The organism is Nocardia sp. NPDC003999, assembly GCF_053604885.1.
This window is the reverse complement of sequence record NZ_JBSGIB010000027.1, coordinates 1-57,433: the sequence shown is the minus strand read 5'-3', so window position 1 is coordinate 57,433 and position 57,433 is coordinate 1. Positions and strand designations below refer to the sequence as shown.

Below are 57,433 nucleotides of genomic sequence, written 5' to 3'. Positions count from 1 at the left end.
CCTCCTGGGCGGCGATGATGTCGCGGCGGGCACGCGGGGCCAGGCCCTCGTCCCGAAGCAGCACCGGCATGCCGGAATTCAGCAGCACCCGCACTATCTCCGGCGCCTGCCGCTGGAGACGGCCGGTCATCCGGAAACTCACCGCGAATACCTCGGCCGGGTCGTCGTACAGCTTCACGATCTCGTCGCGCATCTCGCTGTAGACCTGCAACACCGAGCGGACGGCTTCGTCGAACAGCTCTTCTTTGGAGGTGAAGTGGTTGTAGAACGAGCCGAATCCCACGTCGGCGGCGTCGGTGATCTCTTGGATGCTCACCGCCGAACGTCCTTCCGCCAGGAACTTCCGTGCCGCGCCCAGCAGTGCGTTGCGGGTGCGTTCCCGGCGGCGGTCGATGCGATTTCGCACCACGGGGTCGGCGGACATGGATCCCTCTTCCATCGGCGAATGTCACCGTAATCGTATCTGATGGCTCCATCAGATACGATTACAGTGGTGACGGCCTCCCGGCGGTGGTCCATGCGCCGAACGCCGGGTGTCCTGGATGCGCTCGCCCGGCGTGGCTCGCTATGGATGCCCACGGTGCGCTCGATCCGCCGTTTCGCTCGGATCGACGACGACGGCCTGCTGAAACTCGCTTACCTCAGCGTCTTCAGTGCCGCCGCGTCGTACGGCTTCAGCTCGTCGATCCGCCCTGCCAGGACCTTGGACGCCCACTCCGGGTCCTGGAGCAGGGCGCGACCGACGGCGACCAAGTCGAATTCTTCGCGCTCCAGGCGATCGAGGAGGTTGTCGAGGCTGCCGAGTTCGGCGCCCTCGCCGGTGAAGGCACGGAGGAAGTCACCGTCCAGGCCGACCGAGCCGACGGTGATGGTGGGCTTGCCGGTGAGCTTCTTGGTCCAGCCTGCCAGGTTCAGGTCCGAGCCGTCGAACTCCGGGAGCCAGTAGCGACGGGTGGAGGCGTGGAAGGCGTCTACGCCGGCTGCGGCGAGCGGAGCCAGGATCGCTTCCAGCTCCTGCGGCGTCTCGGCGAGCCGTGCATCGTAGGCCTCCTGCTTCCACTGCGAGTAACGGAAGATCACGGGGAAGCCGGGCGAGACGGCCGCACGAACAGCGGCCACGATCTCGGCGGCGAACTTTGTCCGGGCCGCGATGCCGCCGCCGTAGGCATCATCACGGCGGTTCGTTCGCGCCCACAGGAACTGGTCGAGGAGATAACCGTGAGCGCCGTGCAGTTCGACGCCGTCGAAGCCGATGCGCTCGGCGTCCGCCGCGGCCTCGGCGAAGGCGCCGATGACGTCGTCCAGGTCACCCTGGGTCATCGCCTTACCGAGACCCTCGGTGCCGTCGACGCGAATACCGGAGGGGCCGACGGCGGGCGCATCGGGGTAGGGCGCGTCCCCCTGGTTGCGGACCATGCCGATGTGCCACAGCTGCGGCACGATGGTGCCGCCTGCCGCGTGAACGTCCTCGGCGACCTTCGCCCACCCCGCCAACTGCTCTTCACCGTGGAAGCGCGGCACACGGTCACTCTGCCCAGCGGACTCGTGGCCGACGTAGGTGCCCTCGGTGACGATCATGCCCACGCCGGCGGCGGCCCGGCGGGCGTAGTACGACCGCACATCGTCACCGGGAACGCCGCCGGGGGAGAACATGCGCGTCATCGGCGCCATCACGATGCGGTTCGGGACGGTCAGGCCGTTCAGCGCGACGGGCCGCGAGAGGATCTCGGCTGTGCGCGAGGCGTCGGACGCGGTGACGATCACTGGGTACTCCTCGTTGGTACGACTTCGATGGTTGAGAACTTCAAGCAATGGCCACACACGCTAAGGGTAAATATTTGAGATAGTCAAGTTTCTGCGGATAGGCTGGTTGCCATGGCAGAAGCTCCCCGCGTCGACACGGCCCAGTTGATGGAGCTGCTCTCGGTGTCGCTCGGCGTCTACTACGGCGACTTCACCGTCGCGGCGGCGAGCGAGAACTTGACGGCGAGCCAGGGCAAGGCGCTGACCGTGCTGCGCCGAGGGCCCGTCGCGATGCGCGCCTTGGCCGAGACCTTGGCCTGCGACGCCTCCAACGTCACCGGGATCATCAACCGGCTGGAGAAGCGTGGCCTCGTGCGACGAGAGGCCAGCGAAGCCGACCGGCGCGTCACCAATCTCGTCATCACGCCCGAGGGCGAACAGATAACCGACACGATCCGGGCGAAAATGCGCGCCACCCAGGACGGCCTGAACAGGCTCAGCGACCAGGACCGCGACTGTCTGTACGAACTGTTGGAACGGGTCTTCGTCTCCCGGCTCGTCACCCGAGCGGACTCACCTGCGTCGGTCGCAGGTCGATAAGCGCCGGCACACCGACCCGAAAGAGCTGTTCCAGGCCAACCGTGACCGACGTCGGCGGTCTCCGCCTGATTCTGGACGACGTAGACGCTCCCCCGAAGGGCAGCCTCTGGGGGAGCCGAACCGTGCATCAAGCGGAGCCGCGATTCCCAGGACATCCGCTGTAGATGTCCCAGCCACCACTGATCTTCTTCCCACCCGCACCGGCCGTCCACGTCGCCGTGCCGTCCCGCCCCCCGTCGTGGCGATACCAGTGCAGATCCCCGTTCGGCTTGATGCCGTAGATGACGCACATGGACACGTGGTCGTTCGGGACTCCGGCGGCGTGCATCGCGGCCGATAGCGCCACAAGGAAAGACCGTCGGCGCGGCTAGCTGCGCCCGGGTCACGGTGGTCGATCATGCACGCTGGACTGCCGCGGCCGGGCCCGGCGAACACGCCGTCGGGCCCGGCCGTGAAGTGGCCGTTTACATCAGCGTCCCGCCACACCAGGACATAGGATGGGCACCGGGCGAGTATCTTCAGGAACCCGGCTCAGCCTGGGGTTCGAATTTCGCAACGAGCCAGACTCTCTTGATTTCCCCTTCGGGATTTTCGAAGTACGGCTTCACTTCATCCTTGTCATCCAGGAAACCGCTGATGGTCACCAGGTATTCGGTGCCGTCGACGCGGACGATGTCGTTCTCGTGGACTACCGGCGGTCTCACCACATCGGCGACGTCACCCGGCTGGTTGGGCGTCTCGTCGTGACGGAAACGCAGGGTGAACGTATGGTCGAATCCCTCATCCTGGAAGTCGACGGTGACCTTCAAGAAAACCGAGAACTGACTGTGTGGCAGATGAATTCGACGGTTGTAGTGTGCGAATATGCCGAGCCTGAAGTTCTGGCCGTCGAGGCGCGCGTCGACATCGGTGAGGCCGGTGAAGTCGTAGCCGCTCTTCTCCTCGTCTTGGCTGCCGCCCCATCGGATACTCGATTTGATGCCCGCGCTCGACCTGACTCCGGGCTGTCGCAAACCCTCGAACTGCGACTCGTCCACGCTGACGCGCGTCCAAACACCTCTGGTGTCCACTTTCCCCATGACAGACATGCCCCCTTGTTTCCGGACCGATCGGCGAACTGCCTATCTACCGTGAGACACATCATCCCCCACAGAGGGCGACCTGTCATCGAAATCGGTTGTGCGACAGGAATAATTGGGTCGAGCTACTACTCGGAGATCTTCGCTGGACCCATGCGCGCCGAAGACGGTGAAGGCAGGTTGGTGCGCGCATCTCAGGGGTGTCGTAGCCACTGGTCGAGGGCGTGCTCACCGACGAAGGTGAGTCGGGCCATCCTGTTCGGCGACGTGTTCGCGTAGGAGTGCTGCTGGGTGCGCATCGATCGCCAAGTCCAGTTCGTCGCGAACATCTTTCGGAGCTGTCTTCGAATGCTATGAGACCAAAAGGAACTACGGATTCGGTTGCGCGGCCCGGCGTCGTGATATGTCGGCGGCGGCGTGGTGCGCGACGCGGATCGCGGCACGCCGCAGCCCGCGGCGCCCAGCGCAGAAGTGCTGGCGCCGCGGGGCAGCGAGATGACCTTGGCCGCATATACGCGTTGTGCCGCTACGGAATTCCAGGGGTCACCGGGTGCGGGCCGACGCAGCCGAGTATGAAACAACCCGGTGGCCAATTCGCGAACGGTGCGGACATGGGTTTACCCAGGCAGGACAGCGGGTTGCAACCTGGGTAGGCCATCGGGCCGATGCCGAGTGCGGCGAGTGTCGCGTCCGGGTTCGAGATCATCGGATCGGACAGTTGGACATCGGATTGCTGTTCGTAGGGCGCCGCAGCGGGTATGCGAGGGTCCCGGAAGGCGGCGCCGACCGCGCGCAGGACATCGTGCGGGAAGCTCAACGCGCTCCCCGGCACCGTGACACCGGTCCAACTGACCATCAATCCGAGGCTCGGCACCACGAAATTGTCCTGGCGCATCATTCCCGACATCTGCATCGCATCCGGCGGCAGTCCAGGAAAGTAGTTGCCGCAGTCCGGCCCGTTCACCACGAACAGGAAGCCATAGCATGGGTTCGTCGGGGCGGGCCGGCCTGCCTGCGCGAGATATTCCGCGGAAATGATCTGGTGACCGCCCCACTGGCCGCGATTGGTGAGCAGCAGTCCGAGCTTGGCGAAGTCGTCCGGTGGCAGCAGTAGATGCGCGTAACCGTAGGTGTTTCCACTGCGGTCCCGTCCCCAGAAGTAGTCGGTCGGCGGAATTCCCAACGGATCGAAGAGCTTTCGTTGCGCGTACGTCTGAAAGTCCTCATCGACCGCACGCTGGATGACGTACACGAGCAGATCGACAGCGCGCTGACTGTAGCGCCACTCGGTGCCCTGCTGTTGATCGATCGGCATCGCCAGCGCCTGCGCCACCACATTCGGGTCGATTTGCGCCAACCCGGTGATGCCCTCCGAGGCCACCGCTACCCGCATGCCGCTGGATTCGATGAGCAGATTCCGCACCGTGATCGCGCGATGTCCGGCATCACCGAGCTCGGGTGGCAGATAGGCGCCGATCGGGTCATCGAGCCGCAGCCGCTGCTCGTCGACCGCGATCCCGGCTACCATCGAAACCACACTCTTGGTGCTACTCCATAGATTCCACGGCACACCGGCGGCCCGCGCGGTGTTCGGGCCGGTCGCGATCAGGCAATTGTTCCGAAAGATCTGCAGCGTCGTGCGGGTCGAATCCGCCGCGAGCGCCACCGCCTGGCGCAGCGCGGGCGAATCGAGTCCGACCTCCTCCGGGGTCGCTGTTTCCGGTACTCGTCCACTGCTGACCGCGCAATGCCTCAGCCCGTCCGGTTCGGCATGCGCCGTCACCGGCGCACCGATCCCGAACATCGACATTGCCGCCGTAATAGCGACCACCGCAACACTTCTCATAGCTCGACCCACGCCGGCCTCCGCTCTCGACGAACTCCACCTGGCTCATCGCCCCCACCTCACCCCCGGTTACGACCCTGCGCGCCCCTACTTGCAGGGGCGGCCCCGCACCGGCCCGCATCCGCTGGTGGTCGCGGCTGTGGCGAATCATGTTGAAATCCGGCCGACACCGCAGGGTCGCGTTGGCGACTCTCGCCGGAGATGGGCATTGTCACCGAGGATGCGTGGGTCATTCGGCCGGCACGGTATCCGGCTCGATCCCAGTGGATCGCAGAGCGGCCACCTCGGCACGTAATGCTCTGATCTCTGCGACGAGTTCGGTGATCTCCCGATCGGTACTCTCCACATTCGCCTCGACGCTCTTCAGCTGATCCATCACCCAGCTGGTGGTGGTGCCGATTGCGAAACTGATCAGGCCGATGCCCAAGGTCATCAGGATCAGCGAGATCAAACGGCCTTCGGTGGTCACCGGATACACATCGCCGTAGCCGACGGTGGTCACCGACACCATCGACCACCACAGCGCGTCACCGAAATTGTGGATCTTGCTGTCGGCCGCCCCGTACTCGGCGTCGAAGAATGCCAGACTGCACAGCAGCAGAAGCAGTAGCGAACTAGTTCCGACGAATACCGCGAGCCTGGCTCTGGTCGTCGTGTTCCGGTTCAGGGTGCCGATCACGAGCATGGCCGCCCGCAGCAGCCGCAGGGGGCGAAGCGGCGGCAACACCACGATCAACAGGTCGACCGGGTGGGTACGCAGGAATCGCAACCGGTTCCCGGACAGCACCAACCGCACGGCGAAATCCAGCGCGAACGCCGCCCAGATCAGCACGTCGACCCGGGTGAGCCAGGCGTCCAGGCGAGGCGATGCCCCGGTATCGAGCACCTGCCAGGCATAGACGCAGAGAAACGCGACGGCCAGCACCATCAAGGGGATGCCGGTCGTCCGCTCCCAGGACTCTCTGCGGGTGCACTCGGAATGTGTTTCGGTCATCGGACTACCTGTGTCGCTGCGCAGCGGTGTCGGCGACACCGCGGGTTCGGCCGCCGAGTCCCGAAAGACCGGCCGTTCTCCAGCCGATTCTCACACGGAACCCAGGTCACCGTGCCTATCCCGGTCGTCATTCCAGCGGTGAGTCGGCCGGCGCCATCCGCGACGGCCGCCGCCGGCGCGGATGGCGGTGATCGAGTCGCGCATATTTTCTTGCGCGGCGCTGAGCTGGGAGTTCGGTGAGCGGCTCAGGGCTTCGCCGAAAACAAGTCTGTTTGTTCGGGAATTGTCTCGGCATCCTGACACGGCGATCCAGGGAAGGGAGATCCGACGATGACAATGCCGTCGCACGCAGCCGTGCCACTGCATCTGGCCGGGAACAACGCGCCGGTCACCGAGGAATGCACCGTGGAACCAGCGGAGGTGATCGGAGAAATACCCGCAGACTTGAACGGAATGTTCGTGCGTAATGGTCCCAACCCACGGACCGGTTGGTCACCGCACTACTTCGCCGGGGACGGCATGGTCCACGCGGTCGCCTTGACGGAAGGACGCGCGCGCTGGTATCGCAACCGCTACGTGCGCACCCCGCTCTACCGCCACCCGGGCCGATCGCGCTTCGAACTCGGCTTCGACCCGGCGACCGCGACGATGGATTACCGGGTCACCACGGCCAACACTCACGTCGTCAGCCACGCGGGCCGACTTCTGGCGCTCGAGGAAGGCGGCTTCCCCTACCAGCTCACGCCGGAACTGGAGACCGTCGGACCGTTCACCTTCGACGGCGCGCTGCGAACGCCGATGACGGCGCACCCCAAGATCTGTCCGGAATCCGGCGAGTTGCTGTTCTTCGGTTACCGACTGCGCCCGCCGTATCTGACCTACCAACGTGTGTCACCCTCCGGCGAGCTGCTCCGGACCCAGCCGATCGAACTTCCGCGCGCCACGATGATGCACGACTTCGCCGTGACCCGGCACCATGTGGTCTTCATGGACCTGCCGGTCGTGTTCGACCAGGTCACCGCAGCGTGGCGCTGGGACGACGGACATCACGCGCGGTTCGGGGTGATGGCCCGCGCCGGTGGCCCGGTCCGCTGGTTCGACATCGAACCCTGCTATGTGTGGCATACCCTCAACGCCTTCGAGGCCGACGGCGCCATCACCCTCACCGGTACGCGGGTGGCAGCATTGTGGCGGGACGGCAGCGACGATATCGGCGGCGGGCTGCCACGCCTGCACCAGTGGCGCCTGCTGCTTGCCGAGGGCACCGTCACCGAACAGCAGGTGGACGACGCGGTGGTCGAGTATCCGCGCGTCGCCGACAGCACGGTCGGGCTCCACCACCGCTTCGGTTACCTGGTCAGCTTCTCGCTCGAAGCCGAACCGAGCCACTCCCGCATCTACCGCTACGACTTCGCCGACGGCGCCTCACGGCGCACTCACCGACTGCCGGAAGGGCGTACCTGTGGTGAGGCCGTGTTCGTCCCGCGCGCCCAGGCGACGGACGAAAACGACGGATACCTGATGAGTTTCGCCCACGATCGTCTTCACGGAAACGGCTACCTTCTGATTCTGGACGCCGCCGACCTCGCCAGCCCTCCCATCGCCGAAGTCCACCTGCCCGTCCGAATCCCCACCGGCTTCCACGGCAGTTGGATCCCCTCTTGACTCCATCTCCAGCTGTTGCGCCGACCGCCCGCGCGGTCTCCTCCAATCCGTGTGTCGAGGCAGCGCGGCGCGCAGGTGTGCGGCCGATGCCGCGGTGTCCGGGGCCGCCGTCGCGGACGGCGGGGAGCGTTCGATGCTCTACTGGTCCGACAACGCGGGCGGAGGCTCCCCGACGCCGATCTCGCGGCGTCGCGGTCACCGTAGGTGCTGGCCGAAGAACGTGAATACCCTCTGCCACGCGTCCGCGGCGACTTTCTCGTTCTCGCCGAACCCGAAGATGCGCGCCACCGCCTGCACGGGAGTGCGGTCGGCGAAGCTGTGGCCCGCGTCGGGGTAGGTCTTGACGTCGTGTGGAATCTTCTTCTGGGTCAACACTTCTTCGAGGCGCGGGCCGCTACCCCGGTTCATCGGATCGCGTCGGCCGAAGCTGGCGACTATGGGGCACGCGCCCTCGACGATTTCGGCGTACTTGCTCTGCAGGGGCGGTGGATAGAACGGCGCTGATGCGCCGAAACCCTTCGTAGAGGCGACGAGGGCGAACCCGCCGCCCGAGCAGAATCCGGCGATGCCGACTGCACCGGTGCAGTCGGACCTTTCTGCCAAGCATTTTCGTGCCGCCGCGATGTCGTCGAAGGTGCGGCCTTCATAGGCCATGAGATCGTTGAACATCGAGCGCATACAGCGGATCATCCCGCCGCGGGAGTACAGGTTGGGCACGATCGCCAGATAGCCGTTGCCGGCGATGCGACGCGCGATCTCCCGGTGGGGGTCGCGGAGCCCAAGGGCGTCGTGGATGACGACCACGCCAGGCCAAGGTCCCTCGCCGGACGGAATTTCGAGCACCGCGTCGATGGTTTCGTCGAGCGTCTGGATGCTGATGTCTGTCATGGCGCTCTGACTTCCTTCGGTGGGTCGGGGCGAGTTTGTCGGGACGTCGAGCGGTGGACATCCACACGGCCAGCTGAATGCGGTGTCGAGTCTGCTGCGCAAACTCCGATTATCCCAGTTCAGGAGCCTTTTCCAGGTCGACACGCCTGTGCTCGACCCAGCCGGTCGAACAGAAGCTACCTCACCGCCCGCACCATCGAACTCGAATTGAAACCAGCACTAAGTTATTGCGATCGTCGGCGCTTCCGGCTGTCGAACGTAGGGGTCCACCGCGGAAGGCAGGGGATGATGGGGCCATGGCAGTACCGACGCCGCCTCTGAAACCGATACGGCCTGTGAATCCGATGGAGCGCGTCGAGCCGAATCGGGCGGTCGGGGGCTGGGAGGTCCGGCCGCCGAGAAATCTTTCCGGTGGCGCGGGAGGGGCAAATCGCCGGGGCGCGGAGACCTGGCGCTGGATTTCGGTGACGCGATCGCTCACGGCGTCAGGACGATGCGACCGAAAACCTCTCCGGCGTCCATCTTCCGATGCGCCAGCTCGGCCTGCTCCAGCGGCAGCAATTCGTGCACTACCGCATCCAGTTCCCCGCGAGCCGCGGCGGCGAACTGCTCGGCGCGGATCGCTCGCTGGGCGGTGTGGTCGATGGTGTCGGCGCTGAAGGTTGCGAAGGAGAGCGACTTCTGGAACGCCGTCATCATCGTCATACCGAAATCGGCCGGTGGATAGCCCGCGACGATTCCCACGACCACCATGCGGCCGTTCGGCGCGAGTTTGCCGAGGAACGACGGGACGGCGGCGCCGGCGACGATGTCGATGATGACGTCGTAGTCCGCGCCGCCGGTCCCGGCGCGGTCCAACACCTGGGTGGCGCCGAGGGCGCGGAGCCGATCGGCTCTCTCCGGCGAGGAGGTCGTGACCGCGACCGCGGCGGCGCCGGCGCGAGCGGCGAGCTGCACGGCCGAGATTCCGATACTGCCGCCCGCTCCGCGCACCAGCACCGACTCGCCTGCGGCGAAGCGGGCGTGAGCGAGACCGAAGTGCGCCACGACTCCGGAGCTGCCCAGGGTGACCGCCGCGGCCGGAGACAGGTGCTCGGGCAGCGCGAGGATCTGCTCGACGGCGGCAACGGCATGTTCGACATATCCGCCGCCGACCCCGGTGAACGCCCACACCCGCCGCCCCACCCACGAGCGGTCGACACCCGCGCCGACCGCGGTCACGACCCCGGCGACCTCGCTGCCGGGGATGTGCCCCTCCCGGAAGCCGTAACCGCCGAGGGTGCCGCGCCGGATCACCGCGTCCACTCCACCGACGCCGATCGCCTCCGTGGTGACGAGCACCTGACCTGCGGCGGGCGACGGGATGCGAATGTCGGCCACTGCCATGCCGTCAGGGCTTCCGAAGGTCCGGATCTCGATGGCTTTCACTGGCTCTCCTCGTCTCCCGTCAGCCCCCCGAGCCGACGCTAACGGACGCATGCGTCCGCTTAGCTAAAGTGAGAGAGGTGGCCGACCGTTTGCCTCACACTCTGCGTTCGGATGCCAGGGACAACCGCGAACGCATCCTGGACGCCGCGCGGGCTCTGTTCGCCGCCGAGGGAATGACCGTGCCGATGCGCGATATCGCCCGCCATGCCCGGGTCGGGCCCGCGACGCTGTACCGGCACTTTCCGACCAAGGAGATCCTGGCAACCGCCGCGTTCGCCGGTGAGATGCGCGCCTGCCGCGCCCTCGTCGAGCAAGGACTGTCCGACCCGGATCCCTGGCATGGCTTCTGCCAGTTCATCGAGAACATCTGTGCGCTGCACGCCGACAACCGCGCCTTCACCGAGGCGTTCACCTCGACCTTTCCCGACGCAATCGACTTCGCCGCCGAACGTGCCGCTGCGCTACGGGCGGTCGGCGAACTGGCCCGCCGCGCCGAGAAGACCGGGCAGCTGCGACCCGACTTCGCAGTCGCCGACCTGAGCCTCATGCTCATGGCACACCGAGGAATCCGGGCCGGCTCGCAGACCCGGGTGGCGGCCTCGCGGCGCTTCGCCGCGCTCATGATCCAGGCGTTCCGCGCCTCGCCTGAGAACGGTCCGCTGTCGGCAATGCCGCGTGCGCGGTAAGGAGTCGCTTTCCGCCGCAACGCAACACCGCGGGACGGTGGCAGCGCGCTGTCGTGCCGGTCGGTCGACCGCGATCACAACCGCTCGGCCTGGTCGGGCGTTTCCTCGATGATGCGACGGTGCAGTTCGGTGGTCATGGCGTGGATGGCGCGGGTGAGTTCGGTGTTGGTCTTGAGTTCGAGCTCTTCCTCGGCGAAGTCGTGGTCGGCTTTGAGCTGCTGGAACTCGGCCGCTCGGTTCTGTCCGATCATCACGAACGTCGAGAGGAAGATGGCCTCGAGGGATACCACGAGAGTCAATGTCGGCCAAGGGCTTTCCTCGCAGAGGAGCATCCAGGCGGCGAATCCGGCCGCGTGGAGGTAGACGAACGGCATCGATCCGGCAAAGCGGGTGATCGAGTCCGCGAGGCGTAGTTGCCAGTTGTCGCGGCGGCGGGTGTGGAAGTCCACCACGACCGGGTGCTGGGCGGGATTCGGCGGCTGGGACATAGTGGGCTCCCCGGCAGGAGGATTGTGGGCGACGACGCCGGAATACTATCGGCCGCCGCCTGCACACCCTCCGACTCCGGCTACCTCTGCGGCAGCGGACGCATCCGTCGCCAGTGCTCGACACCGCTGTGCGCACCCATCGAACCGTCGATCGACGTGGATCAGCGAATGGCCGGCCTCACGAGAACGCGGCCCGGCACGGTGATTCAGTCGGCCGCGGTCAGCAGCGGCGCGAGTTGGCGCAGCGAGCCGAGATAGTCCGCATCCAATGCCTGCAGCGCAATGTGATCGGCACCAGCCTTCAGATGCTCGACCAGTTGCCCGGTGACCTCGACGGGCGTGCCGTGCACCGTGAGCACATCGATGAGACGGTCACTGCCCGGTTTGGTCACATCGTCCTCGGAGAAGCCGAGACGCCGCAGGTTCGAGACGTAATTGCGCAGGCCGAGATACATGTCCACCATCTGCCTGCCGACTTCGCGCGCCCGCTGCGGATCGTCGTCGAGCACGAGCTTCTGCTCCGCGACCAGCAGCGCGGAGCCGAGGATCCGGCGCGCCCGCGCGGTGTGCTCCGGCGGAGCCAGATACGGCAGCGCGCCTGCGGTGCGCTCGCGCGAGAGTTCGAGCACCTTCGGCCCGAGGGCCGCCAGTGCGATCCGCTCCTTCGGCACCCCGGCCTTGTCGAGCTCGTCGAGGTACTCCACCAGCGCGTCGTACGGTTTCTGATACGGCTTGTTGGCCTCCGGGTGCCCCACGCCGATACCGAGCAGGAAGCGGCCGGGGAATCGCTGTTCGATCCGGTGGAACGATTCGGCGACCGTATTAGCCGGTGCCGTCCAGATATTCACGATGCTGGTGGCGACGATCAACGTCTCCGTCGCCTCGAGCAACGACTCGACCACCGGCAAGTCGGCGGGCGGCGACCCACCGAGCCACAGCGCGCTGTAACCGAGACCCTCGAGTTCGGCGGCATCCGCGGGAGCGAATCCCCGGTAGCCGCGCCATACTCCGTACCGTCCGAGACCGTCGATCGCCATAAACGTCCGAACCTTCCTTTTGCCTCCGCTGGTCAGCGACCCGCCGCTGAAGGTATACCGTTTCGCGTCCCGGCCCACGCGGGCGTGGACGCCGGCGGGCGAAGATTTCCTCAGGAAAACGATAACGGTGCGGACGACCGGCGCCTACGACCCGGGTGCAGTCCGACCACTCGGCCGTGTCCCTGGTCCCGCGACAGCTCTGGATGAGTTCCGGATGCCGGCTCGGGGACGATCCGTCCGGCGGTCGGGCTGTCGCACACGCCGAACACCGGTCACGGTTCGTGCTCGGCGGTCGGATCAGTGCGCAGTATCGCGTGTCGCTCGATCCGGCAGGATCCCCGCTTGGACGAGTTCCTCGTAGATTCGCTGCTGCTCATCGTCGAGATTCGAGTACAGCATGGTGTACGCCAGCTCTTCCTCGGCGAGCACCGCGACCGGATCCCAGTCGTCTCCGAGCGCCGCCAAGACGGCGCTGCGCCGTCGTGCCTCGTCCAGCGTGAGGTCGTAAGCGAAATTATGGTCGGCCATTCGGCATCTCCAACCAGGTTCTTTCCAAAATGAATGGACGACGATGCCCAACCACACCTTTTGGCGCAATGATCTGCATCACGTTCTGTGATATGCCTTCGTCACATTCGATGTCCGTACATGCGCTGGACGGCGGAGTAGAGCGAATGATCGGAAGCGTATTCGGCCAGCGATTGATCCAGGCCCCGAATCCCGCTACCCGGCGCCCTCGCAACTGGACGCAACGCAAGCGGGCGGGTCATCCGGCTGCGCCGGGGCCCGGCAGTGTGTCGATGTCCTCCGCGTGCATCGGCTCGCCGCAGTGGGCGCAGCGCAGGTCGACGTCGCTGATCCGGCCGCACGCGTGGTGGCGGTAGAGTACCGGCGGGCCTTCCTGGCCCGAGAGCCATCTGTCACCCCAGCGGGTCATGACCATGAGCAGGTCCACCAGCTCGAGACCCTTCTTCGTGAGGTGGTACTCGTAGCGTGGCCGCTGGTCGTAAGGACGCCGGACGAGCACCCCCTGATCGACGAGGTGGTTCAGCCGCTCGGTCAGGACCTTGCGGGAGATTCCCAGGTCGGCCTGGATCTGGTCGAACCGATTGAGCCCGACCCACACATCCCGCAGGACCAGCGGCGACCACGGCTCCCCGATGACGTCGAGCGTCCGCGCGATCGAGCACGCCATCCCGCTGAAGTTCGTGCGCTGCATGGAAACAGCTTACCCATTGGGGTTCCTTCAGGGAACTGAAGGTGCTACGGTTCTGAAGTCTCTTGAAGGAACTCAGAGAGGAATGTGGAGATGAGCAAGGTTTTCAGCGCGTTGGCGGTATCGGTCGACGGATATATCACCGGCCGTGACCCCGGGGCCGGTCGCGGTCTCGGCGATGGAGGGACGCTGTTCGTCGTCAGCCACCCGCCCGCGCCGGAGATCTCCGACCGCCAAAACCTCGTCACCACCGGCATCGAGGACGCGATCGCGGCAGCCCGTGAGACCGCAGGCGACAAGGATGTCGCCCTCATGGGCGGCGGCGTCGTGACCGAGGCGTTGAAAGCGGGACTCGTCGACGAAGTGGTTCTGCATCAGGTGCCGGTCCTGCTCGGCGAGGGCAGGCCCTTCTTCCGGGCGCTGCCCGAGCAGGTGCGTCTGCGTCTGGTCGAAGCCGTTCCCGCGCCGGGAGTCACCCACCGCCACTACGAGATTCAGCGTTGACCCTTCGATATCGATACCGAGAACTCACGCCCAGGAGATGACAAGCATGCTCGACCCCGAAGTGCGCCGCGTGCTCGAAGGCACCTCGATCGCCCACCTCGCCAGCATCCTGCCCGACGGCGCACCCCACTCCGTCCCCGTCTGGACCGGCACCCACGGCGACCATATCGCGATCATCACCGGCCCCGGCTATCGCAAGACTCGCAACATGCGCCGCGACCCCCGGATCGCACTGTCCCTCACACCGGTCGACAACCCGCTCCGGCCGGTCGTCATCCGCGGCAGGGTCGTCGCATGGCTCGAAGGCGACGCCGCATGGGAGATCGTCGACCAAATCTCGACGAAATACACCGGCAACCCCTACTCGCGGCAAGAGGAGCGGTTCATCGCGCTCATCGAGCCGACCCGTCAAAGCATCGGCTGAAACCGCGGGGCTACACCCCGGCCGGATGTCCCTACCGTCCATCGCATCGGGGTAGTCGGTGGTTGTACAGCCGTCAGGGCGCATCCAACACACTTGCCGGAACCCCGTAGGGCAGGAACCGCACCCGACGGCGATCGTCGGTGTTGTCGCGATGCGCGCGCAAGGCCTCGAGTTCGCTCGGAAAGACCTGCTCGACCTTGGCCTCGCCGATGTCGTCGACTCTGTAGATCACCCACACCCCGCTGCCGGTCTCCCCGGTGGTCTCGCCCTCGGGTTTCGGTGGACGCGGCTGTTGTGGCTGGACGAACTGACCGAGCAGCGACGCCAGTGAACCGACGGTCGCGTGATCTACGCGATCCAGGTATACACCGGCTTTCCCGAGCAGGTCGCGGAGCTCGGTGCCCGCCCCACGCAGTGCGCGTTCGAAATCTTCCGGATCGATGCCGAAAGGCCCGTTGGTTGGCATCGCATGTGCTCCTGGGGACGAGTTGGGTGCTACGTCCTCAGTGTCCTCGCCGAACGCCGACTCCGCCACGTCGAACGGCTGCGGGTCCGGGTCGGGTGCCGTTCAGGGGCGGCTACCGCGGCATGACAGTTGTCATGCCCGACATGTGACGGTTGACAGATCCCGGACGGCTCTCGCGTTCGTAGATTCGATTCCTGTCCGGCCCGTTCTTACAGGAGTTGCCCACCATGATCGTCGACGACACCGTTTCCCCCGCCGCGCAGGTTGCCACTGGGCGTCCGGACCTGCGAAAACTGTTCGCCCCCGTGACGCGCGACATCCTGGTGCCGATAGCGGCCTACTTCGTGCTGCACGCGCTCGGCTGCTCCGATTTCATGGCGCTGCTTGCCGGGGCGCTGGCCTCCGCGGCGACCGTGCTCGTGGAGGTGGCGCGGAATCGCCGGATCGACCTGTTCGCCGGAATGGTCCTGGGCGGCTTCGTGATCGGACTGATCGGGTCGCTGCTCAGTGGCGACCCCCGCACGCTCATGGTGCAACAATCCGTGGTGACCGCCGGTATCGGCGTCACAATCCTCATCGGCCTGTTCTTCGGCAAACCGCTGACCTACTACGCCGCCCGCCGCGTCATGGCGACCGGCGACCTGGCCGTCATCGAGCACACCTACCGCACCAATGCGCTGGCCCGCCGCACCCACGTCCGCCTCTCGGCATTGTGGGGCGTGGGACTGGTCGTCGAGGCCGCGACCCGGATCGTGTTGGTCTACCGGCTGTCGGTGCCCACCATGGCGTGGTTGTCCACGGTGCTGCTGACGGCCACGTTGACGGTGCTGGTGGTCGTCACCGTCCGGATGGTCGAGCGGATGCGCAAGACGCTCAGGGGCTGACCGGCGCGGGGTCGGTGCGGCACCTTCGGCTGGTACTGATCCATTGTGTCGTTATCGTGGTGTGCGGCGAACCTTCGATCGTGCGACCAGTTCGGTGGTCACCGCTACCGCGGATGCTTGGGCCAGCAGCAGGCCGGTGAGAACCAGCATCTGTACCGCGGCGGCTTGCAGGGCTGAACCGCTGGCGAGCAGCACACCGATGAATGCGCCGGGCAGAGTGACCAATCCGACTGTGCGGGTCTGGTCGACGCCCGGTAGCAGCGCATCACCCGTACTCGGACGGACGACCTCGAGTCGTGCTTCGCGTTCGGTGAAGCCCAGGCTCATCGCCGCCTCCACTTCACCCCACCGTTGTTCGACCGTGTCGAGTGCTCGACGGGCGGCGAGCGATGTCGCGGTCATCGTCCCGCCCAGCACGATTCCGCCGATCGGGACCAACGCCACACCGGTGAGTGGGACCACGCCGCTGATCAGCATCAGTGGCACCACCACCCCGATTCCCGCCCCGAGCGCGACGGTGAGCCACATTCCCGACCAGCCGGCCGAGGACCGCTGCGCGGCGGTCGCCACCGCGGCGGCGAACATGACGGCCAGGACGAGCACCGCGGACCAGAGATGTGCCAGCGCCGCGGCCAGTACCAGCGCGACGATTCCGAGTTGTGCGGCGCCGCGGATCGCGGCGCGCGGAGCCACGGGAGTCGGTCCCAATCGCGCCACCCGATACCACGCGGCCGTCAGAGCCACCATCACCACGCACAGCACCGCCAGTTCGACGCCGGGCTCTACGGTCGCGTGCACCCGCGCCCCTTTCGTCTTCGCTCACGGCACCGGATTCGTTGCCTACGCTGTTGCGATTGTGCCGCCGACCGGCCTGGATCACACGAGTAGGTGATGGCGACGCCGCAATTGGCGCATGGTGCCGCCGGTGGCGGCGACCGGCTGTGCTGTCGTCGTCGTGGGGCTTCAGTCGATCTTGGCCATCACATGCTTGACACGGGTGTAGTCCTCCAGCCCGTACATCGACAGATCCTTGCCGTGTCCGGACGACTTGAACCCGCCGTGCGGCATCTCGGCGACCAGCGCGGTGTGGGTGTTGATCCACACGGAGCCGAAGTCGAGCGCGGCCGACACGCGGAGCGCCCTCGACACATCCTTGGTCCACACCGAGGAGGCCAGCCCGTATTCGACGCCGTTGGCCCACCGGATCGCCTCGTCTTCGTCGGTGAACGACTGCACGGTGATCACCGGGCCGAAGATCTCGTTCTGGCTCATCCGGTCATCCTGCAACAACCCCCCGATGACCGTCGGCTCGACGTAATACCCGTGGTCGCCCTGCCGGTGTCCACCGGCCACGACCGAAGCGTGATCGGGCACCTCGTCGAGGAAGCCGAGCACCCGCTGTAGTTGGTCGGCGTTGTTGACCGGTGGCACCCAGGCATCTTCGTCATCGGCGGCTTTGCCGAAAGTGGTTGTCGCGCCGCAGGCCTGCTCGGCCAGCGCCGCGGTCAGATCGTCGGCCACAGAGCCGTGACCGAGCACTCGGGTGGCCGCCGTGCAATCCTGCCCGGCGTTGAAATAGCCCGCGGCCGCGATACCCTGGGCGGCAGCAGCGATATCGGCGTCGGGGAACACGATCACCGGCGCTTTGCCGCCCAACTCCAAATGCGTGCGCTTCAGGTGGCTCCCGGCCGACTCCGCGACCGCACGGCCCGCGGCCACCGAACCGGTGATCGATACCATCTTCGGAGTCGGATGCGCGACCACCGCCGCACCGGTCGCCCGGTCACCGGCTACCACGTTGAGCACACCTGGCGGCAGGTGTTCGGAGGCCAGTTCGGCGAGCATCACCGTCGTCACCGGAGTGGTTTCGCTCGGCTTGATCACCACGGTATTGCCTGCCGCTATCGCGGGAACGAACTTCCAGATGGCCATCATCATCGGGTAATTCCACGGTGTCACCTGCCCGATGACGCCGATCGGCTCCCGGCGGATCCAGGATGTATGGCCCGCCAGGTACTCGCAGGCCGACTTGCCCTCGAGTACCCGTGCCGCTCCCGCGAAGAATCGGGTCTGGTCCAGCATCTGCGGGATCTCCGCGGCCGAGGTGATGTGGTTCGGCTTGCCGGTGTCGCGGCCCTCGGCCTCGACAAGCGCGTCGGCGGCATTCTCCAACTCGTCGGCGAAATCCAACAGCGCCTTCTGGCGTTGCGCCGGCGTCGTCCGCTTCCAGTCGCGGAACGCTCTGGCGGCCGCTGCGTACGCGTTGTCGATGTCCTGTTCGTCGGACACCGGGGCGGTACCGTACCGATCGCCGGTAGCGGGGTCGACCAGTGCCATCGTCGCACCACCGACCGAGTCGACGAGCTTGCCGTCGATGAAGTTCTGAACCACTGTCATGATGCCTCCTCGATCGCTCTGTTCTGTCGACGATTCGTTGGCGTGGGACGGTCGGTCGACTCGGCATCTGGTCGCCATCGTCGGGCTATCAATTATCGTCGATATTTGATATATCGATATCGAATGAATCGATTTTACTCCTCTCGCGACTGCCGAGGACTATGCTGCTGGAGTCCTGCTTATCCGCGCCGAACAGCGTCATTTCATCCGATTGCGACGAATTCCGCCTCGCTAAGAATATTGTCGTTCCAGATGTCGGAAAAGTTGTGCACCGCCTTCACCCCCCCGCCGACCGGCGTTGCCGCCGCCCATCGGGATATCGAATCATGGCTCGGGGCCCGTCTGGCCACGAAGGCGGCGGCGAATTCGATTGGGTTGGTGGAATGCGGCGGCGATTCTGCGGCAGATGAGATTCGTCAACGCGAAGTGTCCCAGGCGGCCCGGCGGGGAAGGCGGATGGGCATCGGGGCGGGAGCGCCCCGATGACGCAACGAGTTATCCGTTGTATTCGCTGACGACGTCGACGACCCAGACCACACCGAAACGGTCCCGCAGCATCCCGTAGGCGGTCGCCCAGCTCGCCGGGCCCATCGGAATCACCACGGTGGCGCCCGCGGTGAGTTTCTCCCAGTAGTCCGACACCTCGTCGACGGTCTCTCCGCGCACGGAGACAAAGAACCCGTTCTCTCCAGGGTGGTAGTCCATCGACGAGGGCACGTCGTAGGCCATGACGTGGAACCCGCTGTCGGCCTGTACCTGGCCCCACATGATCTGGTCGGCCTCGGACTCGTCACGGACAGCTCCGGCGTCTCCGTAGGTGACGACGGCGAGGTGGCCGCCGAAAACGGACTGGTAGAACGCCAGCGCGGCGCGGGCGTCACCGCGGAAGTTCAGGTGGGTGGTGGTTGTGAGGGACAAGGTTGCTCCTGATTCGGCTCGATGGCTGACGTGAGCAACGTTCGCAAGGGTAGTGGCCAGGTTGTGTCCTCTACTTCGGGCAGGATGACAAACATGCCGAAAACTTCCGTGCGACTGCTGGCACTGCTGTCCCTGCTCCAGGCGCGCCGGGACTGGCCGGGAATGCTGCTGGCTCAGCGGCTGGAAGTCAGCCCGCGCACGGTACGCCGTGACGTGGACCGGCTGCGTCAACTCGGCTATCCGATCGTCACCAGCAAAGGCCCGGACGGGGGATACCGGCTCGGCGCGGGTACACAACTGCCACCGCTGCTGTTCGACGACGAGCAGGCCGTCGCCCTGGCCGTCGCACTGCAGATCGCCACCACCGCCGGCGCCGGTATCGAAGAATCCGCGGCGCGAGCGCTGACCACCATCCGTCAGGTCATGCCCGCGCGGCTACGCCACCGCATGGACACTCTTCGGATCACCGCTGTCGCACCGCCCGCCGACCAGTCCGCACCCGAGGTCGGCACGGAGGTTCTCACGGCGATCGGCGCCGCCATCAATGCCCGCGAAGTACTGCGTTTCGACTACAACGGCGCGTCCGCACCGCTTGCCGCCGCGCACCCGCCGCGTCGAGTGCAGCCCCACCATCTCGTCACGTGGGGAGGGCGCTGGTACCTCGTGGCGTGGGACCTCGACCGTGACGACTGGCGGACGTTTCGAGCCGACCGGATCACCCCGCGCATCCCCACCGGCCCCCGCTTCGTTCCGCGCGAACTCCCTGCGGGAGATGTGGCCACCTTCGTGAGCAGCAGGTTTCGCGGTTCGGACGCGAACGGCGGATGGCCCTGCCGCGGTGCGGTCATCCTGCACCTGCCCGCCACCGAGATCGCACCGTTCCTCCACGACGGAGTGGTCGAGGCGCTCGGTCCCGACCGCTGCCGAATCGTCCTGGGCTCGTGGTCGTGGCCCGCGCTCGCAAGCTCTGTCGGCAGGTTCGACGCTGACATCGAGGTCATCGGCCCGCCCGAACTCACCGCCGCTTTCGCCCACCTGGCCCGCCGCTACACCGACGCAGCGAACAGCGGACCCGGCCGGCAGGTGTGCGGGTGAGTCGTTGTCCGGCGGCGCACTCGAATCAGCACGGAACCGCGTCGGGCCCGAACCGATCGCCGGGATCGAACACACCGAGCAGCCGTATACCTGACGAGCAGGTGCGATATACGAGAGGGTGTTGCCTTCGGCTGAACAATCACGCAGGTGGTCGGCAACCGTAACTTTGCGGCATTCGATACCACGGGCGCGGGCAGACCCTGGCGCACGCGGAACACCGGATAGGCCGAGCTTCATTGACCACCAGCTTATTGCCGACGAATGTATGCACGATAAGAGACTTCGAATGGCCGGCGTCAACCAAACCGGTGAAGACGAAGTCGTACATGGTGAGGCGTCTTCCGCATTCGCAGACGATTTTTTGGAGGTAGTACTCGTCGCCGGCGAGCATGCCCTCTCGCAGGTCGAGGATCCGCTCCATCCGTGCGATGTCGCCGTCATCTGATTTGGTCGACTTCGTATCGTCTCTGAGTTCGGCAACACTCGGTCCCGATTGTTCGAATTTCTCGCGGGACAGCGAAACGACTCGATCGTAGTCAGCCATTACCGTCCTCCAGGTTCTGGGAGCCATCCCCTCGGCTGCGGTGTCCGGAGGCCGAGTGTAGCCGCCGTTGGATTCGTGGGCCGCATTCGCTCTGCGTTCTCGATGGCGTGTCGCTGCGCGCGGAATTCGAGATGATTTCCGAGTCGACCCCCGGTGGCGCCGTGCACTGGCGCGGGGTGCCGACCGCCGCTCACCGCAGACAGCCGACAGAGTCACTGGGCGGCGGTGGGTGGAGACAGCGCGAGGTTCGGGGGTAGGTCCCGACCGGACGGTTGCCGACTACGCAGATCGTCCGCAGCTCGCTGTGAGCAGTAGGGGGCTCTGTCTCGTTCGGAGGAGCCAGGCGGCTGCGATCGCGCCCGTACCGACGTGATTCTTCGGTCGATGGGCGGGGTAGCCCAAAGGCACGGAATCTTCTGACGCGAGGCTCGCGGGAACACCGTGGCCTCGGGATCTAGCGGATGGTGAGGACGACGGATCATGACCGGTTTGAGCGAGGGTGTCTATCGGATCGTCAATGTCGGCGCCGGTTGTGTGCTGGCGCTCGACAGCGCTGATCAGGTGACGGTGGTGGCGGAGCCAGGTGTCGAGGACGGCTGGCAGCATTGGCTGTTGTCCAGAGCGCCGGAATTCGGCGAGGGAATTTGGTATATCGGCAGCGGACGCACCGGCACCAGGCTTGGACTCGGCGACGGGGTGGTGAGCGAGGGAACCCACCTCGAGTGCAGTGGGACGCCGATGGGGTGGCAGATCACCGCCGAGGAAGCCCACCCCGACTGTTACCGCATCGCTGTCTGGGCCGCCTGCGAGTTCGTCCTCGACCTGCCCGGTCACGACGGTGACATCGGCCCCGAGCAGATCGGGCTCGCGCGATCCGCGCCGATCAGCCGCACCCAGCAGTGGCAATTCCAGCACACCTGATCATCCGCCGGACGGCGGACAGCGCGATCGAACAGGACGCTGTTCAAAACTCAATCATGTGGAACCCCGGTCGGAATGGTCGCGCAGTAGCCGGTGCGCCTCGGGTGTGCCGTCGAGGGCTCGGGTGGGTTTGCGCCACCGCAAGGTTTCTCGATGATCACCGGGACGGGATCGGGTATCGACCTGGGTCGGCGGACACAGCCGACGATGCCAGAATCCGAACGAACGCGTGTATCTCCGCAAGAGTGTGCGCGGGCATCATGGTGTCGCAGAACGGCAGGGCTGCCGCCATCGCGCCGGTGGCCGGCTGGAACCCGGACTCGCCCGCACGGGGATTGAGCCAGATGACGCGCCAAGCCCGGCGTCTGATCCGGGCCATCGCACGGGCCAAGAGATCGGGAGTGTCGCTGTCCCAACCGTCCGAGGCGATGACGACGACGGCGCCGCGCACCGCGTTACCGGACGGAGTCGCCAGCAGTGTGCCGAGGCATCGGCCGATGTGCGTGCCGCCGTAGCGGTCGAGCACCTTGTCGTTGGCCCGGGCCACCGCCACCTCGGGGGAACGGTGCGCGAGCACGGGGGTAAGCCTGGTCAGGGAAGTGGAGAAGGCGAACGCCTCGGGTCGATCGGACGAACGGCGTTGCATGGCGGCCCGCATCAGGTGCAGGTAGATCGTCGAATACGGCTGCATGGAACGGCTGACGTCGCACACCATGACGATCCGGCGCGGGCGACGCCGGGGACGGGTGCGGACCAGCACGGCCGACTCCCAGCCGGTGCGCCGCGAGTGGTTCATCGTCGCCCGGAAGTCGATCCGCTTGCCGTGCGGATCACTTTCCTGGCGCGTGCTGCGGCGCTGCGGCCAGAGCGCCGCCGCCTGTTCCAGCCAGGCGCCGATCGTTCGCAGATCGTCCGGATCGAAGCAGGCGAACGGTTCCTGTTCCCGTGCGGCGAACCGGCTCGGCAGCACGTCCGGCAGCGCTGGAGCCTGGTCGGTGGACCGGTCGGCGCCGGTTGCCGATCGCGGTGTCGCCCAGGGGACATCACCGCCGTGCCGAGACCGCCCCCGACCGACTGTGCCCGGCGCCGACGCGCGTTCGGCCGGTAGTCCGTGCGTTCGGCTCGCCGGGTCCACACCCAGCACCGCGTCGGCGAACACCGCCGCGAAGACCGCGTCGAAGGCGGCGAGATCTTGCATGCGATCGACGAGCGTCAGTCGCATGGCCCAGTAGAGTTCGGTGCGCGAGCGCGGCGCCATGCGACGCCAGGCTTGCACGAACAGCGTGGGACCGCTCGGCGCCACCGCGACGCCACTTCCCCGCAGCCGCGCGACCACCGCGACGGCGAACGCCGCCAGATCCACCCCGCGCAGCAGTGCCGCCCGCGTCATCGATTCGTGCGTATCCGCTTGCGCAGCAGAATTATTCCGAGCACTGCCGCGAGTGCGAACACGACCGCGGGCGCATATTTCTTGATCATCGCGGGCCCCATGAGTTCGACAAGGTCCAGCGGCGCGGGCTCGGGCGGCGCCACCGGCTGCGCTGCTCGGCGGTCCGGCTCGGCTACCGGCTCCACAGAGGTCTCATCGGCAGCCGCGAGTTTCGTCTCCAAGGATGTGACGAACTGATTCATCATCTTCTCGGACACCTGTTGCAGCATTCCGCTGCCGAACTGGGCGAGTTTGCCGACAACCTTGAGGTCGGTGTCGACGGTGACCCGCGTCCTGCCGTCGTCCGCGCACAGCCGTGTGGTGATGGTCGCGGCGGCGTTCCCGGAACCGTGTGAATCCCGGCCGCGCCCGCTGATGACGGCGCGATGGTCGTGTTCGTCGCGCTCGACGAATTGCGCTTTGCCGGTGAATTCGCTGGTCACCGGGCCGACTTTGACCTTCAATCTGCCGAGGAAGTCGTCTCCCTGCCATCCGACCATCTGTGCGCCTGGCAGGAGCGGGACGACCTGTTCGAGGTCGGTCAGTACCTCCCATGCCCGCTCGACGGGTGCGTTGACGGTGAACTCGTTGGCGATCTTCATTGCGGCATCCCTCTCATCCGGTAGCCAGGTCTCGCGTATATTCGGCGAACGCCTCCCGCACGGTCGCGCGGTCGTCGGGTGTCTTCGCCAGCGCGCTGAGTGCTGCGACCGCCTCCGGCGCGACGAGATCGGCGACATCGAGCGTCGCCAACGCGGCGATCCAGTCGATGGTCTCGGCGACGCCGGGCGGCTTGTCGAGATCGAGACCGCGAGCGTGCGCGACGAACAGGGTGGCATGTTCGATCAGCGCATCGGTCGCCCCGGGCACCGTGCGTCGCACGATCGCCACCGCGCGGGACGGTTCGGGATAGTCGATCCAGTGGTAGAGGCAGCGCCGCCGCAGCGCGTCGTGCAGGTCGCGACTGCGGTTCGAGGTCAGCACCGCGAGTGGCGGCCGCTCGGCGGTGAAGGTGCCGAGTTCCGGCACGGTCACCGCGGCCTCACCGAGGAATTCCAGCAGCAACGCCTCGAATTCGTCGTCGGCACGGTCGATTTCGTCGACCAGCAGCACCGGGGGCGTCGGACCGCGATAACGGACACAGCGCAGAATCGGACGGTCGACCAGGAATGCCTCGGTGAACAAGTCGGCTTCGGTGAGGTCGGCGCCGTGCGCTTCGGCGAGCCGAATGCTGAGCAGCTGACGCTGGTAATTCCAGTCGTACAGCGCTTCGTTCACGGTGAGGCCCTCGTAGCACTGCAGGCGGATCAGCGGCGCGGCGAGCGCGGTGGCAAGGGTCTTCGCCGCGGTCGTCTTGCCGACTCCCGGCTCGCCTTCCAGCAGTAGGGGCCGACCCAAAGTGGTGGCCAGATAGAAGGCGGCGGCGGTACCGGTGTCGAGCAGGTAGTCGTCGGCGTCGAATCGCCGGATCACGTCCTCGATATCGGCGAAAGGCGACATCATGGCGAGGTCGAGGCGCGCAGGCGCTCGTAATCGGCCCAGGTGTCCACATCCAAGGGCACCGCTGCGTCGACGTCGAGCCGGGACACCGGGACGCGGCCCGACTCGATGATCTTCCAGACCGCCTTGTCGCCGTGCAGTCGGGCCAACTGGCCGAACAGGCCGCGGGGCAGCCAGAACGGATGCCCGACGCCGTCGCGGTAGCCGCAGACCGTGATCGCCGCGGTCGTCGCGTCGGCGATCAGTCGTTCGACGGTCGCGGCCGACAGACCCGGTTGATCACCGAGCATCAGCACGATTCCGGGGGCCAGGGGATGTACCGAGCCCAGGGCCGAACGCAACGACGAGGAACAGCCCGAACCGAAGTCGTCGGCCACGACCACCTCCACCCCGGTGAGATCGACCTGCTGCCGGACCGCTGCGGCCGCCCCGCCGAGGGTGACGATGATCTGACCGAAACCGCAGGCTCGAACCACGTCCAGTGTGGCGCCGAGAAGTGTCGTATCCCGGTATGGCAGTAGCTGTTTCGGTGTGCCGAGACGCCGTGAGGTTCCCGCCGCGAGTACGACCCCGGTGACGAATCCGTTTGTCATGAGCCCGTCTTCGCCTCGGCGAAGGAAGTGCGGCAGCCGGAGCCGCAGAACCAGTAGTCGACGTCGTCGATGGTGAGATGTGGTGTGTCCGGCCCGACCGCCACGGTCATACCGCACACCGGATCGAGCGCCTCGAACGTGACGCTCGACAGGCGAACCGGGATGGCCAAGCCGCCCTTGCGGATCGCCTGGATCACTTCCGCGACGATCGAGACGGCGATCTCCGCCGAGGTCTTGGCGCCGATCGGCAGGCCCACCGGGGTGCGCACGCGCATCTGCTCGGCTTCGGTCAAGCCGAGCTCGTCCAGAATCGACGCTCCCCGGATCTTGCTGGCCACCAAACCGACATACCCCACACCCGAGTCGAGCGCGGCGCGGATCGTCTCGGCTTCCGGGCCGCCGTGGCTCGCGATCACGACCGCGGTCGTGTCGGTCAGCGAATCCGGGGAGTCGGCTTCGCCGACACCGCGCTGCACATCGAATCCCACCAGTGCGCACATTTCGGCCAGTGCGTCCGCGATCGGTGTCGCGCCGCAGATGCGCACCAAGGGCGCCGGAACCTGCGGCTCGAGGAATATCTCCAGCGCTCCGCCGGACAGACAGGGATTCACCACCACAGCCGCGCCGGGGGCTTCGGGAAATTGCAGGTCGCCGTCGGGCAGCACGCGCAGCAGCACGCTCTCGTTCGACTGCAGGGCGCCCAGCGCGGCCTTGCGGACCGAGTTCTGGGCGCACTGGCCGCCGACGAATCCTTCGATCGTCCCGTCCTGCAACAGGATCGCCTCGTCCCCGGCATGCGCCGAGGTCGGCTGCTGCGCTCGGACGACGGTCGCGTGCACGAACGGAGTCCGGGTCCGAACCAGTTGCTGTGCACGCTCGGTCATCTTCATCGGTGTTCCCATCGCTCCCACCCCACTCAGACGGGCGGTGTGGCCCGGCCCTGCATCGCTTCCCAGACCCGCGACGGCGTCAGCGGCATGTCGGCGTGCCGAACCTTGTAGGGCGCCAACGCGTCCACCACCGCGTTGACCACTGCCGCCGGTGATCCGACGGTCGCCGATTCGCCGATACCTTTCGCGCCGATCGGGTGGTGCGGCGAAGGAGTGACCGTGTACCCGGTCTCGAAATGCGGAACCTCGAGCGCCGTCGGGATGAGGTAGTCCATCAGGGATCCGCCGAGGCAGTTGCCGTCCTCGTCGAAGGCGATGATCTCCATCAGCGCCATGCCGATGCCGTCGGTGATGCCGCCGTGCACCTGACCCTCGATGATCATCGGGTTGATCCGGGTCCCGCAGTCGTCGACGGCGAGGAAGCGCCGGACCTTCACCACGGCCGTCCCCGGGTCGACATCGACGACGCAGAAGTACGCGCCATAGGGGTAGGTGAGATTCGCTGGGTTGTAACAGATCTGCGCGTCGAGTCCGCCCTCGATACCCTCCGGCAGATCACCCGCGCCGTGTGCTCGCATCGCGATCTGCTGGATCGTGACGGCCGCGGACGGGTCGCCTTTGACGTGGAACAAGCCCTTCTCCCACTCCAGATCGGCGACGGACACTTCGAGCATGCCGGACGCGATGATCCGGGCCTTGTCGCGCACCTTCCGCGCCACCAACGCGGCAGCGGCGCCGGAGACCGGAGTCGAGCGGCTGCCGTAGGTGCCGAGGCCGAACGGGGTCTGATCGGTGTCGCCGTGGACGACGTCGATGTCGTCCGGCGGTATCCCGAGTTCCTCGGCGACGATCTGGGCGAACGTCGTCTCGTGTCCCTGCCCCTGGGTCTGCACCGACAGCCGCACAACGGCTTTGCCGGTCGGGTGGACCCGCAGCTCACACCCGTCGGCCATCCCGAGCCCGAGGATGTCCATATCCTTGCGCGGTCCCGCGCCGGCTGCTTCGGTGAAGAAAGCCATCCCGATGCCCATCAACTCACCGCGGGCGCGCTTTTCCCGCTGCTCTTCGCGCAGGGCGTCGTATCCGATCATGTCCATCGCCAAGCGCATGGTCTTCTCATAGTCACCGGAGTCGTAGACCCAACCGGTCTTGCTGGTGTACGGGAACTGTTCGGGCCGGAGCAGATTGCGCAGCCGCAGCTGCGCCGGATCCATCTTCAGTTCCTGCGCGAGGCAATCCACCAACCGCTCGACGAAGTAGACGGCCTCGGTGATCCGGAACGAGCACGCGTAGGCGACGCCGCCAGGGGCCTTGTTCGTGTAGACCGCCGTCATCTTGCAGTAGGCGGCCTCGATGTCGTAGCTGCCGGTGAAGACACCGAAGAAGCCGGCCGGATACTTCAACGGGGCGGCCGTGCCGTTGAACGCGCCGTGATCGGCGAGCACGGTGGACCGGATGGCCAGGATCTTGCCGTCGGCGTCGGCGGCGATCTCACCGAGCATGATGTAGTCGCGGGCGAACCCGGTGCTGGTGAGGTTCTCGCTGCGATCCTCCATCCATTTGACCGGTTTGCCCAGTAGCAGCGACCCGACGATGGCGCAGACGTATCCCGGGTAGATGGGCACCTTGTTGCCGAAACCACCGCCGATATCGGGTGCGATCACCCGGATCTTGTGCTCAGGCAGCCCGGCCACCATCGCGTAGAGCGTGCGATGGGCGTGCGGCGCCTGACTCGTCGACCACAGGGTGAGCTTGCCGGTCACCGGATCGAGATCCGCGACGGCGCCGCAGGTTTCCATCGGCGCGGGATGCACGCGCGGATAAACGATCTCCTGCTCGACGACGACGTCCGCGCGGGCGAACACCGCCTCGGTCGCGGCGGCGTCACCGGTCTCCCAGTCGAAGCAGTGGTTGTCCCGCTTGTCCTCGAGATCATCTCGGATCACCGGCATCTCGGGCGAGAGCGCGGTCCGGGCATCGATCACCGGAGGGAGCATGTCGTACTCCACGTCGATGAGTTCCAGCGCGTCACGCGCGGCGTAGCGGTCCTCCGCGACGACGAAGGCCACCTCCTGGCCTTGGAACCGGACCTTGTCGGTCGCCAGCACCGCCTGCACGTCGTTGGAAAGCGTCGGCATCCAGGCCAGTCCCTTGGCGGCGAGGTCCGCCCCGGTGACGACCGCCTTCACCTTCGGATGCGCCTGTGCCGCGGAGACGTCGACGCTCACGATCCGCGCGTGCGCGAACGGCGAACGCAGGATCGCCATATGCAGCATGCCGGGCAGTTGGACGTCGTCGACGAAATTGCCGCGTCCGCGAATGAACCGGGGATCCTCCTTGCGGAGCATCCTGCCGTGCCCGCACGGCTTGCGGTCGTTGTCGACGCGGTCTTCCGGCCGGGATTCGACGGCGGTCATGATGTGCTCCCTACCGGCGCCGCGGTGGGCGCGGGTTCTGGCTCCGCCGCTTCGCCCCGTTGCTTCGCCGCGGCCCACTGGATCGACCGCACGATGGTGGTGTATCCGGTGCAGCGGCAGATCTGGCCCGAGATCGCCTCCCGGATGGTCTGCTCGTCGGGATCCGGGTTGCGGTCGAGTAGTGCCCGGGCCGTGATCATCATCCCGGGCGTGCAGAATCCGCACTGCAGCCCGTGACACTGCATGAAGCCTTCTTGCACGGGATCGAGCTTGCCGTCGACCTCGAGTCCCTCGACGGTGCGCACCGAACGCCCGCCTGCCATGACGGCCAGCATCGTGCACGACTTCACCGGTTCGCCGTCCACCTCCACCACACAGGTGCCGCAGTTGCTGGTGTCACATCCCCAGTGGGTTCCGGTGAGCCGCAATTGGTCTCGTAGGAAGTGCACGAGCAGGGTGCGCGGCTCGACGTCGGCGCTCACCTGCTCGCCGTTGACGGTCATGGTTACCTGCATGGCTAGTTCCCTCTCAGCGCGGGATCGTTCGGTACGCGCTCGACCGCGGTGCGCAGCGCGCGGATCGTCAGTTCGGAGGCGAGGTGGCGCTTGTAGTCCGCGCTGCCACGCGAATCGGAAGCGGGTGAGCACGCCGCGCTCGCCCGGCGGCCCACCTCCGCGAAGATCTCTTCGGTGGGCGCCTCACCGATGAGCAGGTCCGAGGCGGTGGCCAGCGCCGCCGGATCGGGCTCGACGGCGGTCAGGCCGATCCGGGCGGCCGCTATCGCACCGTCGCGCAGTGTCACCGTCGCGCCTGCCGCCGCGATCGCCCAGTCGCCGACTCGGCGCTTCACCTCCTTGTAGGCGCTGGAGGTCCGATGCCGCACGGGAATTCTGATCTCGATCAGAAGTTCATTGCGCATCATGGCGGTCTCGTACGGGCCGACCAGGAAGTCGTCCATCGCGATCTCCCGGTCGCCGGACGGTCCGCGCACCAGGCTGGTGGCGCCGAGAACCGTGCAGACCGTGGTCAGATCCTCGGCGGGATCGGCCTGGCACAGCGAGCCGCCGATCGTGCCGCGGTTGCGCACGACCGGGTCGGCGATCACGCGCTCGGCGTCACGGAAGATCGGGCACACCGCGGCGAGATCGTCGGATTCGAGCAGATGCCGGTGCCGCACCATCGAGCCGATGCGCACCAGGGTCGGATCGGTGACTATATAGCCCAGCTCGGCAGCCAGGTCGTTGATGTCGATGAGATATTCCGGATTGGCCAGGCGCAGTTTCATCATCGGCAACAGGCTGTGCCCGCCCGCGATGATGCGCGCCTCCTCTCCGAGCCGGTCCAGGAGTCCGATGGCGTGATCCACGCCCGTCGCGCGCTCGTATTCGAATGGTCCGGGCACCTGCATGTGACCCACCTCACGTTCATGGGGAGAAGCTCAGCTTCTGCGCCGCTGAACTGGGGGTCAAGGCCGGATTAAGTAATCACTTAATCGGCTGTCGGTGCCGTGTGGTGAATCCGTCCGCCGGTTCCGGTCAGCGAACGGCCGTGCCCACCCCAGCGCCGCGCGATGATCTCGGCCGCGATGGACACCGCCGTCTCCTCCGGCGTCCGGCCGCCCAGATCCAGCCCGATCGGGCTGGCGAGCCGGGCGAGTTGCTCCTCGGTGAGTCCGGCCTGCCGCAGGCGCGCCAGCCGCTGGTCGTGCGTGCGGCGCGACCCCATGGCGCCGACATAACCGATCCGCGGCGCCCGCAGGGCCACCTCGAGCAGCGGAACGTCGAACTTGGGATCGTGGGTCAGCACGCAGACGACGGTCCGCGCATCGACCGCGCCTGCCGCGATCTGCGCGGCCAGGTAGCGGTGCGGCCAGTCGACGACGACCTCGTCGGCGGTCGGGAACCGGGCCGAGGTGGCGAAGATCGGCCGCGCGTCGCATACGGTCACCCGGTAGCCGAGAAATGATCCCTGCTGCGCCACGGCGGCGGCGAAATCGATGGCCCCGAACACCAGCATCCGCGGCTGCCTGGCATGACTGGCGACGAAAACCGCCATGCCCTCGCCGCGACGCTGCCCGTCCGGGCCATAGGACAGCACCTCGCTGCGGCCCGCCGCGAGCAACCCGGCCGCGTCATCGATCACCGCGTCGTCGGTGCGCGCCGACCCCAGCGTGCCGCGCGCGTCACTCGGCCGGATCAGCAGCCGCCGCCCGATCCGGCCGGGGTCCGGGTGCTCGATGACGGTCGCGATCGCGACCGGCCGGTGCTCGGCGATGTCCGCGGCCACCTCGCCGAGTTCCGGAAACGTCTTCCGGGAGATGGGTTCGACGAAGATGTCGATGATGCCGCCGCAGGTGAGGCCGACGGCGAACGCGTCGTCATCGGAGAACCCGAACCGCTGCAGCACCGGAAGACCGGTGCGCACGACATCGGTGGCGAGTTCGTAGACCGCGCCTTCGACGCAGCCGCCGGAGACCGAACCGCCGACCGTACCGTCCGGGGCGACGACCATGGCGGCGCCTGGCGGCCGCGGCGCCGAGCGGAAGGTGCGTACGACCGTCGCGACCCCAGCCGTGCCCCCGGCGTTCCACGTTGCCATCAGATCCGTGAGCACGTCCTGCATGATGCGTCCTCCGGGCGCGATACGGCGGTAGGCACCGCGTCCACCTCCAAACTAGACTCGGATCGTGACGCCCGCCCAGCTTCGGGCCTACTCGACCGTGGTGCGGCTCGGCTCCGTCCATGCGGCGGCCAGAGAGCTGGGGATGTCCGACGCCGGTGTCTCGTTGCACATCGCCCAGCTGCGCAAAGAGCTCGACGACCCGTTGTTCACCCGCGCCGCCGCGGGGCTGGCCTTCACGCCCGGCGGATTGCGCTTGGCCAGCCGGGCCATCGAGATCCTCGGACTGCAACGGCAGACCGCGATCGAGGTGAGCGAAGCCGCCCATGGCCGACGGTTGCTGCGCATCGCGGCATCGAGCGCGTTCGCCGAACATGCCGCGCCGGGCCTCATCGACTTGTTCGCGGCGCGGGCGAAGGATCTGGCGGTCGAGCTGAGCGTGCACCCCACCAGCCGGTTCCGGGGTCTGATCGAGACCCGTGCGGTGGACATCGCGCTCGGGCCCGGGCCGGAGAACGCCGACACGGCCATCGCCGCCCGGCCGTTCCTGAAGTATCAGATCATCTCGGTCGCGCGCCCCGACAGCCCTCTGGCGGGCGCCGCCGCACCTCCGGCGCTGCTGCGGGAGCAGCCGTGGATGCTGGGTCCCAGCGCGGGCAGTGTGGACGGGCACATCGCGACGATGCTGCGCGAGTTGGCGGTACCCGAATCCCATCAGCGGATCTTCCAGAGCGACGCCGCCGCTCTGGAAGAGGTCCGCCGGGTCGGAGGCATCACCCCGACGATCGGTTTCGCCGTGGCCGCCGATCTCGCGGCCGGTCGGTTGATCCACGTCAAGGGACCAGGGCTCCAGGTATCCGACGAGTGGTGCGCCACCACGTTGCCGCCCGATTCCCGCCAGCCCGCGGTGTCGGAACTGCTGCGGTTCATCACCACCCCGCGATGCATCCAGGCGATGATCCGTGGGTCCGGCGTGGGCGTCACGCGGTTTCGCCCGAAAGTGCATGTGACCCTGTGGAGTTGAAACCGCGACTGCTGCGCACCGTCGACGGGATGCTTCGCCTCGAGTCGGCACGACGGCCTCGATGGCGGAGTCGATGTTGTCGGCGATGCGGAACGTCTGGCCGCCGCGGGCCGCGACGTAGAGTTGGGTTTACACGGTCGGCAGGAGGCTGATGTGAGCGAGCCGGACAGGATCATCCAGCATTTGCGGCGGGCCCTCGGCGAGGAGCAAGGCCTTGCCGCCCGGCTCGAGCAGTCGTTGGTTCAGGCCCCGGGCCGACCTCATTCGCCACTGAGAAGCGTGGGCCGTCCAAGGGCGCCCGCGGGCACAGGACATCGCTCACGTCACCGCATGATCGGCACCGCTCGGTTGAAAAGCTTTGCGACCACGAGGCTCTGGGCCGCGACCGGTGCGGCGAGCGTCAGGGTAGGGGGGGAAGTACGACGGGGGAGTGGCGTCTTGGTGTTGGGGATCCACGGCGTCAGCTGGTTGTTCTCACGACGCGCCGGACAGCCACTTCCGGAAGCGGCCGGAAACGGAATCTTTGCGCCGTGGTGGTCGGCGGGTGGGGTCGAACCAGCCGGGCAACGGTTCTCGCGCGGCGAGCCAGGTTCGCGGCACTCCTCCGAGCGGGCCGGGATGCGTGTCGGTGCCGGTGTGGGCGGCGACGATTCCGCCGACGATGGCGCTCGTGGTGTCGATATCGCCGTCCGCGGCGATACACGTGGTGATCGCGGCCGGGTAGTCGTCGAGATGCGTCGCCGCTACCCAGATCGTGAACGGCACCGTGTTCTGCGCGGTGACCCGGGATCCGTTGCCGAGTTCGTCCGCGGCCTCCTCCGCGGAGGCCTCGAGCAGACTACGAGCACGGCGAATCAGGCGGGTCGTCTCGCCATCGTCGAGGCGGTCGAGGACGCCGGTGATGAAATCCGCTGGCGTGGGCCGACTTCCGCGCAGGCGAGCATGTGCGGCCTGACCGGCCGCGAGCGCCACCGCGACCGCGCCGAGGACGCCCTCCGGATGCAGATGCGTCACCTGCGCCGATCGCGCCGCTTCGGCGGCGATCTTTTCCGGATCGTCGGCGTAGAAGGCGCCGAGCGGAGCGACCCGCATGGCCGCACCGTTTCCACAGGATCCCTGGTTGTCGTACACGGCTCCGGCCGCCTCCCGCCAGTGCACGCCGTCGCGGATCCGGCGCAAGGTACCGACCGCCAGGAAGCCGTAGTCACGGCTCGGGTCGAATCGGCGCGCGAAGGCGGCGGCGAGCCGATCCTGGTCGATCCCACCGCGACCGATGAGTTCGGCAACCACGGTGCAGGCCATTTCGGTGTCGTCGGTCCACCCGCACTGCCGGGCCGGGAGATTGCCGGCCCGAAGATCCGGAATCGACCGGCCCATGATGGGAAATTCCGCTCCCAGCGCGTCTCCCACGGACAGTCCATCGAGTGAATCGAGCATCAACTCAACATGCATCGCGTCTGATGGTAGCCATCCGAAACGGCGGTGCATACGAATGCGCAGGCTGGGCCGTACCTGAACCGAGCGCTGACGGCGGAACGCCCAGCTGGGCGAGATGGGTGAATTCGCTGTCGTCGGGCGCCACGGGAACAATTGCATGTTCATACTTAGATATGCGCATCAATATATGTATCACCCGTAGAGCCGTTGACGGCAATGCAGCGCTTGTCCTAGCCTCGGCGAGGTGAACAGTGATCACCCGACGGTCGTAACCACTTCCGTCTCGCGTTCGGGAGATCTGGACGGCCTCCGCTTCGTAGATGTCCGTGGGGTGACTCGACGGCTCATATGTGTCGATCACGTGGGGGGAGGCACTCGCCGCGTCCTTGAGCCTGCTCGCGGCGCGGGATCGGCGCGATAGCGATGACCAAGCGCGGGTTGACCCGGGATCGTCTGGCCGACATCGCTCACGATTACGTCTCGGAGAACGGTCTGGACGCGCTCACGATGCGACGGCTGGCGGCCGCGGCGGGGGTGACGCCGGGTGCGTTGTACAAGCATTTACGGGACCGGAAGGATCTCCAGCGTGCGATGGCCGACACCATTTTCCGGGCCGTCGACCTGTCGGATATCGACCTCGGCAACCCCGATGTCGCTCAGACGATGATCTGCTGTCGGCGTATTCGTGCGGCGATACTTCGTTTCCGTGAGGGAGGGCGCGTCGTCGCGGGCTCGTACTCGCCTTCGCCGGAGACCATCAGAGTCTCCAGTACGCTGACGACACTCCTCCGCGGTGTGGTTCTGCCGCAGTTCGGCGTCGGCGAGATCGTTTTGGTATTGCGTTCCTACATCACGGGTTTCGTCATCGAGGAACAGGCCTATCTCGAACTGAGCAACGCGGGCGAGTGGGATTCCCTGGTGGCGCGAATTTCGACCGGTGATCATGCCCGGCAGGAGGGCGCCGACGATGTCCTCGCGATTATGACCGGTGATCGGGATCTGAGGTTCACGGACGGATTGCGCGCTGTTCTCTACGGCAAGGTTCGAGATTCGGCGAACATCCTTGCCCCGGTGCGTAACTGACCGCGGCGTCGGATTCGGCCGAATCGACGGGCGCGGCCGCATCATGGCTGATCGGCTCAACCGGTTCGCGGTCTGTCCGGACGTCGACGCATCGGCGAAGGCGGTGCGCTTCATATGCATCTGCGACCTGGGTCGGCGCGTCGGGCCTCCCGGGTGCGGGGTGGCAGCGCGACGGGGTGAATCGGCATCCGAGCCTTTTGTATGCCTACGGTAAAGCCGAGGTCGGGAAGATCGCGATCGGAACGCGCTACGGCGGGCGCATCGAGTCATTTGCTCCGTACCCCGGGTGAGGAGGTGAACCCGGGACAACTACGCGGTTCCTCGTCACGGGGGCGTCCGGTGGGTCGCGAAGTGGCGGGTTCCCCGTTCGTGGGAGGGGAGACGTCTGCGAAAGGGAGACGCCGTTCGCGTGCAGGTTGCGGCGCCACAGCTCTCGGTACTCGCTAAAATATTCGAAACCGACCAGTAATTCGCGTTTCTGGTTTCGTAGCGGAATCCGACGACGCGAGCGTACGCGAGGCGAAAAGATTGACGCGGCACCGGCCTGCCTCTAACCTTCGCGTGGTGAACGATGCTTACCATGCGGCGTCGGGGTGGCCGTCGCAGGTATCGCCATCTCTGCGACCGACGGCTGCCGGATCACTCCACGCTTCCCTGACCGTCGCAGTCGGCAGCGGGCTACCCGGCGCGCCTGCCCCGCACCCGCGCGACGATACGGCCGAGTAACCACCGGACAGGTGTAATTGCACCGACCGGATGTGCGACAAAGGGTATCCACCCTTTTGCCCGTCGACCGGGCCACAACTTCGGAGAGGAAGGACGGCGAGTGTTCAGCCGCATCGCCATTGTGAACCGGGGAGAGGCCGCCATGCGCCTCATCCACGCGGTCCGAGACCTGGCCGCGGAAACGGCACGTTCGATCGAGACCATCGCCTTCTACACCGATGTCGATCGCAACGCGACGTTCGTGCGCGAGGCCGATATCACCTATGACCTCGGGCCGGCCTCCGCGCGACCGTACCTGGATCTGAAGGCGCTCGAACGGGCGCTGGTGGCGACCCGGGCCGACGCCGCGTGGGTCGGCTGGGGCTTCGTCGCCGAAGATCCGGCGTTCGCCGAGTTGTGCGACCAGATCGGCGTGACCTTCATCGGTCCGGATGCCGAGGCGATGCGCAAACTCGGCGACAAGATCGGCGCGAAGCTCATCGCCGAAGAGGTCGGTGTACCGGTCGCGCCGTGGAGCCGCGGCCCGGTCGAGACCGTCGACGACGCGCTCGCCTCCGCCGCCGACATCGGCTACCCGCTCATGCTGAAAGCGACCGCGGGCGGCGGCGGGCGCGGTATTCGCGTTGTCACCGACGAGGCCGAGTTGGTCGACGCCTACGAACGCACCCGGCAGGAGGCCGCCCGCGCGTTCGGCAGTGGTGTGGTGTTCCTCGAACGGCTCGTCACCGGCGCTCGCCATGTCGAGGTTCAGGTGATCGCGGACGGTCAGGGCACCGCTTGGGCGCTGGGTGTGCGCGACTGCTCGGTGCAGCGGCGCAACCAGAAGGTCATCGAGGAGTCCGCGTCACCGGTGCTGCGGCCCGAGCAGGTCGCCGAACTCAAGGCCTCGGCCGAGCGCCTGGCGGTCGCGGTCGGTTACCGCGGCGCGGCGACCGTCGAGTTCCTCTATCACCCCGGTGACGAGCTGTTCGCGTTCCTCGAGGTCAACACCCGTCTGCAGGTCGAGCACCCGATCACCGAGCAGACCACCGGTTTCGACCTGGTTCGCGCGCAACTGGCGGTGGCTTCGGGTGAACGGCTCGAGGGCGAGCCGCCCGCCGAGCGTGGGCACGCCATCGAAGCGCGGCTCAACGCCGAGGACCCCGACCGCGACTTCGCTCCCGCGCCGGGCCGGATCGCCCGCTTGGACCTGCCCGCGGGGCCGGGTATTCGGGTCGACACCGGTGTCAGTGAAGGCGATGTCATCCCCGCCGATTTCGATTCGATGATCGCCAAGATCATCGCTTACGGCCGCGACCGGTCCGAGGCGCTGGGTAGGTTGCGCCGGGCCGTCGGGCAGACCCGGGTGATCATCGAGGGCGGCGCTACGAACAAGAGTTTCGTCCTCGAACTGCTGGACCAGCCCGAGGTGATCGACGCGAGCGCCGACACCGGCTGGATCGACCGGGTGCGCGGACAGGGTCGCCTCGTTTCGCACCGCAACTCCGCCGTCGCGCTCGCGGCCGCCGCCATCGATGCCTACGAGGAAGAGGAACGGGCCGAGCGGGACCGCCTGCTGTCCACCGCCGCGGGCGGTCGTCCCCTGGTGCAGCACCACGCGGGCCGACCGCTCGACCTCAAATTGCGCGGAGTCGGCTATCGGGTGCGCGTGGCCCGTACCGGCGCGCATCGGTTCCGCATCGGCATCGAGGCGGGCGAGGACATCCGCACCGCCGATGTCGACCTGGTCCGCTATGACCGGCATTCCGGCCAGATCGTGGTCAACGGCACCGCCTTCCGCGTCACCGCGGGCACGCACGGGCCGATCCACGTGGTCGACGTCGATGGTGTGACCCATCGGGTGAGCCGGGACGAGGGCGGCGTCGTCCGCTCACCGGCACCCGCGCTCGTGGTCGCCACGCCGTTGCAGGTCGGCGACGAGGTCGAGGCCAACGCGCCGCTGCTGGTGCTGGAGAGCATGAAGATGGAGACGGTGCTGCGCGCACCGTTCAAGGCGCGGCTGAAGGAATGCGCCGTCTCGGTCGGTACCCAGGTGGAGACCGGGGCGCCGCTGCTGCGGCTGGAGCGCCTGGTGGACGACGCGGTCGAGGAGACCGCGGCCGTCGGGTCGGTCGAACTGGACCTGCCCGCCGGGGATGCGCAGGCTCATCCGCACGAGCGGATCGTCCGACGATCGCAGGACCTGCGCGGCCTGCTGCTCGGTTTCGACGTCGATCCGCACGACGACCGCCGGGTGCTGACGGATTACCTCGATGCCCGCCGTATCGCCGTCGCGGACGACCGCAGGCCGCTGGCGGAGGAACTCGAACTCATCGACGTGTTCACCGACCTCGCCGAGTTGAGCCACAACCGGCCGTCGGGTGAGGACGCCCAAGGGCATGTCCACAGTGCCCGCGAGTACTTTCACACCTACCTGCAGAGCCTGGACGTCGAACGGGCCGGACTGCCGGAATCGTTCAAGAGCAAGCTCGCGCGGGCGCTCGGCCACTACGGCGTGTCCGATTTGGAACGTTCCCCCGAGCTCGAGGCCGCGGTCTTCCGGATCTTCCTCGCCCAGCAACGCACCGACACCGTCGCGGTCGTGACGGCACTGCTGCGGGAGTGGCTGGGCGAGCGGATGCCCGATCGAGCCCTGCGCGAACCGGTCGGTCTGGCACTGGAACGGCTGGTCGCCGCGACCCAGGTGCATTTCCCCGTACTCGCCGATCTTGCTCGCGGTCTGGTGTTCGGCTGGTACGGCCAGCCGTTGCTGCGGCGTAATCGCGCCCGCGTGTACACCAATGTCCGCCGGTCCCTGCGGTACCTGGACACCCATCCCGACGCGTCCGATCGCGCGGAGCGTATCTCCGACATGGTCCGCAGCACCGAACCGCTGGTGCGGTTGCTGGGCCAGCGGCTGGTGCGCGGCAGCGACGACAACACGGCGATGCTCGAGGTGCTGACCCGCCGGTACTACGGCAACAAGGGGCTCACCGGCGTCCGTACCCACGACGTCGACGGATGCCGCTACCTGATCGCCGACCGCGACGGTGCGAGCCTGGTGTCCGCCGCGGTGCGCTTCGACGCGCTCGGCACCGCGGTGCGCGGGCTGGCCGAACTGACCGGCGACGCGGTGTCGATCGACGCCGACATCTACCTCAGCTGGGAGAAGCAGCCCGCCGACTTCGACGCCATGGCCGCGGCTCTGCACTCGGTGCTCAGCGCGCAGCCGCTGCCGAAGCAGGTGCACCGGATCACCGCGACAGTCGCGGGCAGCAACGGCGCGGTCATGCATCACCACTTCACCTTCCGCCCGTCGGCCACCGGCCCGGCCGAGGAAAGGCTGATCCGCGGCCTGCATCCGTACATCGCGCAGCGGATGCAAATGGAGCGGCTGCGCAAGTTCGATCTGACGCGCCTGCCGTCGTCCGACGACGAGGAGATCTATCTGTTCCGGTGCGTCGCGAAGGACAATCCGGCCGACGACCGGCTCATCGCGTTCGCCCAGGTGCGGGACCTGACCGCGCTGCGCGAACACGACGGACGGCTGCTCGCGCTGCCGACCGCCGAGAGCACGATCGCCACCTGCCTCGACTCGATCCGCCGGGCGCAGTCGCAGCGGCCGTCGGCGAAGCGGCTCAACACCAATCGCATCGTGATGTACGTCTGGCCGCCGCTGGATGTCACCCGCGCCGAGCTCGAGCGGATCGGCGGGCATGTGCTGCCGACGACCGCGGGCGCCGGACTCGAGGAGATCGTGCTCATCGCGCGGGAACGCGACGCGGACACCGGCGAGTTGGCGAAGGTGGCCATCCGGATCAGTTTCGATGCCGCGGGCGGCACCGTGGTGACCTTCGGCGAGCCGTCCGACGAACCGATCGAACCGCTCGACGCCTACCGGCAGAAGGTGCTGCGCGCCGCGGGCCGCAATGCGGTGTACCCCTACGAATTGACCGGCCTGCTAGGCGATTTCACCGAATACGACCTCGACAGCGATCACACGCTCGTCCCGGTCGACCGGCCGAAGGGGCGCAACACCGCCGCGATCGTCGCCGGCGTCATCACCACGGCCACCCCGAAACACCCGGAGGGCGTCACGCGGGTGGTGCTGCTCGGCGACCCGACGAAAGCATTGGGCGCGCTGTCGGAACCGGAGTGCAGGCGGGTGATCGCCGCACTGGACCTGGCCGAGCGCCTGGAGGTGCCGCTGGAGTGGTACGCGCTGTCGGCGGGCGCTCGCATCTCGATGGAATCGGGCACCGAGAACATGGACTGGGTGGCGGCCGCGCTCAAGCGGATCGTCGAATTCACCCAGGCGGGCCGCGAGATCAACATCGTGGTCGCGGGCATCAATGTCGGAGCTCAGCCGTACTGGAACGCCGAGGCGACCATGCTCATGCACACCAAGGGCATCCTGGTGATGACGCCGGATTCGGCCATGGTGCTCACCGGTAAGCAGGCGCTGGACTTCTCCGGCGGCGTGTCGGCCGAGGACAACTTCGGCATCGGCGGCTACGACCGGGTCATGGGTCCGAACGGACAGGCGCAGTACTGGGCGCCGAACCTGGCCGCGGCGCGCGACATCCTAATGGCGCACTACGACCACACCTACATCGTCCCTGGTGAGCAGGCGCCGCGGCGGTCGCAGACGAGCGATCCCATCGATCGCGACATCTCCGATTTCCCGCACGTCCTGGCGGGCAGCGACTTCGCCACCGTCGGCGAGATCTTCTCCGCCACCGCGAATCCGGACCGGAAGAAGCCGTTCGACATCCGCACGGTGATGCGCGCGGTCGCCGACCAGGACCACCCCGTGCTGGAGCGCTGGGCGGGCATGGCCGACGCCGAGACCGCCGTCGTGCAGGACGCGCATCTGGGCGGAATCCCGGTGTGCCTGCTGGGCATCGAGTCCAGGGGCGTGCCGCGGCACGGTTTTCCGCCCACCGACGGCCCGGACACCTACACCGCGGGCACGCTGTTCCCCCGGTCGTCGAAGAAGGCCGCGCGGGCGATCAACGCCGCGAGCGGCAACCGTCCGCTGGTGGTGCTGGCGAACCTGTCGGGCTTCGACGGGTCGCCGGAGTCGATGCGCAAGTTGCAGTTGGAGTACGGCGCCGAGATCGGCCGTGCGATCGTCAACTTCGACGGTCCGATCGTGTTCTGCGTGATCTCCCGCTATCACGGTGGCGCGTTCGTCGTCTTCTCGAAGGCGTTGAACCCGAACATGACCGTCCTGGCGCTGGAAGGCTCATTCGCCTCGGTGCTCGGCGGCGCGCCCGCCGCGGCGGCGGTGTTCTCCGGTGACGTCGCCACCCGCACCACGGCCGACCCGCGGGTGCAGGAGCTGGAGGTGCGCGTCGCCAACGCGGCCGGTACCGATCGCGCCACTCTGAGCGCCGAACTGGACGAACTGCGCTCCTCGGTGCGCGCGGAGAAACTCGGTGAAGTGGCCGCGGAGTTCGACCGCATCCACAACATCCAGCGCGCCGTCGAAGTCGGCTCTGTCGATGCGGTCATCCGCGCCGATGAACTGCGGCTTCGCGTCATCGAAGCCATCCAGGAGCGCCTGGACGGCTGACGGCGGGCGGGCGGCGTCCTCGGCGGGCGGCGGCTGGACGGTCGGTTGTGCTCGATAGCGGCACAATCCGATCGGCAGTCGTCGCCCGCCCTCGTGTGCGAGCTCGGCTACGCGCCCACGGCTCCCCGTGGTGCACCGTGAATCGGTAGCGTTGACGGTCCGTCGATCGCGGTGGCGGTGCCCGTCTATCGCCGGTTCCGGGGGTGCCGCGCAAAGCTCGCCGGTCTTGTGACTATCACCGGCACCTGCGCCCCGTGTAGTACGGCTCTACTGACCGAACCGAGCGGCATCGCGGAGAATTCGTCGTGCCCGCGGCTGCCGACGACGATCGACCGCGCTTTCTCGCCCGCCTCGAGCAGTCGCCTGGCGGGGTGGTCCTCGACCACGACACGCCTCACCGTCACTTCCGGATACGCCTCGCTGTACCCTGCCAAACTCCGGTCGAGCAATCCCTCGCCACCCTCCCGCGATTCGATGAGCGAGCCGGGGAAGCCGGACAACGCGTGGACCGCAACGAGATCGGCGCCGCGAAACGCCGCTTCGTCGAAAGCCAAGGAGACGGCTGCCGCGCTGCTCGTGGAGGCATCGACGCCGACGACGACAGGCCCGTCGCCGTGCTCGACGCCACGGGGAATGACGGCAACGGGGCATCCCGCCTGCCGCGCCAGCGCGGTGCTCAGCGATCCCAGCATCGCGCGGCTGAACGCGCCGAGGTCATGGGCGCCGACCACGAGCAGCCGCGCGGTCTCGGATCGGCGGCGCAGAACCGGAACGGGGGCGGCGTTGGTCAACTCCGCGGTCACGTCGATCCGATTGATCGGAGCGGATTCGGCGATGGCCGTGGCGTACGCGATCTCCAACGCGTCCGGGCCGCCCCAGCGATAGCTGCCGGGGGCGGACGGCCCGAACTCGACGCCGGAACCGTGGTCGCCGAGGCCACCGGTCAGATAGACGAGGTGCAGCGGTGCGTGGCGGTGGGCGGCGTCGATGGCGGCCCAGCGCACGGCGGCAAGCGCCACCTCGGAACCGTCGACACCCGCGAGGATCGGAGCCTTGCTCGAAGTGAACATGGGTTCTCCTCCGGTTCGCATGCGGGGGCCGTTGTCGGGCCGGGTCGAGATCGTGGCGGCGTACCTGCGAGTGTCCGTCTCCTCGGCGAGGCGGCAGTAGAGCAACCGGTAGCCAGCGGCGAAGGACCAAGGTCCCGCTCTTGCACCCGGCCGGGAGCCGCCTTCCCCGCGGCGACCTCTGCGGCGAAGTCGCGGAGCACGGATGGTGCGTTCGAGCCTCGACTGGTGATACATCCGCTGGCCTCGCCGAATCAAGGGCGGTGCCGAGGCAGACGGGTACGGGCGCGACTACGGGAAACGGGTAGTCGGCTACTCGCGTCGGCAGGTCGAGGAGAGCGAAGGCTCGACTGCATCCTCGGGAGCATGCCTGTCTCGGGGGAGGTGATCATGAGAAACGATTCGCGAGTATTCCTTGTCGCGGCGGCCGTAGCGGGACTGCTCGGCGCGGTGTCGGCACCGGTCGCGGCACCGGAGCCGGTTACCACCGTGCCCAACCCGTCGCCGGTCACGTCGCAACCCGCTTGGCCGAACAGCACGCCCACGGATGACTGGCTGCCCAAGACTACGCGGTCCGATTGGACGACCACCCCGACGACGCCGGAGCCCACGACGGGGAAACGGGAGCCCAAAACCACGACTGAACCGGAGCTCACAACCACGACGACCAGGCCGGAACCGACAATCACGACGAATCCGGAACCGACAACCACGACGACAAAGCCGGAGTCCACAACCACGACGCAACCGAGTCCGACGACGACCACGACGACGAAACCGGTCGGGACAACCGCGCCGCCACCGAGTTCCGGTCCGTCCCCTGTACCGACCGAGAGTTCGGCCGTGCTTCCCGCACCCGTTCTCACCGCGCCGGCCACTGCGGAACGCGGCACCGTGATCACTGTGCACGGCGAACGCTGGCCCTGCGACCTGGTGCGGGTGCTTCCGGATTGGTCCGCGGCGGTGACCGCCCAGGTTCAGGGCGGTTCGTTCGATGCTCGCGTCGATGTGCCACAGGGAGCCGCACTGGGTCTGCACTCCATCCCCGCCGCCTGTGCGGGAACCTCTCAGCGCATTGTCGCGAAGACGTCCGTGGAGATATCACCCGCGCGGCTCGTCCCCACATCCAACGGAGCCGGAATCCCGGAACCGCCCGGCGAGCCTCCGCCTCCTCTGGGACAAGCCGATGCGGGCAACCCGGACACCGGCCCCATCGGCATAGTGGGCCTCGGAGGGTTCCTCCTTGCCCTCGGTGCCGCGGCTCTGGTCATACGGGGTCGCGGGAAACGCCCGGGCGGCGCGTCGCACGATGAGGATCCGCATCTGCCACGGGTACATGTGCGTGTGGTCGCGGACGGCCCCCCATCCATCCACGTTCGCCAGGTCGCCCGCGCTCCCGACGTCCGGGTGCGGCTGCGGGCCCGCGAGCCATGGCTGAATGTCAAGGAGGTATTCGGATGACAAGTCCAGCGTTGATCAGGGCTCGGACAGTACTGTTCCAGAACGCTCCGCACGATGTCGGTGTGGGCGAGTTGGCCGAGCGCCTGCACGAAAGGGGCGCCGAACACTTGGCACTGCGCCGGGCGCCGGGCGTGGCCGCACTACTGGAGTCGGCGGCGCTGCACGAGGTGGCCGAGACGATAGATGGGCTGCTCGAGGTCGACTTGGGCACTGTCGCGATCGAGGGTTGGCGCCGCTACGACCGGCTACGCATGGCGGCGATGCGTACAAGTGCGGGCGGAGCCGAGCAGGTGACGCTGTTCGAACACGAGATCACCCAGACCTACCATCCGTGCCTGGATGTCACCATCGACGGAAACCCGGTGGGGGAGTTCACGATCGAACTCTGCGTCGCGCTACTGCTCCAGCCGCTCGCCGCCACCGTTCGCAACGGCATGCTGGCGGCGCTCGGCCCCGGCGATTGCACCGTGACGGTATCGATCGGCGCGCCGGAGCTCGGGCCCCGATCATGAAACGCCAACGTACGCTGCACACGGCGACCATGATCGACCTCCGATGGCCCATCCCGCTCGTCGAGCAGCCCGGAGCCTCGTCGGTCGATCGCGTGCACCGGGTGCGTCCGCCGCAATCGCGGTGGACCGGCGGGTGATGAAAAAGTATGGACGTCAGGGCATGTCGCCGCCCGGGCCTTCACCGGCCGGGCCGTGCTCTCATTCCGTCGAGCCGGAAGCGCGGCGAGAGCTGTCGGTCGTGCAGCTGACATGGGTGGACGGCTTGGGGCCGACCATCAGGCCGGTGGATGCCAGCTCGGTGTTGAGCCGGTCGAGCGCGATGCCCGGCTCGACCACGGCGGTGGCGGCGGCACGGTCCCCCGACACCACACGCGTGCAGTATTTACTCCGGTCCATGACGATCGCCGCGTTGCGGCATTGCCCGGCCAGGCTCGTGCCGCCACCACGCGACACCACCGGCACGTCGTGCGCGCGACAGACGGCGACCGCCGTGGCTGCGTCCTCCGGTGTGCGCGGCGCGACCACCCCGAGGGGGACGGCGCGATAGTTGGACGCATCCGTCGAGTACGTCGCGCGGCTTCCTGAGTCGAATCGAACCTCGCCGTCGATCCGCTCGGTGAGTTCCGCGCGCAGTGCCTCCAACGGCCATCTGGAACGACCGGAAGCGCTGTGATGGCCGGGCAATTGAAGCGAACGCGCCATTTCGGGCACATCCTCTCGACGACGGCAGGTGAGCATCGGAACAGACGAGAACACCGCGCGGATACCCGTCCGGTCGCCGCGTATGCCTCGGGTTGAGGGCCGCCGGCCGGGGTAATCGGCCCCGGAGACGACACCTCGAAGGCGGACAGGAGAACGACATGGCTGACCAGGTCGCCGACTATGTCTTGCGACGGCTGCGTGACTGGGGCGTGCAGCAGGTGTTCGGCTATCCGGGCGACGGCATCAACGGCTTGATCGCCGCGTTCGGGCGGGCCGACAACAAACCCGCCTTCATTCAGGCGCGCCACGAGGAGATGGCCGCGTTCCAGGCGGTGGGCTACGCGAAGTTCAGCGGCGAGGTCGGCGTCTGCACTGCCACGTCGGGTCCGGGAGCGATCCATCTGCTCAACGGCCTCTACGACGCGAAACTCGATCACGTGCCGGTCGTGGCGATCGTGGGGCAGACCGCGCGCAGCGCGATGGGCGGCAGCTATCAGCAGGAAGTCGATCTGCAGAGCCTGTTCAAGGATGTCGCCTCGGACTACTTGGTCGAGGTGAACGTTCCCGATCAATTGCCCAACGCGCTCGACCGCGCGTTCCGTATCGCGACCACCCGCCGGGCCCCCACGGCGCTGATCATCCCCTCCGATCTGCAGGAGGAGCGCTATCAGCCGCCCGAGCACGCGTTCAAGCAAGTGCCATCCAGCCCGCCTTCGGCACTGCATGCCACGGTCACCGCGGATCGCGCAGGCATAGAACGAGCCGCCGAGATCATCGACGCCGGGTCGCGGGTGGCGATCCTCGTCGGGCAAGGCGCCCGGGACGCCGCCGAGCAGGTGATGGAGCTGGCCGAGATCACTGGAGCCGGGGTGGCCAAAGCCCTGCTCGGCAAGGACGTGCTATCGGACGACCTGCCGTACGTGACCGGATCCATCGGGCTCCTGGGTACCCGGCCCAGCTATGAACTGATGCGCGACTGCGACACCCTGTTGATCATCGGATCGAATTTCCCTTATTCGCAGTTCCTTCCGGACTTCGGTCAGGCGCGTGCGGTGCAGATCGACATCGACGGCGCCATGATCGGCATGCGATACCCCACCGAGGTCAACCTCGTCGGTGACGCGAAACGAACACTCACCGAACTGCTTCCGCTGCTGAGCCGCAAGTCCGATCGCAGCTGGCGGACGACGATCGAATCCAACGTGCGGCGCTGGTGGGACACGATCGAACGCCAGTCGCTGCTGGACGCGAAGCCGGTCAATCCCATGCGGGTGGTGTGGGAACTGTCGCGGTACATCCCGGAGGACGCCATCGTGACCGCGGACTCCGGGTCGTCCACCAACTGGTATGCCCGCTGTCTGCGGTTCCGCGGGCAGATGCGGGGTTCGTTGTCGGGGACGCTGGCGACCATGGGGCCCGGTGTGCCGTACGCGATCGGCGCGAAGTTCGCCCACCCGGACCGGCCGGTGGTCGCTCTCGTCGGTGACGGTGCGATGCAGATGAACGGCGCGGGCGAATTGCTGACCATCAGCCGTTACCACGAGCAGTGGCGCGATCCACGGCTGGTGGTGTGCGTGTTCCACAACAACGACCTGAACCAGGTCACGTGGGAGCTGCGCTCGATGGGGGGCGCGCCGAAATTCGAGGAATCGCAGTCGCTGCCGGAGGTCTCCTACGCCGAACTCGCCCGCACGTACGGCCTGGGCGCCATCGCCGTGGACGACCCGAACGACCTCGCGCCCGCCTGGGAAGCGGCGCTGTCGGCCGAGCGGCCCACGGTGCTCGACGTCCGCTGCGATCCGGAGGTACCGCCGATCCCACCGCACGCCACCTGGGACCAGATGAAATCCACCGCCGAAGCGGTGCTGCGGGGCGACCCCGACGCATGGCATCTCGTGGCACAAGGCGCGAAAGCCAAGGCCCAGGAATTCGTCCCCGGCCACCGCGGGTGATCTCGCCGGTAGCAGGTGAGGAGTATCGATGACTCAGGTGTCGTATCCACTCGCACCGCAGGTCACACCGACCAGGCCGTTTCCGGCGCGGACGGCTCCGAAGGGCTCGGTGTTGTGGCGGCTGGTCACCACGACGGACCCGAAGGTGCTCGGCATCATGTATCTCGTCGCCGCGACCGCCTTCTTCTTGCTCGGCGGTCTGATGGCGCTGCTCATGCGCGCGGAACTGGCACGGCCGGGCCTGCAGTTCCTCTCACCCGAGCAGTACAACCAGCTGTTCACCATCCACGGCACCGTCATGCTCCTGCTGTATGCGACTCCGACGGTGTTCGGATTCGCCAACGCGGTCCTTCCGCTGCAACTCGGAGCACCCGACGTGGCATTTCCACGGTTGAATGCCTTGAGCTTCTGGCTGTTCCTGTTCGGCGGGACGATGGTGGTCTCCGGATTCGTGACACCCGGCGGCGCGGCTGATTTCGGATGGACGGCGTATACGCCACTGAGCGACATCATCCACGCGCCAGGCCCCGGAGCCGATCTGTGGATCATGGGCTTGGTCGTATCCGGTTTGGGCACCATTCTCGGCGCGGTGAACATGATCACCACCATCGTCTGCCTGCGCGCGCCGGGCATGACGATGTTCCGCATGTCCATGTTCGGGTGGAACATCCTGGTGACCAGCGTGCTGGTGTTGCTCGCGTTCCCGATTCTCACCGCCGCCTTGATGGCGCTGGCCTACGACCGGCATCTCGGCGGGCACATCTACGACGCCGCCACCGGTGGCGTCCTGCTCTGGCAGCATCTGTTCTGGTTCTTCGGGCACCCCGAGGTCTACATCGTGGCACTGCCGTTCTTCGGGATCATCAGCGAGATCCTCCCCGTGTTCAGCCGCAAACCCCTGTTCGGCTATGGACCTCTGGTGTACGCCACCATCTCGATCGGAGTGCTGTCGGCAGCGGTATGGGCGCATCACATGTTCGCGACCGGGGCGGTGCTGATGCCCTTCTTCTCGATGATGACCTTCCTGATCGCGGTGCCGACCGGGGTCAAATTCTTCAACTGGATCGGCACCATGTGGAAGGGGAACCTGACTTTCGAGACCCCGATGCTGTTCGCCGTCGGCTTCATCGTCACTTTCTTGTTCGGCGGACTGTCCGGCGTCATCCTCGCCAGCCCGCCATTGGACTGGCAGATTCACGACACCTATTTCGTCGTAGCCCACTTCCACTACGTGTTGTTCGGCACGATCGTTTTCGCCACTTTCGGCGGAATCTACTTCTGGTTCCCCAAGATGACCGGGCGCTACATGGACGAACGCCTGGGCAGGCTGCATTTCTGGACGACATTCGTCGGCTTTCATACGACCTTTCTGGTCCAGCACTGGCTGGGCGCCGAGGGTATGCCCCGCCGGTACGCCGACTATCTGCCGACCGACGGGTTCACCGCGCTGAACGCCATCTCGACCATCGGATCGTTCATTCTGGGCGTCTCGATGGTCACGTTCGTATGGAACGCGTTCCGCAGCTACCGCTACGGCGAGGTCGTCACCGTGGACGACGCCTGGGGCGGGGGAAATTCACTCGAATGGGCCACGACCTGCCCGCCTCCTCGGCACAACTTCTACGAACTCCCCCGTATCAGATCCGAACGCCCGGCCTTCGAACTCCACTACCCACACATGCGAGAACGGATGCGCGCGGAATCGTACGTCGGCTGGGGCTCGTAGGTGGCATGAAGCTGGTGTGATCATCGCGGTTCGCCGCGATGGTCGGCCGGGGTGTAGGGGATGTTGGCGGCGCGGTTCTCATCGACCCGGATCGCGCGCCCGAGTTGCGGGAAGGCGCGCTGGGCGCAGTCGGGGCGTTCGCAGATCTTGCAGCCCGCGCCGATGGGCACCGCGGAGGTGTCGTCGTGGATGGGCAGGCCGTGGGAGTAGACGAGCTTGTCGGCGTAGGCGAGGTCGCATCCCAGACCGATCGCGAAATCCCTTCTGGGAGAGAGGTATCCGGGGGTGCTCTCGTCGGTGGTTCGGGCCGGCCAGAGGTATTTGCGTCCGTCGGGCATCTCGGCGATCTGGGTACGGATCCGACCGGGTGCGGTGAAGGTTTCGTGGACGACCCACAGCGGGCAGCTGCCGCCGACCCTGCTCGCGCAGTGCGCGCAGCCGTCCGCCCGCATACATCTTCTGCATGCTCGCGAATGTAGCACCACAAGAGTTCGCAATTTCCACAAATTTGCTGATTTCGGTACGCAAAATTCGGCATTTGTAACGGATTTCCCGCGTGCATAGGCGTGGGTAGTGTGCGAAAAGAAACCCGGAAATTGATGATCTGGAGGCTTCCGTCGTGAAAAACCACTTCGTCCGCACGCGCCGCTCCGCTGAGCACTTCCCCCGCGAGGAGCACCTCGCGTGGCGGATCGCCGAGGTTGCCGCGGACCCGGTGGCGGTCGCTCCGGAGACCGAGGAGATGATCGTCAACCGGATCATCGACAACGCGGCGGTCGCGGCGGCGTCGGTGACGCGTCGTCCGGTGGCCAACGCGCGCGCCCAGGCGCTGGCGCACCCGTACCAGCCGGGCGCGACCGTCTTCGGCGTCGACGGTCGATGCTCGCCGGAGTGGGCGGCCTGGGCCAACGGCGTGGCCGTGCGCGAACTGGATTTTCACGACACGTTCTTGGCCGCGGAGTACTCTCACCCCGGCGACAACATCCCGTCGATCCTGGCGGTAGCCCAGCATGCCGGACGCGGCGGGCGGGATCTGATCCGCGGGTTGGCGACCGGATACGAGATCCAGGTGGACCTGGTGCGGGCGATCTGCCTGCACGAGCACAAGATCGACCACGTCGCCCACCTCGGCCCCTCCGCCGCCGCCGGTATCGGCACGCTGCTCGGCCTGGACATCGAGACCATCTATCAGGCCATCGGTCAGGCACTGCACACCACCACCGCCACCCGGCAATCGCGCAAGGGAGAAATCTCCAGTTGGAAGGCCTACGCACCCGCTTTCGCCGGGAAGATGGCGGTGGAAGCGGTCGATCGTGCCCTGCGCGGTGAAGGCGCGCCGTCGCCGATCTGGGAAGGGGAGGACGGCGTCATCGCCTGGCTGCTGGGCGGCCCCGACAAGGAGTATTCGGTGCCGCTGCCCGGCCCGGGTGAACCCAAGCGCGGCATACTCGACACCTACACCAAGGAGCATTCCGCCGAATACCAGAGCCAGGCGCCGATCGACCTGGCGCGCCGGTTGCGTGAGCGGATCGGCGACCTGGACCGGATCGCCTCGATCGTGCTGTACACCAGCCACCACACGCACGTGGTGATCGGCACCGGATCGGGCGATCCGCAGAAGTTCGACCCGACAGCGTCCCGCGAAACCCTCGATCACTCCGTCATGTACATCTTCGCCGTCGCCCTGCAGGACGGCGCCTGGCACCACGAGCGCTCCTACGCCCCCGAACGTGCGCAGCGGCCCGACACCGTCGAGTTGTGGCGCAAGATCTCCACCGCCGAGGACCCGGAGTGGACCCGGCGCTATCACTCGACCGACCCGAACGAGAAGGCGTTCGGCGCCCGTGTCGAGGTCACGCTGAAGAGCGGCGAGGTGATCGTCGACGAACTCGCGGTCGCCGACGCGCACCCGCTCGGCGCGCGGCCATTCACCCGGGACCAGTACATCGCCAAGTTCCGGACGCTGGCCGAGGGAGTGATCGACGCGGGCGAGCAGGACCGCTTCCTCGACGTGGCCCAGCGCACCCCGCAGCTGTCCGCCGAGGAACTGGGTCAGTTGAACTTCACCGTCTCCGACGAGGTACTCGCGCGGGCGCCGAAATTGCCGAAGGGACTGTTCTGATGACCGGTCTGCTGGCCGCGGCCACGCCGGCCGCCGACAAACGCGCCGCGTTCCGCGCGGGGCTGGCCTCCGGAACGATCCAGCGTTTCCCGGGTGCGTTCAATCCGCTGGTAGCCAAGCTGATTCAAGAAATCGGCTTCGAAGGCGTGTATGTCTCCGGCGCGGTGGTCTCGGCCGATCTGGCGCTGCCGGATATCGGGCTCACCACCTCGACCGAGGTGGCGGAGCGCGGTCGGCAGATCGCGCGCGTGACCGATCTGCCGGTGCTCATCGATGCCGACACCGGCTTCGGCGAGCCGATGAGCGCCGCGCGCACGGTCTCGATGCTGGAAGACGCCGGAATCGCGGGCTGCCATCTCGAGGATCAGGTGAATCCGAAACGGTGCGGTCACCTCGACGGCAAGGCTGTGGTGCCGGTCGAGGAGATGGTGCGCAGGCTCCGGGCCGCGGTGTCCGCCCGGCGGGATCCGAATTTCGTCCTCTGCGCGCGCACCGACGCCGCCGGGATCGAAGGCATCGACGCCGCGATCGATCGGGCCGGGGCCTATGCCGAAGCGGGCGCGGACCTGATTTTCACCGAGGCGTTGCGCACCGTCGCGGATTTCGAGAAGTTCCGGGCCGCGATGCCCATTCCATTGCTGGCGAATATGACCGAGTTCGGTAAGTCCGAACTCATCCCGGCGGCGACACTGGAGCGGATCGGCTACAACGCGGTGATCTACCCGGTGTCCACCCTGCGGTTGGCGATGTTCGCGGCCGAGGCCGGGTTGCGGGAGATCTTCGAGCAGGGCACGCAATCGGGCTTGCTCGATCGAATGCAGCCCCGCTCTCGCCTGTACGAGCTTCTCCAGTACGAGCGATACAACGAATTCGATTCCGACATCTTCGATTTCACTCTGGGAAGGAACCAGTGATGAACACCGCATCGCCAAGCGATTCGATGGGGGGCGGTGGTCGGGCGACGGGTGGGCCGGAGGCCGCGGTACCGACCATAGCCAAAGGCCTGGCAGGCGTCGTCGTCGACACCACCGCCATCTCGAGGGTTGCGCCGGAAACCAACTCTCTGACCTACCGGGGCTACGCCGTACAGGACCTGGCCGCGCACTGCGGTTTCGAGCAAGTGGCGTATCTGCTCTGGTACGGCGAGTTGCCCTCGGACGCCGAACTGGAGCGGTTCCAGCAGCGAGAACGCGCGGCCCGCCGGGCCGACCGGTCACTGCTGTCGCTGGTGGCCAAGTTGCCCGACACCTGCCACCCGATGGATGTGGTCCGCACCGCCATCAGCTACCTCGGCGCGGAAGACCCGGCCGAAGACGACAATTCGGCGAACGCCAACCGCGCCAAGGCTCTTCGCATGTTCGCGGTGCTGCCGACCATCGTCGCGGCCGACTATCGCCGTCGCCATGGCCTGGACCCGATCGCACCGCATTCCCATCTGGGGTACGCGGAGAACTTCCTGAACATGTGCTTCGGGACCATCCCGTCGCGCGCGTTGGTGGAAGCGTTCGAAGTGTCGTTGATCCTCTACGCCGAGCACAGCTTCAACGCCTCCACCTTCGCCGCCCGCGTCGTCACCTCCACGCAGTCGGACATATACAGCGCCGTCACCGCCGCCATCGGCGCATTGAAAGGGCCCCTGCACGGCGGCGCGAACGAAGCCGTCATGCACGACATGCTGGAGATCGACGACCCCGCGCTGGCCCAGGCATGGTTGCGTAACAAGCTGGCGCGCAAGGAGAAGGTGATGGGCTTCGGCCACCGCGTCTACAAGAACGGTGACTCCCGCGTCCCCACCATGAAGAAAGCCTTCCTGGATATCGCCGCGGCGACCGACGGCCAGAAGTGGGTGCGTATATACGAGGTCCTCGAGCGCACCATGCGCGAGGCCACCGGCATCGAACCGAATCTCGACTTCCCGACCGGCCCCGCCTACTACCTGCTCGGTTTCGATATCGAGGTGTTCACCCCGATCTTCGTGATGAGCCGCATCACCGGCTGGACCGCGCACATCATCGAGCAGGGCGAATCCAACGCGTTGATCCGGCCACTGAGCGAATACGTGGGCGTCCCGCAACGGACGGTCGTCGCCTGAACTTTCCGCACCGCGGATCGTGCTCAGGTGCGATCGGCCGGGAACCGGGAGGAGTTGTCGGCTGGGCCACGGCGCTCCTCAGAACCGATCGGAGTCCGGCACCTTACTGATCTCCGCCATGGCGGCGCTGGCCTGTGTGTGACGACTGCGCGCAACGGGAATTCAATAGGGGGCAGCGGCCCTTGCGGCCCCGCCCTACACTCGACGCACACGCAAGCTCTCCACGGAGGTGATCGGCGGTTGAATCCCATGAATCCGCGCGACCAGCACACCGCACGTTATGAAGCCGGTTATCAGCCGGGCGATTACCGTGATCCCGGGTACGGCCAGGATCGCGGGTACAGCCAGGCCTCGGGATACGGCCAGGATCACGGGTACGCCCAGGATCACGGGTACGCCCAGGATCACAGATACGACCAGGATCACAGATACGACCAGGCGTCCGGATACGGCCAGGACCAGGGACAGGGCGCGTATCAGCACTCCGAACGCCCGGAGAGGCAACCTCGGTCGCGGCAGGAGCCGGACGTCAATATCGGCATGTTCGTCGGCGGTGTGATCGCCGCGGCGGTGGTAACCGCGCTCGCGGCGTGGTTGTGCGCCTGGATCATCGAGATCATCGCCACCCGGGTGAGCGAGAGCGGCAAGTTCGGGGTGTGGAACCCGATGGCCCAAGATGCGTACTGGTTCGCCGTGGTGGCATTCATTTGTGCGCTGTTGGGCGGGGTGCTGTGGTATCTGTTGCGCTTGGGCACTCCGTCGCCGGAGTTGTTCTTCGGCTGGATCGTGGGCATTCTGACCGCCGCGGCGGTGATCATTCCTCTGGCACTGTCCAGCGACCTCTGGGTCGGCATCTCCACCGGGATCGAACATTTGGTGATCGGGCTCCCGATCCTCAGCCTCGTGCGCATGGTGGGCGCGAAGAGCATCGTGCCCCGGTGATCGACCCTGCGCAGTGTTTGCACGCGCGCTGCCGGAGCCGGATGCCCATCCTTGCTCGGGGGTGGCCGTGGCATCGGAGGATACGTCGGGTGTGGGAGCGCGGTTGACCGAGGGGGGTGCACCTTCACTCGGCTTGCCGACCCATCCGCTGGGTATGTGACTGCCTATTCACCCTACCGCCACCATTGGTGGTGACGGCAGGGCCTGTCGTCCGCGGTAACGACGCACGTGGTGCCGCAAGCTGTGTCGTCGGGATGCGAGAAAACCACTACAGCAGTGGGAATGGACGGTACTCGCACTGGCTGATGTCTCCGGAAGCCGGGCGACTGAGACTGGGTTGCGATGAGCCGAGGCGGGACGCTGGACGATCATTATGTTAATGGATATTCTTATACTCTGCCGACGTGTGGTCGTCCTTGTGCTCGCATGATCGGTGCTCGGCTCAATGAGGAGTGGCGCAGGTATGGATGGACTCAGGCGGCGCGGCGTCGAAACCCGTTGTGCGATCACGATCCGGAGCAACCGGTCTCCGAGGCGTCGAACTCGGTGCGGCCCGAACGGCATGACGGATTTCCTGCGGCTACCGTGATGAGCGCCTGAGGTATTCGATGCTCGCTCGATGGAAGACGATCGCCGCTGCGTTGGTAGCCGTGGCGGTGACCACCGTTCATCTCGGTGTCGTGTCCGCTTCGGACGGCGCACCGGCCCATTGCCCAGAGTTGTACGTCGTGGCGATTCCCGGAACGTGGGAAACGTCCAACACCGATCCGGGCAAAGGAATGCTCGCGCTGAGCCTGAATGATCTACCCGGGGATGTCCAGGTCGACTATGTCCCCTACGCGGCAACGGCTTTCCCATGGGAAAGCGAAGTGTACGGTCGCTCCAAACAGGAGGCGATCGACAAAGCGCGCGTCCTGGTATCGGCGATGGTCCAGCTGTGCGGGGCCACCCGGATCGCGCTGCTCGGCTACAGTCAAGGCGCGGACGCGGCAGGTGATCTCGCGGCCGAAATCGGTACCGGACTGGGCGTGGTGCCGCCACACCGGGTCGTGCTGGTCGGGCTGATCTCCGATCCTCGTCGCTCACCCGGCGACCTTCTGATCGGGCCGCCTGTCCCGGGTGCGGGCGCGATCGGCCCTCGCGCAGGGGGTTTCGGCTGGCTCACCACGCGGACCTACACCTTCTGCATCGCGGGTGACCTGTATTGCGCGATGCCGGACGGCGACTTCGCCGGACGCATCGCCGGCTTCTTCGTGCAACTGTCGAATCCCGATCCCGGCAACATGGGTGAATACCAACGGCAGGCAATCGAAATCATCGGTGACGCACTGGCCGCGGGAGGCCTCGGTCTCTTGTCCGATCAGCTCAACGCCTCCGCTTACGAACAGCGGAAGCGGCAGATCGATGAATTCCTGAAGTCCGGCGTCCACCAGAGTTATCCCGCGTACGCCATCGGCCCCGATGCGGCCACGCCGTTGACCTGGCTGCGCCAGCGCCTCATCGAGGCGACGAGTTCCTGACCCTCCGTTCGGTAACGAGCACCTCGCCGCTGGAGCCGGTATCCACCGCGCCTGATCCGAGTGCACTTCTGCACCGGTATCCGGGATCCGGTGCGCCGCGACCTGGCCGCGGTCCACGATGGCGTGCGCCTGTGCGGGCCTGTTCTCGGCCTGGTCGAACGGCACATTGCCCGCGACACGCGACCAGGTCGTCGAACACCTCGCCGAGACGCTGACCGCTTACCGTCGCCTGTACCGCCGAGCCCCGTCCGATGATTGACGGCAGCTGCCGTCAGTTCTAAATTGAAGGCACTTGCCGTCAGTTCGAAAGGTGCGTCATGGCCCTGTTCAACCCGAAGACCGAGACGTTCGAGGAGTTCGATCCCGCCACGCGGGCTCGGCTACGGTCGGTGGTCGACTTCTTCGAGCGGAAGGGCAAGCAGGCGCTCACCAGCGACGCGCACCGAGCGGAGTGGTACGAGGACTGGATGCGGTTCCTGGCGGAGAGCCGGATCATCGCCTACATGGCGACCCCGCGGGCGAGTTCGGGCGCGGATCCGGAGAAGCGCTGGGACACCGCGTTCATTTCCCGGTTCAACGAGATCACCGGCTTCTACGGATCGCAGTACTGGTATGCGTGGGGCGTCTCCACGCTCGGCCTCGCCACCATCTGGCAGAGCGCCAACGGCAAGGCGCATCTGCGTGCGGCCGAGGAACTCGACCGCGGCGGGATCATCGGGTTCGGGCTGTCGGAAAAGGACCATGGCGCCGACATCTACGCTACCGATATGCTGCTCTCTCCCGATGGCGCAGGGGGTTTCACCGCCACGGGCAGCAAGTACTACATCGGCAACGGCAACGTGGCCAGGATCGTGCCGACCATCGGCAGGCGCACCGACCTGGAGGGTTCCGACGCGTACGTCTGGTTCATCGCCGACAGCCAGCACCAGAACTACCGGCTGGTCAAGAACGTCATCCACGGGCAGAACTTCGTCTCCGCCTACGACCTGGTGGACTATCCCGTCTCGGCCGACGACGTACTCCACGTAGGCCGCAAGGCGTTCGACTCCGCGCTCGCCGCGGTCAACCTCGGCAAGTTCAACATCGGCATGGTCGCGTTGGGGATCGTGGAGCACTGTTTCTATGAGACGATCAACCACGCCGCCGCCAAGGTCCTGTTCGGGCACCCTGTCACGGACTTCCCGCAGGTGCGCCAGATCCTGAGCGACAGCTACGTGCGCATGACCGCCATGCGGCTCTACCACGAACGAGCGATCGACTACATGCGCTGCTCGACCCCCGAGGACCGCCGCTTCGTGATGTTCAACTCCATCGGCAAGATGAAGGTCACTCGCGAGGCCGAGCGCGTGTTCCGTGAACTCTCGGATGTCATCTCCGCCAAGGGATTCGAGAAGGACTCCTACTTCGCGACGGCACGCGGCACCATCGACTCGATGCCACGGCTGGAGGGCACCGCACACGTCAATATGGCCTTGACGTTGAAATTCATGCCGAACTTCTTGTTCAACCCCGCGGAACTGCCGCCGGTCCCGGTGCGACGGGATCCCGGCGACGACGAGTCGCTGTTCCGGCAACCGGGCGCGGCGGGGTTGGGCGCAGTGCGATTCGCGGATTGGCGGCCGGCGTACGAACGCTATCGGCACCTGCCCAACGTGGCATTGTTCGTCGAGCAAGCCGAGCGCTTCACTCATTTCCCCGTGCAGGCACCGCCTACCCCGGCCCAACTCGAGGATCTGGACTATCAGCTCGCGGTGGGGGAATTGTTCACGCTGCTGCCTTACGGACAGCTCATCCTGGAACAAGCCGAGATCAAAGGGGCGTCCGAGGACATTGTGGACTCGATCTTCGAGATATTCGTGCGCGACTTCTCCTCGTACGCGCTGGGAGTCTTCTCGAAAGCCTCCTCGACCACCGCTCAACAGGATTGGGCGCTGAGCGTGCTGCGTAAGCCGATCATCGACGTCCAGCGAACCGCGCGCCTGCACGACGAGGTGATGAGCCACGCGGGCGTGTTCGAAATGAACCCGTAGCCGGCTGCCCCTCCTCGACGGCGCACGCCGTCGCCGTCGAGGACGGTCGAGATTGCGCAGGAACCTGTTCCCGTACGCTTCTCTGTGAATTTCGAATAACTTTTCGCCGTGCGGGCGATGACCGAGCGCGCGGTTCGCCGGTGGGCAGCTCGCTGAGAATTTGTGGAGGTTGGCGTGGGCGTCGAGGTCAGGACCGAGAGTGTGACCAA

At 66.7% G+C, this 57,433-nt stretch carries 50 protein-coding genes and 1 pseudogene (1 of these 51 cut by a window edge); 21 read left to right on the top strand and 30 right to left on the bottom strand.

Annotated elements, in window-relative coordinates:
- Together ACWESM_RS32935 and ACWESM_RS32930 are read right to left on the bottom strand one after the other, a co-directional pair.
- A protein-coding gene (locus ACWESM_RS32935; protein ID WP_355074313.1) for a TetR/AcrR family transcriptional regulator crosses the window boundary here: on the bottom strand, positions 1-424 show its 5' portion. 233 nt of this gene lie to the left of the window's left edge; only the first 424 of its 657 coding nucleotides appear in the window; its start codon is at positions 422-424; the stop codon falls past the left edge of the window.
- A gap of 212 nt (positions 425-636) precedes the next feature.
- Positions 637-1,764, bottom strand: coding sequence for an NADH:flavin oxidoreductase (locus tag ACWESM_RS32930; protein WP_364433790.1), 1,128 nt, complete (start codon positions 1,762-1,764; stop codon positions 637-639).
- 111 nt (positions 1,765-1,875) lie between these two features.
- Between ACWESM_RS32930 and ACWESM_RS32925 the strand changes: the two genes are divergently transcribed.
- Positions 1,876-2,343: a MarR family winged helix-turn-helix transcriptional regulator gene (locus ACWESM_RS32925; protein ID WP_355074309.1), complete on the top strand. Its 468-nt coding sequence runs from the start codon at positions 1,876-1,878 to the stop codon at positions 2,341-2,343.
- A gap of 127 nt (positions 2,344-2,470) precedes the next feature.
- Here ACWESM_RS32925 and ACWESM_RS32920 read toward each other — a convergent pair whose 3' ends face one another.
- The 4 genes from ACWESM_RS32920 to ACWESM_RS32905 all read right to left on the bottom strand — a co-directional run bounded on the left by ACWESM_RS32920 (position 2,471) and on the right by ACWESM_RS32905 (position 6,262).
- Positions 2,471-2,689: a hypothetical protein gene (locus ACWESM_RS32920; RefSeq protein WP_452495092.1), complete on the bottom strand. Its 219-nt coding sequence runs from the start codon at positions 2,687-2,689 to the stop codon at positions 2,471-2,473.
- Positions 2,690-2,861: 172 nt separating this feature from the next.
- Positions 2,862-3,422, bottom strand: coding sequence for a choice-of-anchor K domain-containing protein (locus tag ACWESM_RS32915; RefSeq protein ID WP_397280918.1), 561 nt, complete (start codon positions 3,420-3,422; stop codon positions 2,862-2,864).
- 526 nt (positions 3,423-3,948) lie between these two features.
- Positions 3,949-5,232: a serine hydrolase domain-containing protein gene (locus tag ACWESM_RS32910; protein WP_452495090.1), complete on the bottom strand. Its 1,284-nt coding sequence runs from the start codon at positions 5,230-5,232 to the stop codon at positions 3,949-3,951.
- 265 nt (positions 5,233-5,497) lie between these two features.
- On the bottom strand, positions 5,498-6,262 hold the full coding sequence (locus ACWESM_RS32905) for a potassium channel family protein (protein ID WP_364433777.1): 765 nt from the start codon (positions 6,260-6,262) through the stop codon (positions 5,498-5,500).
- A 330-nt stretch (positions 6,263-6,592) separates the two neighbouring features.
- Here ACWESM_RS32905 and ACWESM_RS32900 point away from each other — a divergent pair, with 330 nt between their 5' ends.
- Positions 6,593-7,927: a carotenoid oxygenase family protein gene (locus tag ACWESM_RS32900; protein ID WP_452495088.1), complete on the top strand. Its 1,335-nt coding sequence runs from the start codon at positions 6,593-6,595 to the stop codon at positions 7,925-7,927.
- Between the two features lie 195 nt (positions 7,928-8,122).
- On the opposite strand, the gene ACWESM_RS32895 is transcribed toward ACWESM_RS32900, so the two are convergent.
- Entirely contained in the window at positions 8,123-8,815 is a 693-nt protein-coding gene (locus ACWESM_RS32895; protein ID WP_356967498.1) for a dienelactone hydrolase family protein, read from the bottom strand.
- Positions 8,816-9,292: 477 nt separating this feature from the next.
- Positions 9,293-10,243 (bottom strand): zinc-binding dehydrogenase, encoded by a 951-nt coding sequence (locus ACWESM_RS32890; protein ID WP_364433768.1) that lies wholly within the window; start codon positions 10,241-10,243, stop codon positions 9,293-9,295.
- A gap of 77 nt (positions 10,244-10,320) precedes the next feature.
- Between ACWESM_RS32890 and ACWESM_RS32885 the strand changes: the two genes are divergently transcribed.
- Positions 10,321-10,929 (top strand): TetR/AcrR family transcriptional regulator, encoded by a 609-nt coding sequence (locus tag ACWESM_RS32885; RefSeq protein WP_355074295.1) that lies wholly within the window; start codon positions 10,321-10,323, stop codon positions 10,927-10,929.
- A 74-nt stretch (positions 10,930-11,003) separates the two neighbouring features.
- Here the strand turns inward: ACWESM_RS32885 and ACWESM_RS32880 are convergent, their stop codons facing one another.
- The 4 genes from ACWESM_RS32880 to ACWESM_RS32865 all read right to left on the bottom strand — a co-directional run bounded on the left by ACWESM_RS32880 (position 11,004) and on the right by ACWESM_RS32865 (position 13,673).
- Complete coding sequence (locus tag ACWESM_RS32880) at positions 11,004-11,417, bottom strand: DUF1003 domain-containing protein (protein WP_364433762.1); 414 nt, start codon at positions 11,415-11,417, stop codon at positions 11,004-11,006.
- A gap of 206 nt (positions 11,418-11,623) precedes the next feature.
- The gene (locus ACWESM_RS32875) at positions 11,624-12,454 is read right to left on the bottom strand and encodes an LLM class F420-dependent oxidoreductase (protein WP_355074294.1); all 831 of its coding nucleotides are present in this window, start codon (positions 12,452-12,454) and stop codon (positions 11,624-11,626) included.
- A 297-nt stretch (positions 12,455-12,751) separates the two neighbouring features.
- Positions 12,752-12,982 carry a DUF6400 family protein gene (locus tag ACWESM_RS32870; RefSeq protein ID WP_355074292.1) on the bottom strand — a complete coding sequence of 77 codons (231 nt, stop codon included), beginning with the start codon at positions 12,980-12,982 and terminating at the stop codon, positions 12,752-12,754.
- A gap of 238 nt (positions 12,983-13,220) precedes the next feature.
- Positions 13,221-13,673 carry a winged helix-turn-helix transcriptional regulator gene (locus ACWESM_RS32865; RefSeq protein ID WP_355074290.1) on the bottom strand — a complete coding sequence of 151 codons (453 nt, stop codon included), beginning with the start codon at positions 13,671-13,673 and terminating at the stop codon, positions 13,221-13,223.
- A gap of 90 nt (positions 13,674-13,763) precedes the next feature.
- On the opposite strand from ACWESM_RS32865, the gene ACWESM_RS32860 reads away from it, so the two are divergent.
- Together ACWESM_RS32860 and ACWESM_RS32855 are read left to right on the top strand one after the other, a co-directional pair.
- A complete protein-coding gene (locus tag ACWESM_RS32860; protein WP_397280910.1) occupies positions 13,764-14,174 on the top strand; it encodes a dihydrofolate reductase family protein in 411 nt (136 codons plus the stop codon).
- A gap of 46 nt (positions 14,175-14,220) precedes the next feature.
- Positions 14,221-14,598, top strand: coding sequence for a PPOX class F420-dependent oxidoreductase (locus ACWESM_RS32855; protein ID WP_356967487.1), 378 nt, complete (start codon positions 14,221-14,223; stop codon positions 14,596-14,598).
- Positions 14,599-14,671: 73 nt separating this feature from the next.
- Here the strand turns inward: ACWESM_RS32855 and ACWESM_RS32850 are convergent, their stop codons facing one another.
- The gene (locus ACWESM_RS32850; protein ID WP_355074285.1) at positions 14,672-15,064 is read right to left on the bottom strand and encodes a hypothetical protein; all 393 of its coding nucleotides are present in this window, start codon (positions 15,062-15,064) and stop codon (positions 14,672-14,674) included.
- Positions 15,065-15,291: 227 nt separating this feature from the next.
- On the opposite strand from ACWESM_RS32850, the gene ACWESM_RS32845 reads away from it, so the two are divergent.
- Positions 15,292-15,948, top strand: a complete 657-nt coding sequence (locus ACWESM_RS32845; protein ID WP_452495086.1) for a VC0807 family protein — start codon at positions 15,292-15,294, stop codon at positions 15,946-15,948.
- A 51-nt stretch (positions 15,949-15,999) separates the two neighbouring features.
- Here ACWESM_RS32845 and ACWESM_RS32840 read toward each other — a convergent pair whose 3' ends face one another.
- The 3 genes from ACWESM_RS32840 to ACWESM_RS32830 form a co-directional block, all read right to left on the bottom strand.
- The gene (locus ACWESM_RS32840; protein WP_356967482.1) at positions 16,000-16,746 is read right to left on the bottom strand and encodes an ABC transporter permease; all 747 of its coding nucleotides are present in this window, start codon (positions 16,744-16,746) and stop codon (positions 16,000-16,002) included.
- A gap of 165 nt (positions 16,747-16,911) precedes the next feature.
- Positions 16,912-18,345 carry an aminobutyraldehyde dehydrogenase gene (locus ACWESM_RS32835; protein ID WP_364433744.1) on the bottom strand — a complete coding sequence of 478 codons (1,434 nt, stop codon included), beginning with the start codon at positions 18,343-18,345 and terminating at the stop codon, positions 16,912-16,914.
- Positions 18,346-18,840: 495 nt separating this feature from the next.
- Entirely contained in the window at positions 18,841-19,263 is a 423-nt protein-coding gene (locus ACWESM_RS32830) for a VOC family protein (protein WP_364433741.1), read from the bottom strand.
- 93 nt (positions 19,264-19,356) lie between these two features.
- Between ACWESM_RS32830 and ACWESM_RS32825 the strand changes: the two genes are divergently transcribed.
- Positions 19,357-20,358 carry a helix-turn-helix transcriptional regulator gene (locus ACWESM_RS32825; protein WP_364433738.1) on the top strand — a complete coding sequence of 334 codons (1,002 nt, stop codon included), beginning with the start codon at positions 19,357-19,359 and terminating at the stop codon, positions 20,356-20,358.
- 139 nt (positions 20,359-20,497) lie between these two features.
- Here the strand turns inward: ACWESM_RS32825 and ACWESM_RS32820 are convergent, their stop codons facing one another.
- Positions 20,498-20,902, bottom strand: coding sequence for a hypothetical protein (locus tag ACWESM_RS32820; RefSeq protein ID WP_452495083.1), 405 nt, complete (start codon positions 20,900-20,902; stop codon positions 20,498-20,500).
- A 480-nt stretch (positions 20,903-21,382) separates the two neighbouring features.
- Here ACWESM_RS32820 and ACWESM_RS32815 point away from each other — a divergent pair, with 480 nt between their 5' ends.
- Positions 21,383-21,823, top strand: a complete 441-nt coding sequence (locus ACWESM_RS32815) for an RICIN domain-containing protein (protein WP_364433732.1) — start codon at positions 21,383-21,385, stop codon at positions 21,821-21,823.
- 157 nt (positions 21,824-21,980) lie between these two features.
- Here the strand turns inward: ACWESM_RS32815 and ACWESM_RS32810 are convergent, their stop codons facing one another.
- From ACWESM_RS32810 to ACWESM_RS32770, 9 genes are all read right to left on the bottom strand, one after another.
- A complete protein-coding gene (locus ACWESM_RS32810) occupies positions 21,981-23,213 on the bottom strand; it encodes a vWA domain-containing protein (RefSeq protein ID WP_452495081.1) in 1,233 nt (410 codons plus the stop codon).
- Positions 23,210-23,854: an SRPBCC family protein gene (locus ACWESM_RS32805; RefSeq protein ID WP_452495079.1), complete on the bottom strand. Its 645-nt coding sequence runs from the start codon at positions 23,852-23,854 to the stop codon at positions 23,210-23,212. Before ACWESM_RS32805 ends, ACWESM_RS32810 begins: the two co-directional genes overlap by 4 nt.
- Before the next feature lie 13 nt (positions 23,855-23,867).
- Entirely contained in the window at positions 23,868-24,752 is an 885-nt protein-coding gene (locus ACWESM_RS32800) for an AAA family ATPase (protein ID WP_452495126.1), read from the bottom strand.
- Positions 24,752-25,345, bottom strand: coding sequence for a nucleotidyltransferase family protein (locus tag ACWESM_RS32795; protein ID WP_364433722.1), 594 nt, complete (start codon positions 25,343-25,345; stop codon positions 24,752-24,754). The genes ACWESM_RS32800 and ACWESM_RS32795 overlap by 1 nt, the downstream gene beginning before the upstream one ends.
- A complete protein-coding gene (locus ACWESM_RS32790; protein WP_364433984.1) occupies positions 25,342-26,235 on the bottom strand; it encodes an XdhC family protein in 894 nt (297 codons plus the stop codon). The genes ACWESM_RS32795 and ACWESM_RS32790 overlap by 4 nt, the downstream gene beginning before the upstream one ends.
- Before the next feature lie 26 nt (positions 26,236-26,261).
- Positions 26,262-28,652: an aerobic carbon-monoxide dehydrogenase large subunit gene (locus tag ACWESM_RS32785; protein WP_452495077.1), complete on the bottom strand. Its 2,391-nt coding sequence runs from the start codon at positions 28,650-28,652 to the stop codon at positions 26,262-26,264.
- Positions 28,649-29,167, bottom strand: coding sequence for a (2Fe-2S)-binding protein (locus ACWESM_RS32780; RefSeq protein WP_355074262.1), 519 nt, complete (start codon positions 29,165-29,167; stop codon positions 28,649-28,651). Before ACWESM_RS32780 ends, ACWESM_RS32785 begins: the two co-directional genes overlap by 4 nt.
- Positions 29,168-29,169: 2 nt before the next feature.
- Entirely contained in the window at positions 29,170-30,060 is an 891-nt protein-coding gene (locus ACWESM_RS32775) for an FAD binding domain-containing protein (RefSeq protein WP_355074261.1), read from the bottom strand.
- A gap of 80 nt (positions 30,061-30,140) precedes the next feature.
- Entirely contained in the window at positions 30,141-31,274 is a 1,134-nt protein-coding gene (locus ACWESM_RS32770; RefSeq protein ID WP_364433714.1) for an XdhC/CoxI family protein, read from the bottom strand.
- Between the two features lie 64 nt (positions 31,275-31,338).
- On the opposite strand from ACWESM_RS32770, the gene ACWESM_RS32765 reads away from it, so the two are divergent.
- Positions 31,339-32,295 (top strand): LysR family transcriptional regulator, encoded by a 957-nt coding sequence (locus ACWESM_RS32765; protein WP_355074257.1) that lies wholly within the window; start codon positions 31,339-31,341, stop codon positions 32,293-32,295.
- 474 nt (positions 32,296-32,769) lie between these two features.
- On the opposite strand, the gene ACWESM_RS32760 is transcribed toward ACWESM_RS32765, so the two are convergent.
- On the bottom strand, positions 32,770-33,747 hold the full coding sequence (locus ACWESM_RS32760; protein ID WP_452495074.1) for an ADP-ribosylglycohydrolase family protein: 978 nt from the start codon (positions 33,745-33,747) through the stop codon (positions 32,770-32,772).
- A gap of 408 nt (positions 33,748-34,155) precedes the next feature.
- Here ACWESM_RS32760 and ACWESM_RS32755 point away from each other — a divergent pair.
- The 3 genes and pseudogenes from ACWESM_RS32755 to ACWESM_RS32745 form a co-directional block, all read left to right on the top strand.
- Positions 34,156-34,311: pseudogene (locus ACWESM_RS32755) on the top strand (TetR/AcrR family transcriptional regulator); the annotation flags it as partial.
- Positions 34,312-34,323: 12 nt separating this feature from the next.
- Complete coding sequence (locus tag ACWESM_RS32750; protein ID WP_452495124.1) at positions 34,324-34,815, top strand: TetR/AcrR family transcriptional regulator C-terminal domain-containing protein; 492 nt, start codon at positions 34,324-34,326, stop codon at positions 34,813-34,815.
- A gap of 826 nt (positions 34,816-35,641) precedes the next feature.
- Positions 35,642-41,098, top strand: coding sequence for an ATP-binding protein (locus ACWESM_RS32745; RefSeq protein ID WP_452495072.1), 5,457 nt, complete (start codon positions 35,642-35,644; stop codon positions 41,096-41,098).
- 185 nt (positions 41,099-41,283) lie between these two features.
- Here ACWESM_RS32745 and ACWESM_RS32740 read toward each other — a convergent pair whose 3' ends face one another.
- A complete protein-coding gene (locus tag ACWESM_RS32740) occupies positions 41,284-42,168 on the bottom strand; it encodes a universal stress protein (protein ID WP_364433701.1) in 885 nt (294 codons plus the stop codon).
- Positions 42,169-43,622: 1,454 nt separating this feature from the next.
- Between ACWESM_RS32740 and ACWESM_RS32735 the strand changes: the two genes are divergently transcribed.
- Positions 43,623-44,138 (top strand): hypothetical protein, encoded by a 516-nt coding sequence (locus ACWESM_RS32735; RefSeq protein WP_452495071.1) that lies wholly within the window; start codon positions 43,623-43,625, stop codon positions 44,136-44,138.
- Positions 44,139-44,336: 198 nt separating this feature from the next.
- On the opposite strand, the gene ACWESM_RS32730 is transcribed toward ACWESM_RS32735, so the two are convergent.
- Positions 44,337-44,840: an FAD-binding oxidoreductase gene (locus tag ACWESM_RS32730; RefSeq protein ID WP_452495069.1), complete on the bottom strand. Its 504-nt coding sequence runs from the start codon at positions 44,838-44,840 to the stop codon at positions 44,337-44,339.
- A 158-nt stretch (positions 44,841-44,998) separates the two neighbouring features.
- Here ACWESM_RS32730 and ACWESM_RS32725 point away from each other — a divergent pair, with 158 nt between their 5' ends.
- Both ACWESM_RS32725 and ctaD read left to right on the top strand, forming a co-directional pair.
- Positions 44,999-46,792 (top strand): thiamine pyrophosphate-requiring protein, encoded by a 1,794-nt coding sequence (locus ACWESM_RS32725; RefSeq protein ID WP_452495067.1) that lies wholly within the window; start codon positions 44,999-45,001, stop codon positions 46,790-46,792.
- Positions 46,793-46,820: 28 nt separating this feature from the next.
- On the top strand, positions 46,821-48,518 hold the full coding sequence (gene ctaD, locus ACWESM_RS32720) for an aa3-type cytochrome oxidase subunit I (protein WP_379253502.1): 1,698 nt from the start codon (positions 46,821-46,823) through the stop codon (positions 48,516-48,518).
- A gap of 20 nt (positions 48,519-48,538) precedes the next feature.
- On the opposite strand, the gene ACWESM_RS32715 is transcribed toward ctaD, so the two are convergent.
- Positions 48,539-48,970: a DUF2083 domain-containing protein gene (locus ACWESM_RS32715; RefSeq protein ID WP_452495065.1), complete on the bottom strand. Its 432-nt coding sequence runs from the start codon at positions 48,968-48,970 to the stop codon at positions 48,539-48,541.
- Positions 48,971-49,137: 167 nt separating this feature from the next.
- On the opposite strand from ACWESM_RS32715, the gene prpD reads away from it, so the two are divergent.
- From prpD to ACWESM_RS32685, 6 genes are all read left to right on the top strand, one after another.
- Entirely contained in the window at positions 49,138-50,640 is a 1,503-nt protein-coding gene (gene prpD, locus ACWESM_RS32710; protein ID WP_452495063.1) for a 2-methylcitrate dehydratase PrpD, read from the top strand.
- Positions 50,640-51,554 (top strand): methylisocitrate lyase, encoded by a 915-nt coding sequence (prpB, locus tag ACWESM_RS32705; protein WP_364433681.1) that lies wholly within the window; start codon positions 50,640-50,642, stop codon positions 51,552-51,554. Before prpD ends, prpB begins: the two co-directional genes overlap by 1 nt.
- A gap of 26 nt (positions 51,555-51,580) precedes the next feature.
- Positions 51,581-52,732: a bifunctional 2-methylcitrate synthase/citrate synthase gene (locus ACWESM_RS32700; protein ID WP_452495122.1), complete on the top strand. Its 1,152-nt coding sequence runs from the start codon at positions 51,581-51,583 to the stop codon at positions 52,730-52,732.
- Positions 52,733-52,981: 249 nt separating this feature from the next.
- Entirely contained in the window at positions 52,982-53,674 is a 693-nt protein-coding gene (locus ACWESM_RS32695) for a DUF6069 family protein (RefSeq protein ID WP_452495060.1), read from the top strand.
- A 608-nt stretch (positions 53,675-54,282) separates the two neighbouring features.
- Positions 54,283-55,194, top strand: a complete 912-nt coding sequence (locus tag ACWESM_RS32690) for a cutinase family protein (protein WP_397280877.1) — start codon at positions 54,283-54,285, stop codon at positions 55,192-55,194.
- A 317-nt stretch (positions 55,195-55,511) separates the two neighbouring features.
- Positions 55,512-57,224 (top strand): acyl-CoA dehydrogenase family protein, encoded by a 1,713-nt coding sequence (locus tag ACWESM_RS32685; RefSeq protein ID WP_452495059.1) that lies wholly within the window; start codon positions 55,512-55,514, stop codon positions 57,222-57,224.
- The last annotated feature ends 209 nt before the right edge of the window (positions 57,225-57,433 follow it).

What these genes read in the sequence shown, in the direction of transcription:
- ACWESM_RS32875 (WP_355074294.1), bottom strand. Translation starts at nt 12,454, where the DNA reads ATGGCGATCGACGGTCTCGGACGGTACGGAGTATGGCGCGGCTACCGG.
- ACWESM_RS32695 (WP_452495060.1), top strand. Translation starts at nt 52,982, where the DNA reads ATGAATCCGCGCGACCAGCACACCGCACGTTATGAAGCCGGTTATCAG.
- ACWESM_RS32835 (WP_364433744.1), bottom strand. Translation starts at nt 18,345, where the DNA reads ATGACAGTGGTTCAGAACTTCATCGACGGCAAGCTCGTCGACTCGGTC.
- ACWESM_RS32855 (WP_356967487.1), top strand. Translation starts at nt 14,221, where the DNA reads ATGCTCGACCCCGAAGTGCGCCGCGTGCTCGAAGGCACCTCGATCGCC.
- ACWESM_RS32825 (WP_364433738.1), top strand. Translation starts at nt 19,357, where the DNA reads ATGCCGAAAACTTCCGTGCGACTGCTGGCACTGCTGTCCCTGCTCCAG.
- ACWESM_RS32805 (WP_452495079.1), bottom strand. Translation starts at nt 23,854, where the DNA reads ATGAAGATCGCCAACGAGTTCACCGTCAACGCACCCGTCGAGCGGGCA.
- ACWESM_RS32870 (WP_355074292.1), bottom strand. Translation starts at nt 12,982, where the DNA reads ATGGCCGACCATAATTTCGCTTACGACCTCACGCTGGACGAGGCACGA.
- ACWESM_RS32725 (WP_452495067.1), top strand. Translation starts at nt 44,999, where the DNA reads ATGGCTGACCAGGTCGCCGACTATGTCTTGCGACGGCTGCGTGACTGG.
- ACWESM_RS32845 (WP_452495086.1), top strand. Translation starts at nt 15,292, where the DNA reads ATGATCGTCGACGACACCGTTTCCCCCGCCGCGCAGGTTGCCACTGGG.
- ACWESM_RS32715 (WP_452495065.1), bottom strand. Translation starts at nt 48,970, where the DNA reads ATGCGGGCGGACGGCTGCGCGCACTGCGCGAGCAGGGTCGGCGGCAGC.
- ACWESM_RS32910 (WP_452495090.1), bottom strand. Translation starts at nt 5,232, where the DNA reads ATGTCGATGTTCGGGATCGGTGCGCCGGTGACGGCGCATGCCGAACCG.
- ACWESM_RS32700 (WP_452495122.1), top strand. Translation starts at nt 51,581, where the DNA reads ATGGGGGGCGGTGGTCGGGCGACGGGTGGGCCGGAGGCCGCGGTACCG.
- ctaD (WP_379253502.1), top strand. Translation starts at nt 46,821, where the DNA reads ATGACTCAGGTGTCGTATCCACTCGCACCGCAGGTCACACCGACCAGG.
- ACWESM_RS32820 (WP_452495083.1), bottom strand. Translation starts at nt 20,902, where the DNA reads ATGGCTGACTACGATCGAGTCGTTTCGCTGTCCCGCGAGAAATTCGAA.
- ACWESM_RS32770 (WP_364433714.1), bottom strand. Translation starts at nt 31,274, where the DNA reads ATGCAGGACGTGCTCACGGATCTGATGGCAACGTGGAACGCCGGGGGC.
- ACWESM_RS32685 (WP_452495059.1), top strand. Translation starts at nt 55,512, where the DNA reads ATGGCCCTGTTCAACCCGAAGACCGAGACGTTCGAGGAGTTCGATCCC.
- ACWESM_RS32780 (WP_355074262.1), bottom strand. Translation starts at nt 29,167, where the DNA reads ATGCAGGTAACCATGACCGTCAACGGCGAGCAGGTGAGCGCCGACGTC.
- ACWESM_RS32800 (WP_452495126.1), bottom strand. Translation starts at nt 24,752, where the DNA reads ATGTCGCCTTTCGCCGATATCGAGGACGTGATCCGGCGATTCGACGCC.
- prpB (WP_364433681.1), top strand. Translation starts at nt 50,640, where the DNA reads ATGACCGGTCTGCTGGCCGCGGCCACGCCGGCCGCCGACAAACGCGCC.
- ACWESM_RS32795 (WP_364433722.1), bottom strand. Translation starts at nt 25,345, where the DNA reads ATGACAAACGGATTCGTCACCGGGGTCGTACTCGCGGCGGGAACCTCA.
- ACWESM_RS32865 (WP_355074290.1), bottom strand. Translation starts at nt 13,673, where the DNA reads ATGCAGCGCACGAACTTCAGCGGGATGGCGTGCTCGATCGCGCGGACG.
- ACWESM_RS32925 (WP_355074309.1), top strand. Translation starts at nt 1,876, where the DNA reads ATGGCAGAAGCTCCCCGCGTCGACACGGCCCAGTTGATGGAGCTGCTC.
- ACWESM_RS32775 (WP_355074261.1), bottom strand. Translation starts at nt 30,060, where the DNA reads ATGCAGGTGCCCGGACCATTCGAATACGAGCGCGCGACGGGCGTGGAT.
- ACWESM_RS32735 (WP_452495071.1), top strand. Translation starts at nt 43,623, where the DNA reads ATGACAAGTCCAGCGTTGATCAGGGCTCGGACAGTACTGTTCCAGAAC.
- ACWESM_RS32895 (WP_356967498.1), bottom strand. Translation starts at nt 8,815, where the DNA reads ATGACAGACATCAGCATCCAGACGCTCGACGAAACCATCGACGCGGTG.
- ACWESM_RS32815 (WP_364433732.1), top strand. Translation starts at nt 21,383, where the DNA reads ATGACCGGTTTGAGCGAGGGTGTCTATCGGATCGTCAATGTCGGCGCC.
- ACWESM_RS32785 (WP_452495077.1), bottom strand. Translation starts at nt 28,652, where the DNA reads ATGACCGCCGTCGAATCCCGGCCGGAAGACCGCGTCGACAACGACCGC.
- ACWESM_RS32880 (WP_364433762.1), bottom strand. Translation starts at nt 11,417, where the DNA reads ATGTCCCAGCCGCCGAATCCCGCCCAGCACCCGGTCGTGGTGGACTTC.
- ACWESM_RS32740 (WP_364433701.1), bottom strand. Translation starts at nt 42,168, where the DNA reads ATGTTCACTTCGAGCAAGGCTCCGATCCTCGCGGGTGTCGACGGTTCC.
- ACWESM_RS32905 (WP_364433777.1), bottom strand. Translation starts at nt 6,262, where the DNA reads ATGACCGAAACACATTCCGAGTGCACCCGCAGAGAGTCCTGGGAGCGG.
- ACWESM_RS32860 (WP_397280910.1), top strand. Translation starts at nt 13,764, where the DNA reads ATGAGCAAGGTTTTCAGCGCGTTGGCGGTATCGGTCGACGGATATATC.
- ACWESM_RS32790 (WP_364433984.1), bottom strand. Translation starts at nt 26,235, where the DNA reads ATGAAGATGACCGAGCGTGCACAGCAACTGGTTCGGACCCGGACTCCG.
- ACWESM_RS32730 (WP_452495069.1), bottom strand. Translation starts at nt 44,840, where the DNA reads ATGGCGCGTTCGCTTCAATTGCCCGGCCATCACAGCGCTTCCGGTCGT.
- ACWESM_RS32900 (WP_452495088.1), top strand. Translation starts at nt 6,593, where the DNA reads ATGACAATGCCGTCGCACGCAGCCGTGCCACTGCATCTGGCCGGGAAC.
- ACWESM_RS32810 (WP_452495081.1), bottom strand. Translation starts at nt 23,213, where the DNA reads ATGACGCGGGCGGCACTGCTGCGCGGGGTGGATCTGGCGGCGTTCGCC.
- ACWESM_RS32760 (WP_452495074.1), bottom strand. Translation starts at nt 33,747, where the DNA reads ATGCATGTTGAGTTGATGCTCGATTCACTCGATGGACTGTCCGTGGGA.
- ACWESM_RS32750 (WP_452495124.1), top strand. Translation starts at nt 34,324, where the DNA reads ATGGCCGACACCATTTTCCGGGCCGTCGACCTGTCGGATATCGACCTC.
- ACWESM_RS32915 (WP_397280918.1), bottom strand. Translation starts at nt 3,422, where the DNA reads ATGGGGAAAGTGGACACCAGAGGTGTTTGGACGCGCGTCAGCGTGGAC.
- ACWESM_RS32850 (WP_355074285.1), bottom strand. Translation starts at nt 15,064, where the DNA reads ATGCCAACCAACGGGCCTTTCGGCATCGATCCGGAAGATTTCGAACGC.
- ACWESM_RS32690 (WP_397280877.1), top strand. Translation starts at nt 54,283, where the DNA reads ATGCTCGCTCGATGGAAGACGATCGCCGCTGCGTTGGTAGCCGTGGCG.